Genomic DNA, 57671 nt, shown 5'->3' with positions numbered 1-57671 from the left:
ATGGTGCAGTATCCGAGCCGATCCGGTTCGAAACGCGCGGGTCGGCGTGTGCCGGCCAGTGGCGGATTGTTTACCTCGGCGAATTGGTTAGATTGCATCATGCATGTTATGTGTATTATGCACATCGGTCGATCGTTCACTTATCGAGGAGCACGCTCGTGACCAAACCCGAACCCGTCGTCCGCCCCGCGGCGGTACTGGCGGTGCTCGCATTCGCCGGGATCGTGGCGTCGTTGACGCAGACCCTGGTGATGCCGTTGCTCGGGCAGCTACCGGAGATCCTGGACACCGAACCCTCGAACGCGACCTGGGTGGTGACCGCGAGCTTGCTGGCCGGCGCGGTGACGACCCCGGTCGCGGGCCGACTCGGTGACCTCCTCGGCAAGCGGCCCGTCCTGGTGGGATCGGTGGTCCCACTCGTGATCGGCTCGGTGATCTGTGCCGTGTCCTCGTCGCTGTTGCCGATGCTGATCGGGCGCGGTCTACAGGGAATGGGTGTGGGCCTGATCCCGGTCGGTATCGCCGCCCTGCGCGATCTGCTGCCGCCGGCCAAGCTCGGCTCGGGCATCGCGCTGATCAGTTCGTCGCTCGGTGTCGGCGGTGCGCTCGGTTTGCCGCTGGCGGCCGCGGTCGTCGAATACAGCAGCTGGCGGTACCTGTTCTGGGGTGTCGCGGTGCTGGCCGCGGTGGCCGGTGCCCTGATCTTCTTCGTCGTGCCCTCGACCCCGCCGCGCGCCCGACACGGCCGCTTCGACGTCCTGGGCGCGCTCGGCCTGGGCGCTGCGCTGGTCTGCCTGCTGCTGGCCGTGTCCAAGGGCGCGAGCTGGGGCTGGACCAGCGTCACCACGATCTCCCTGTTCGTCGCCGCGGTCGTACTGCTGCTGCTCTGGGGTGCCTGGGAACTGCGTTCGCGTGATCCGCTGGTCGATCTGCGGGTCACCGCGCGCCCCCGCGTACTGCTGACCAATGCCGCTTCGATCGTCATCGGCATGTCGATGTTCGCGCAGGCGCTGATCTTCCCGCAGCTGCTGCAGCTGCCGGAGGCCACCGGCTACGGCCTCGGCCAGTCGATGGTCGCGATGGGTCTGTGGATGGCGCCGGGCGGTCTCATGATGATGCTGTCCTCGCCGTTGAGCGCGAAACTCTCGGCGGTGGCCGGGCCCAAGGTGACTCTGGTCTTCGGTGCGGTCATCATCGCGGCCGGTTACGGCACATCGGTGCCGCTGATGGGTGAGCCCTGGGGGCTCATGGTCGGTGCCATCATCATCAGCCTGGGTGTCGGCTTCGCCTACGGCGCCATGCCCGCGCTGATCATGAGCTCGGTGCCGATCACCGAGACCTCGGCCGCCAACAGTTTCAACACCCTGATGCGTTCCATCGGCACCTCGGTGGCCTCGGCCGCCATCGGTGCCGTACTCGCCGAGATGAGCACCACTCTCGGCGGTGGATTCTCGGTGCCCACGGAGAACGGTTTCAAGGTCGGCATCCTGATCGGCTGCGGTGTCGCCGTCGCGGCGGCGTTGATCGCGCTGACGATTCCCACCGCCGAACGGGCCGCGGCGGCCGCGGTCGCCGGCGCGAAGCCCGATACTGAGAAGTCCGACACCGTCGTGCACGCGGTGGCCGAAGCGGTTCCGGCCGCGCCGGCCGGGCTGTCGGTGGAAGCCGAGCGGGTAGTGGCCGACGCCGAGTTCGCGACATCGACCGGCAACGGGGTGCCGCAGCCGCGGCACGCCGCGCCCGAACCCGCGTCGTTCGGCGCGATGGGACACAACGGCGCGAACTCTTCGGCCGGGACTGCGCCGCAGCCGAGCGGTAGCGGTTCCATCCTGTTCGGGCGGGTCCACGACGCACGCGGTATCGCGGTGACCGGTGCCACGCTGACCCTGATCTCGCCCTCCGGTCAGCAGCTGGGCCGGGCCCTTTCGGGGCCGGACGGTTTCTACGAACTGGCCGCTCCGGCCCCCGGTTCGTATGTGCTGATCGCCTCGGCCGAGGGGCGCCGTCCCGACGCGTCCACTGCCGTCCTCGGTAGCAACCCGGTGTCCTACGACGTCACGCTCACCACCTTGGCGAGTCTCGCGGGGACGGTGTCGCGGACCGGTGACGGCAGCCCGGTTGCCGGTGCGACCGTGACCGCCCTGGATATGCGCGGCGAAGTCCTCGCCGCGGCGGAATCCGACGCCGCCGGGGGATTCGACCTCGCGGGCCTGCCCGAAGGCGAGTTCACCATCGCGGTCAGTGCCTTCGGCTATCACCCGACCGCGGTGTCGGCGCAGGTGAGCAGCCGGGAGACCGCACTGCTCGAGGTGCTGCTGCGCCCGGGTGTGCGGGTGGCGGGCGTGGTGCGCGGCGGCGGCCGCCCACTGGCGGAGGCCCGGGTGACATTGACCGACGCGCTGGGCAATGTGATCGAGACGCTGGCGACGGGTTCGGACGGGTCGTACACCTTCGGCAATCTCGCCGAGGGCACCTACACGGTCGTCGCGACCGGTTACGCGCCGTCGACCGCCCAGGTGCACGTCGGTGAGCACGATATAGAGGGCCTCGAAATGGACCTGCGGGCGGAGCCGATCACCGGACCCGCCGGATCCGGCGATATGGAATCCGAACAATTCGGCGAACTGCCGGAGGTGCACGAGAGCTCCCGGTGAGCAGTTCCTACTGAGTTCCGGTAGGACGCGGAGCAAGACCAGGGCCCCGGAGCGATCGCTCCGGGGCCCTGGTCACTTCGATGCCGGGCTCCGCTACTGCTCCCCGCTCTTGCCGTCGATCGCGAGCGTGATCAGGTTCACGATCTGCTGCTGTCCGGCAGTCAGCATGTCGAACTTGCTCCGCATTTCCAGGGTCAATGTGTCGACCGTGCCGTTCAACCGTCCGAGTTCGCCTCGGATGCCGGTGATGTCGCCTCGGATGCCGGTGATGTCGCCCTGGATTTCGGCGAGATCGGCCCTGGTCGCGTTGTGTAAACGCATGTTCTGTTCCCGGAACTCGCGGAGCTCGATCCGAAGCTCGGAAGTATCGCGGTCCGCCCCTCCCGCAAGCACTCGAGCCGCGGCCGCGTCCTTCTCACTGCGCTGCAGCCGATGCTCGAGATCTCCCATCTCACCCTCGAGGGCCGCGACGCGCTCCTCGAGGTTCCCCTTCTCCGTCATAACGGCCAGAATACCTGGTCGGGGCAGTAATTCCGGACCCCGATTTTGTCGTACTCGAGCCAGCTCCTACACTAGACCGGTTGCCAGGGCACCTCTGTGCCTATGGGCGGTCCCCGCGCGGGCGCCCGGGGCGATGCGAACTCATCCGGCGGTGACTGCCGCCCGGACCAGCCGAATTGCTGTAGGCCCACGGCCTGCGCCTGTGTGGCGCGGGTGTTGTATGGGAACCGCAGCGAGAAAGGTGTCGAGGTCGAACTATGACCATGACCGATCCGATCGCAGACTTTCTGACACGTCTGCGCAACGCCAATTCGGCGTACCACGATCAGGTGAAGGCCCCGCATTCGAAGCTCAAGGCGAATATCGCCGAGATCCTGAAGCGTGAGGGTTACATCGCCGATTACCGCACCGAGGACGCGACCGTGGGCAAGGCCCTCATCGTCGATCTCAAGTACGGCCCCAGCCGCGAGCGCAGCCTGCAGGGTCTGCGCCGCGTGTCGAAGCCGGGTCTGCGCGTTTACGCGAAATCCACCAACCTGCCCAAGGTCCTGGGCGGCCTCGGCGTGGCGATCATCTCCACGTCGACCGGCCTGCTCACCGATCGCCAGGCGGCCAAGCAGGGAGTGGGCGGGGAAGTCCTCGCCTACGTCTGGTAAGGGGAGGTACGGACAATGTCGCGTATCGGTAAAGATCCCGTCGCGGTTCCCGCGGGCGTGGAAGTGACCATCAACGGCCAGGACGTCGCGGTGAAGGGCCCCAAGGGTCAGCTCACCCTGACCATCGCGGAGCCGATCACCGTCGCTCAGGAAGACGGCCGCCTCGTGGTGGGCCGCCCCGACGACGAACGGCGCAACCGTTCGCTGCACGGCCTGACCCGGACCCTGATCGCCAATATGGTCACCGGTGTCACCCAGGGCTACGAGAAGAAGATGGAAATCTTCGGCGTCGGTTACCGTGTGCAGCAGAAGGGCAGCAACCTCGAGTTCGCCCTCGGCTACAGCCACCCGGTGCCGATCGAGGCGCCCGAGGGCATCACGTTCGCGGTGGAAACGCCCACCAAATTCTCCGTATCCGGGATCGACAAGCAGAAGGTCGGCCAGATTTCGGCGGTTATCCACGGCCTGCGCAAACCCGACCCGTACAAGGGCAAGGGCATCCGCTACGCCGGCGAGGTCGTTCGCCGCAAGGTCGGAAAGACGGGTAAGTGATCATGGCGCAAACCGAGAATCAGAAGGCCAAGCGCATTCCGCTGGGCAAGGATGCTTCCACTCGCCGGCGGCTGTCGAAGACGCGTCGCCATTTCCGCCTGCGCAAGAAGATCGAAGGCACCACCGTGCGTCCGCGGCTGATCGTGCACCGCTCCTCGCGGCACCTGCACGTGCAGCTCATCGACGATTCCGCCGGTCGTACCCTCGCTTCGGCGTCGACCATCGAGGCCGATGTGCGGGCGCTGGAGGGCGATAAGACCGCCAAGGGCAAGAAGGTCGGCGAACTGATCGCCGAGCGCGCCAAGGCCGCCGGTGTGGAGGCCGTGGTGTTCGACCGCGGTGGCCACGACTACCACGGTCGTATCGCGGCGCTCGCCGATGCCGCTCGGGAAGGCGGGTTGAAGTTCTGATGACCAACATGACTGCACATACCTGTGTGAACGGAAGGAACGTCTGATGCCGGGACGTCAGCGCGGCCACGGCGGAAACGGACCCGCCGGACAGAACTCCAACGCCCCCGACGGGGGACGCGGTGACCGCCGGGGCGGCGGCGACCGCCGGGGCGGCGGCGACCGCCGTAACGACGCGGCCGAGAAGAACCAGCTCGAGCGCGTAGTCGCCATCAACCGTGTCTCCAAGGTGGTCAAGGGTGGTCGGCGCTTCAGCTTCACCGCTCTGGTCATCGTGGGCGACGGCAACGGTCTGGTCGGCGTCGGCTACGGCAAGGCCAAGGAAGTTCCCGCGGCCATCCAGAAGGGTGTCGAGGAAGCGCGCAAGGGCTTCTTCCGCGTCCCGATGATCGGCTCCACCATCGTCCACCCGGTACAGGGCGAAGCGGCGGCCGGTGTGGTCATGCTGCGTCCGGCCTCCCCTGGTACCGGTGTGATCGCCGGTGGCGCCGCGCGTGCCGTACTGGAATGCGCGGGCATCCACGACATCCTGGCCAAGTCGCTCGGTAGCGACAACGCGATCAACGTCGTCCACGCCACCGTCGCAGCGCTCAAGATGCTGCAGCGGCCGGAAGAGGTCGCGGCTCGCCGTGGTCTGCCGCTCGAGGACGTCGCTCCCGCGGGCATGTTGCGTGCCCGTGCCGGACAAGGAGCCTGATATGGCAGATCTCAAGGTGACCCAGATCAAGAGCTCGATCGGCGCCAAGCAGAATCAGCGGGATAGCCTGCGGACCCTGGGTCTGCGCGGTATCCGAAAGACGGTGATCCGGGAGGACAACCCGCAGAACCGTGGTCTGATCAATGTCGTGCGCCACCTCGTAACAGTTGAGGAGGTCTGACATGACCATCAAACTGCATCATCTGCGCCCCGCTCCGGGCGCGAAGACCGATAAGACCCGGGTGGGTCGTGGTGAGGGATCCAAGGGTAAGACCGCGGGTCGCGGCACCAAGGGCACCAAGGCGCGTAAGAACGTGCCTGCCGCCTTCGAGGGCGGGCAGATGCCCCTCCACATGCGGCTGCCGAAGCTCAAGGGCTTCACCAACCCGTTCCGGACCGAGTACCAGGTCGTGAACGTGGGCGCCATCGCCGAACTGTTCCCCGAAGGGGGCACCATCGGCAAGGCCGAGCTGGTCGCGGCGGGCGCTGTCCGCAAGAATCAGCTGGTCAAGGTGCTCGGCGAGGGTGAGATCTCCGTCGCCGTTCAGATCAGTGCGGACAAGTTCTCCGGCTCCGCCAAGGAGAAGATCAGCGCCGCCGGTGGCACCGCCACCGAACTGGGCTGACATTCGCCGGTTTCGACCATCGACATGGTCGGGTCGAGCGCGGAGGAGGTAGCGCGGTGTAACCACGCAGCGCTCCCGACCATGTCGAAAAGACCATGTCGAAAAGACTCAGCGACGCCGGACGAGTGCAGGCTCGTCCGGCGTCACTGTTAGAGTTCAAGAGTTGTCTGCCAAGACCCGTCATGGGTTCGGCGATCTCCGACCGGGACACGCTGAAAAATTCCATGGCCTGACCATGTCGTTCGCCAGGAGGATCTGTGCTTTCCGCCTTCGTTACGGCCTTCCGGACTACGGACTTGCGGCGGAAGATTCTCTTCACGCTGGGGCTGGTCGCGTTGTACCGCCTCGGTGCCGCGCTACCGTCGCCCGGGGTCGACTACAGGGCGGTTCAGGAATGTATCGACCTGGTCTCCGGTGGTGATTCCGCTGGTATCTACCAGCTCATCAACCTGTTCTCCGGTGGTGCGCTGCTACAGCTCTCGGTGTTCGCGATCGGCATCATGCCGTACATCACAGCGAGCATCATCGTCCAGCTGCTGACCGTCGTCATCCCGCGGTTCGAGGAACTGCGCAAGGAAGGCCAGGCCGGCCAGACCAAGATGACGCAGTACACCCGCTACCTGTCGATCGCGCTCGCGATCCTGCAGGCCACCGGCCTGGTGGCGCTGGCGGCGCGCGGGCAGCTGTTGCAGGGCTGCCAGCAGGACATCCTGGCCGACACCAGCGTTTTCGGGATGATCATCATCGTCCTGGTGATGACCGCGGGTGCCGCCCTGGTGATGTGGTTCGGTGAGCAGATCACCGAACGCGGTGTCGGCAACGGTATGTCGTTGCTGATCTTCGCCGGTATCGCCGCCCGTATCCCGGGTGAGGGTAAATCGATCCTGGACAGCCGTGGCGGTCTCGTCTTCGGCCTCGTCTGTCTGGCCGCGCTGCTCATCATCATTGCCGTCATCTTCGTCGAGCAGGGCCAGCGCCGGATTCCGGTGCAGTACGCCAAACGTGTGGTCGGCCGCAAGATGTACGGCGGTTCGTCGACCTATCTGCCGCTGAAGGTGAACCAGGCCGGCGTCATCCCGGTCATCTTCGCGTCGTCGCTGCTGTACCTGCCGAACCTGATCGCCCAGCTCACCGGGTCCACTTCGGCCACCGACCCCAGCTGGTGGCAGGAGGCGATCCAGAAGTACCTGGTGAATCCCAGTAACCCGGTGTACATCGGGATCTACTTCGGCCTCATCGTCTTCTTCACCTACTTCTACGTCGCGATCACCTTCAACCCGGAGGAACGCGCCGACGAGATGAAGAAGTTCGGCGGCTTCATCCCGGGCTACCGCCCCGGTAAGCCGACGGCCGATCACCTGACCTATGTGTTGAGCCGGATCACCCTGCCCGGCTCCATCTACCTCGGTCTCGTCGCTGTCCTGCCGAATCTGTTCCTCGATATCGGCTCGTCCGGTGCGGCCCAGAATCTGCCGTTCGGTGGTACCGCCGTGCTCATCATGGTGAGCGTCGGCCTGGACACCGTGAAGCAGATCGAAAGCCAACTCATGAATCGCAATTACGAAGGGTTCCTCAAGTGAGAGTTGTACTACTCGGACCGCCGGGAGCGGGCAAGGGCACTCAAGCCGTGCTGCTATCGGAGAAGCTGGGCGTACCGCATATCTCTACGGGTGACCTCTTCCGCGCGAACATCAGTGAGCAGACTCCCCTCGGTCTCGAGGCGAAGCGCTACATGGACGCGGGCGAGCTCGTGCCCAGCGATGTCACCAACCGGATGGTCCGGTCGCGGGTGGCCGAGCCGGATGCCGCGCGCGGCTTCGTGCTCGACGGCTACCCCCGCACCGTCGACCAGGCCGACGCGCTCGCCAAGATCCTCGACGATCTGGGCAGCGAACTCGACGCGGTGCTGTGCTTCGTGGTGTCCGAGGACACGGTCGTCGACCGGATGCTGGCCCGCGGCCGCTCCGACGACAACGAGGAGACCATCCGTACCCGGCTCCGGATCTACCGGGACGAGACCCAGCCGCTGCTGAACTACTACGACGGCCTGGTCGTCTCGGTGGACGGTGTCGGTGAGGTCGACGAGGTCAACGCCCGGGCCCTGGAGGCGCTGGGCCGTAATGCCACGACCGGTTAGTCTCGCGTCCCGGTCGGGCGACAATCATTCGGCGATGGGGAGCTGACCGCTATGGTCTTCGGTCTCAAGAGCAAGAAGGTAGTCCCGTTCCGCAGTGCCGGTGAGCTCGATGCCATGGCGGCGGCGGGCGCGGTGGTCGGTCGCGCGCTGGTCGCGGTCCGTGCCGCGGCCGCGCCCGGAGTCTCCACTCTCGAATTGGACCGGATCGCCGAACAGGTGATCCGGGACGCCGGCGCCGTGCCGTCCTTCAAGGGCTATCACGGGTTCCCCGGTTCAATCTGCGCGTCGGTGAACGACCGGGTGGTGCACGGGATCCCGACCGAGACCGAGACACTGTCGCCGGGCGATCTGGTATCCATCGACTGCGGAGCGGTCCTGGACGGCTGGCACGGTGATTCCGCGTGGACGTTCGGCGTGGGTGATCTGATCGACGCCGACCGGCTGCTCAGCGCGGCATGCGAGAAATCCATGGTGGCCGGTATCGCGGCCATGGTCCCGGACAATCGGCTCACCGATGTCTCGCATGCCATCGAACTCGGGACCCGCGCGGCCGAGGTAGAGCACGGGCGGGCCTACGGCATCGTCGACGGGTACGGCGGGCACGGAATCGGGCGCGAAATGCATCTCGACCCGTTCCTGCCGAACGAGGGTGAGCCGGGCAAGGGCCCGCGGCTGGTCGTCGGCTCGGTGCTGGCTATCGAACCGATGCTCACGCTGGGCACCTACGAGACGAAGGTGCTCGACGACGACTGGACCGTGGTGACCACCGACGGGTCGCGGGCGGCGCACTGGGAGCATACGGTCGCGGTGACCGAGAACGGACCGCGGATTCTGACGCTTCGCCCCGAGTAGGCATCCACCGGAGTCCGGCCGGCCTCCATTAACGACCCCGGGTCCGACCGCTGGGTCGCCGACACTGCTATAGACCGAATCGGCTCGTACAGTGGCGGAGTGGCTCCGGGTGAACGGGCCTGATCACAGTTCCACCATGATCGTCACGGGGCCGTCGTTGGTGAGCTCGACCTGCATATGCGCACCGAATCGACCACCCGCGACCGTAGCGCCGGACCGGCGCAGGGACTCGGCGACCAGGTGCACCAGGGGTTCGGCGATCGGACCGGGTGCCGCCGCGGACCATGAGGGACGTCGGCCTCTACGGGTATCGGCGTAGAGCGTGAATTGACTGACCACCAGGACAGGCGCGGACAGCTCGGCCGCACTGCGTTCGCCTTCCAATATCCTCAGCTGCCAAATCTTCTCGGCCATCGCTCGCGCGGTCGCCTCGGTATCGGTATGGGTGACCCCGATCATTGCCAGCAGGCCGTGACGAATACCGCTGTCGGACGGATCGATCCGGCCGACCACCTCGTCGTCGACGCTCACCCGGGCGGAGGTCACGCGCTGTAGCAGGGCTCGCATAACGGTCGATCTTGCCCGGTCGTCGCATGTCGGTCGCGCGCGGGTGGTGCGCTTTGACCGGCAGCGGGAAGGAAACGAGCGATCCCGCGGTGGATATGGATATCCTTCCTCGTTCAGGTCGATTCGCCTCATCGCGGATCACCTTTGGATCCGTGCACGCGGACAGATTGTCGATGCGACGGCGAAAACGGTGCATATGAGACCGATTCGTGAACGGTCCGTGACTCGGCGCCCGCATCCGGGCGGCGATCGCCGTGTCGATGGGCCCCGCTCGTCGAAATCGTCCGGTGCCGTCGTACCGAGCTCGTGCCGATCAGGTTTCCGGTATGCGGTGACCGCACCGAATAACGACGCCATCCAGACCATCCTGGGCGTTCCGCCAAGGACAACCTCCTCGCCGCATGGCCGGCCAGGGAGCCCAGGACGGGTTCCAGACTGCTCACGGCGCGGTGAATACCGAGCTCGAGGACCCTCACCGAGCTGGATCAGCTCGCCGCGGTAGACAACGCACTGCACCGTGCGCTCGAGACCGATAAGAAGATCGGCGACGGCCTCGTGGCCTTCGGCTGCCCGCGGGTAGGTACCTACGGCGGCGACCGGCCGGCTGGATCGGATGAGGATCCAGTCGGCCGTTCTGCGTGACAGTGGTTTCCCACCGGGTTCTCCGCGCGCAGTTCTCAGCGGGCGGCAAGGGATTCGCCGATGTAGTGCATCTCCTCCTGCGTGGTCACCATGTTCACCGTCGTCGTCACGGCGGGAGTACGCACGGTGACCCGGTTGGGAGCGTCGGGGTCCTGGATCAGCGATACATCTGCCTCGATCGAACCCGGCGGTTCGTGCGGCTGCCGGACGTGCACGATGGTTGCCCCGCCTGCGTGGGAGACCGGGGGAACGCCGTCGAACACCAGCACTGTGGTGCTCGGATAGGGCGCGGTGGGCACCGGCGGCGGGCCGGGCGGATGGTAACTGGCGCCGGCCGCGCGGGGCGCGATGGTGAGGATCTGCGGGGTGTCGAGATTTCGGACCAGCGTCTGCCAGGCCTCGGGCCGGGCTGTGTGCACGATGGCGTGCGCGCCGAGCCCGGTGGCGCGCAGAATGACCTGCTGTGCGAGATCGAGTGACCCGATCACCTCGAGCTGGCGGGTGCCCTCGCCGATCAACGGTACCGCGATGCCCTGGCCGTGATCGTCGGCGCCGATGAGCTGGCCGCATCCGGCGGTCGGCACCGTGAACTCGGCGAGCGCGGCCAGCGTGCCGCGATAGGCGACTTCGCGTCCCCAACGGCCGGTGTAGCCGACCGGCAGCGTATCGAGCAGGATGCGCAGTTGATTTCCGTAGAGTTCCCGGAGTCCGGGCAGCGGTGGCTGCTCGGGCGGTTCGGTCGTATCGAAGCGGACCACGGCGTTGAGGACCACGGTATCGGCCAGTTCGGTGTGCGGGTCGTTGCGGCCGATACCGGGACGCAGCCGCAAGGTGACCGTGGTGGACAGGCTGGGTGTGGCCCAGATATCGGCCAGCCCGCGTGGGCCGACCGCATCGGCGCCGATCTGGTACTGGGCAAGGTAGCGGCCCCGGTCCTCCAGCCACTTCGGGTTCTCTGTGAGTTGCTCCACGGTGAAACCGTGGGTGAGTTCACGGACCGCGGTGTTCATCTCGGCCGCGGTGAGTACCGAGGCGGCGATATCGTGCGCGGCCAGCCGATTCTCGACCCGTCGGGTGGCGATGATGGCGGCCCGCAATGCTCCGGCGCCCCCGCCGCCGCGGTTGTCCACCGCTTCGGCGTTCGCCAGCGGATCCAGCCGCAGCACCAGCCAGCAGGTGCGGTGGGCGATGGCCGGGAGCGGGCCGAGGATCCGGTCGTAGAGGTGCGCGGCGATGCCCGTCCCGGCGGTCCGGGCGCCGGTACTCACCACGTCGATACCGGCCAGGGTCAGATCGAATTGGTCGAGGCAGCGGGCGATCTCCGGCAGCGGCAGGAGTTGTTCGGTGTTCAGCGACCCCGGCCGCAACAGGGTGAGGGTGTCCGGCGGCGGGTCGATGCGCAGCATGGTGAGCAGCAGATCGCCGTCCCAGCGCACCCCGTAACCGCCACCTTCGGGTAGCGGTACGTCGAAGGCCGCGGCCTGATCCAGTCGTTCGGCCGAGATCTTTCCGCGCCGGGCCAGACCGCCGGCGATCCGCGCCACCAGGGTGCGGCCGCCGATCGGGGTCAGGCAGATCACCGCGGCGCCCGCTCCCGCTCCGAGCGAGTACCACACCGAATCATCGAATACGAGAACGACCCATCCGATGAAAGCAGCGAACAGGATTCCGGGAACGACTGTCCGGAGAGGAAAAATTCGGAACAGCCAGAATTCGGGGTCCCGCAGAGTGTCGTAGGCCGATCGGCGAATATTCGTCGAATCCCGGGAATCCGGCGGATCCGGGATGTCGGCGACCTGCGGTGCGGAGTTCATCGTCTCGTTCACAGCTGTTCGTTCCTGCCTCGGTGGCATGCGCGCATCGGTGGGCCACCAGGGATTCCACCGATTCGGCCCGACGTAACCATTGGGGAATTACGGTACCGTGTCGAAAGAGATCGCGGTCGATAGCTCGATGGAGTCCTGAGTGCCAGCACAGCTGACTACCCGTGCCCAGGTGAACGGGTACCGTTTCCTGTTGCGTCGTCTCGACCACGCACTGGTGCGCCGCGATGTGCGGATGCTGCACGATCCGATGCGTTCCCAGATCCGGTCACTGATGGTCGGACTGGTGCTCGGCATCCTCGTCACGGCCGGTGCGGCCATTCTCGCGTTTCTACGGCCACAGGGCGCGATCGGGGACGCGCTCATCGTCTCCGGTAAGTCAAGTGGCGCACTGTATGTCGTGGTGGAGAAAGACGACGGCAGCCAGACCCTGCATCCCGTGCTCAATCTGGCCTCCGCGCGCCTGATCACGGGCAGCAATGCCGATCCGCACGCGGTGAAGGACGACAAGCTGGGTTCCCTGCCGCGTGGCCCGCTTCTGGGCATCCCGGGCGCGCCTGCCGCACTGCCCGGATCGGCGCAGGGAGGCGATTCGCACTGGTCACTGTGCGAGTCCATCCAATTGTCCGCGGGCGGCAGCGCGGCTTCCGCCGCCGGGGCGACGACCACGGTGGTGGCGGGCCGCCCTGAACTGAGCGACCGCGTGCGGGCCGCCGGTCCGGCCGAGGCGCTATTGGTCGGCCGTGAGAACAAGACCTACCTGATCTACGACGGAAAGCGCGCCGAGGTCGATCCGGCGGATTCGGTGCTCTCCCGCGCGCTCGACCTACCGGCCCACCGCCCGCGACCGGTCGGTACCGGATTCCTCGGGGCCACCACCCAGGTGCCGCAGCTGATGGCACCTGCCATCGATCGTGCGGGTGAGCCGGGTCCCGGACCACTGTCACGAATTCCCATCGGTGGGATCATCTCCGTGGCCGGAGTGGGCCGGGATACGACTCCCGAGATGTATGTCGTCCTCGCCGACGGCGTGCAGCCGGTGTCGCCGTTCGCCGCCGAGGTGATCCGCTACGCCGATTCGCAGGGGATGAGCCAGGTCGAGGTCATGCCGCCCGATGTCCTCGACGAGGTTCCCGTGGTGCGTCATCTGCCGATCGCGGACTTCCCGGGTGAGATCCCGGAGATCGTCGACCCCGAAGACGGTCCGGTCACCTGTGTCGCCTGGTCGAAATCGCCGGGTAGGGCTCCGGCCGGCGCGGGAATCGGTGACGGCCCGGGAGAGCGGGCCGTCGTCGGTCTGCTGATCGGATCCAAGCTGCCCATCGCCGAATCCGCCACCCCGGTGCAACTGGCCACCGCGGACAGCAGCGGCGACCGGGTGGACCAGGTGTATCTGTCCCCCATCCACGGGGAGTACGTGCAGGTAACCGGTTTGGAACCGGGCAGCCCCCGGCGCGGCAGTCTCTTCTACGTCGCCGACAACGGTATCCGCTACGGCGTACCGGATTCGGCCACAGCGGAGGTGCTGGGCCTGGGCTCCACCCCACATCTGGCGCCCTGGGCGATTGTCGGTCAACTGGTTCCCGGGCCGACGATGGATCTACGGGAGGCCCTGGTCAGCCACGATTCGCTGTCCGAGGGCTGAGATGCCCGGCTGAGATGCCCGAGGTCTGAATCCCTCCATCGGCCGGTGGCCGGGGCCGCTGTCAGCTCGGGTCGGTCCAGCCGATGTTCAGCGAATCGAGGATGGTCGCCAGCGCGAGCCGCATATCAGGCTCCTCGATTCGACGCAGCACTGTCTCGTCGATATCGGTGAGATCCAGCGATTCGTCATTGGCCAGCCGGAATTCGCGTTCTTCCTCGGCCGCCTCGATCACATTGCGGATGAAACGACCGTTACCGGCCAGGTCTACCCCGCGCCGTGGTTGCCCGCTCTGGTCGGTGCTCTTCAGCGCGTAGAGGTGATCGCAGGCCCGGATCAATACCTTGAGCGCCTCTTCGGACAGATCCGAATCGCGCTTGGTCGCGATGACCTCGCCGATCTGTCCCAGCTCGGTGGCGTTGTAGGACGGGAACTGCAGGCGTTTGGCGAAACGTGAGGCCAAACCGTCGTTGGCAGCCAGCAGCCGGTCGATCTCGCCGTCGTAGCCTGCGATGATCACCACCAGGCGGTCGCGGTCGTTCTCCATCCGGGCCAGCAGCGTATCGACGGCTTCGCGGCCGAACGCGTCACCGCCGGAGAGACCCGATTGGATCAGGGTGTAGGCCTCGTCGATGAAGAGCACGCCGTCCATGGCGCCGTCGATCAGCTTGTTGGTCTTGATAGCGGTGCTGCCGAGATGTTCCCCGACGAAATCCGCGCGTTTGGCCTCGATCATCTTCTCGGTCTGTAGCAGGCCCAGTCCGCAATAGATCTTGGCGACCACCCGGGCGATGGTCGTCTTACCGGTACCGGGTGGGCCGGTGAACGCCAGGTGCTGGCCGCGCGGCACGCTGGCCATCCCCTTCTCAGCCCGGATCTTTGCCAGCTGCGCAGTCGACTGCAGTTTGGCGACCTGGGTTTTCACCGACGCCAGCCCGATCTGGGAATCCAGTTCGGCGCGCGCTTCGACCAGTGTCTCTTTGGCTCGGTCCTGGACCTCTGCCCGGTTCATCTGCTCCATCGTCGGGGAAGAGGCCGGGTCCCATTTATCGGTACGTGCCGCGATCACCTCACGGCTGGTGAGGGTGATGCGGTAGGTGCGGTCGCGCATGGCCGTAGCGTTGGCCTCGAAGTCCGGTGCCTGCGAATACACCTTCTCGAACAGTGCCTGCGCCTCGCTTTCGTTACCCGACTCGCGCAGGCACAGGCCTCGGCAGAACATGGCCGTGGAGCGGGCGGCGGGGATCGGTCCTTGTTCGGCGGCCTGCATCCGGCGGATCGACTCCGCGTACAACCCCAGCTGAGCGCATGCCGTACCGACCATCACATGTGCACCGGCCGCGAGATACGGGTCGTCCCATTCCGCCGACGCAGCCAACACGCTCATCACATCGGACCAGCGTTGGGTGGTGTAGTGCAGAATTCCCCGGACGTAGGCGGCGATCCGATTGTCGGCCTCACGTTCGGCGTCGCCGAGCTGCCGCCCCCCGCGGGATGCGTCCAATTCGTTCAGTACGCGTTCGGCCTCGTCGAAGTCCTTGTCGGCGATCAACTGCGCCGCCCAAGCCAGCGAGACCTCGGTCCGGCTCGACAGTGGATAGTCGATGTAGAGTCCCGGCTGGAAGCGGGCCGCGAGCTCCCGGGGCTGCAGGCCTACCCGGCGCTGCTCGCGGTAGAGCGTCGCATCGCAGGTCTTGTGCAGGTTGAAGAGCACATCTTTGGTGAGCTCTCCGGCGGCTGCCCGGCCCAGCCACGCGTCGCACATCCCCGGATCCCATTCGGTGGCCCGCTGAAACGCCAGTTTCGCGTACTCGAGGTCTCGGGTGGACTCCTGTCCTTCGATGGACAATCCGAGCGACAGAACCCCGGCATCGAATGCGCGTTGAGCTTGGCGGTTGCCGGTCATTGCAGGCGCTCCCGGAATTCTTGGATCGGTGTAGAGAGAACGATATCTGGATACCAGACTACCGATCGCGCGCACCTCGGCGCTCCGTTACATTGGGTGCAGTCGCGGGGCAGCCCCGCAACTGCGAAATCACCCGAGCGAGAGTTCACGAACAGTGCCGAAGTTGTTCACGCAGACCGTGTTCCGCGGTTCACTGCCTTCGGAATATGAAAACTGGATGGCGGATTGATGGTTTGTCGACGGCCGAGGCGTGAAATGTTGAGCGGGATGCGGGTGGGGAGATGAGTACACCGGTCGAGTCGCCGAGCTCGAGCCGAGCGCAGGAACCGGAATTGAGCAGGGTATCGGTCATCGGTGGGAACACCCAGATCGATGTGGGACTGCCCGCGACCGTCCCGATCGCCGGTTTCATCGGCGAGTTGGTGACCATGATCGAATCACGTAGCCCGAGCCTGCCGGACTCCGACGAGGATGCCGGCCCCCTCTCCGCTCAGCACTGGACGCTGGCTCGGTTGGGACGTGAGGCGATCGCGCCGAGCCGCACCCTCACCGAGGCCGAGGTCCACGACGGTGAACTGCTGGTGCTGCGTTCGGTGTCGGCCAAGGAGGCGCCCGCGCTGTTCGACGATGTCATCGACGCCGTATCCCGGCTGACCGCCGAGGAGTTCACCGGCTGGTCGGGGGCCTCCGCGCGCTGGATGGGATTGGTCGCGTCGGCTGCGACCGTGCTCACCACCCTCGTTGTCCTGGTGCTCTCGCGCGGTGCCGGGGATCCGCTCGCACCGGCCCTGGCACTGCTGGGTTCCGGGGTCGCCGCGCTGGTCGCCGCCGGAATCACCGCACGCAGGTACCGCGACGAACTCACCGCCGCCTGGCTGTCGGCCGACGGGCTGATGCTGTTGTTCGGTGGCGCCGCGCTGCTCGTACCGGGTTCGCTGGGGAGCCCCCATCTACTGCTGGGCAGTGCGGTACTGCTGGTGGCCGCCATTCTGGGCTATCGGCTCACCGGTGTGGGCGCGACCCTGTTCTCCTGCGCGGCCACCTCGGCGATCATCGCGCTGTTCATTGCCGGTATCTACCTGATCTGGCATCCGGGGCTGCCGAAATTGTCCGCCGGACTGTTGGTCGCCGGGATCGTGATCCTGTCGGCGGTGCCGCGACTGGCTGCCGTCCTGGCCCGGTTGCCGATTCCGCCGGTTCCGACCGCCGGCGCCGCCATCGACCCCGCCGACCACGAGCCGCGCCCGACGATCGAGGGGATCGGCGCTATCGGTGCGACCGCTCTTCCGTCGGCGGCGGGTCTCGGCGAACGCGCGCGCGCGGCCAACCGGTTCCAGACCGGACTGATCGCCGCCTGTACGGCGAGTACTGTCATCGGCGCGTTCGGTGTCGCCGACCCGCTGGGACCGTCCCGGTGGCAGGGCATCACACTCGCGGTGATCACCGCCATCATCCTGTCGCTGCGGGGGCGTTCTTTCGCCGATATCGCCCAGGCCGCCACGCTTATCGGTGGCGCCTGCCTGACCTTCGTATCGCTGGTCGTCGGTTTGTCCTTCGGCGACGGTGATCTCGTTCTGACCGGTGCCGCCCTCCTGCTCGCCTTCACTCTCGGGGTGATCGGTTTCGGGGTGATCGGCCCCCATATCGAGGTGACACCCGTGGTCCGCCGGGCAATCGAACTTTTCGAATACGCGCTGATCATGGCGGTGATCCCGCTGGTGCTCTGGGTGATGGGCATCTACAACACCGCGCGGAACCTGAGCATATGAGCGCTCGTCCGCGCCACCGTGGCATGCTGCGGATACTGTGCGCGGCTGGTGTACTGGGCGCGACGATGACGTTGCCCGCCCCGCACGCCGCGTCGGTGCCGCAGCCCATGATCGACCCGGGGGCCCTGGGCGCCGCCCAGGCGATCAGCGGTCGGCCCGCGCCATTGGAACCCACCGAACAGCGCGCGGTTTGCGCCGAACCGCTGCTCACCGGCGCACCGCCGAGCGAACCACCGATGGCGCAGCAGGTTCTCGATCTGCCCGCTGCCTGGGAGTTCAGCCGCGGTGCCGGCCAGAAGGTCGCGGTGATCGATACCGGGGTGAATCGGCATCCGCGCCTGCCCCGGCTGCAACCCGGCGGTGACTATGTCTCCGATACCGACGGTACGGTCGACTGCGACGGGCACGGCACCCTGATCGCCGGGATCATCGGTGCCCAACCGGTGCCGGAGGACGCCTTCGCCGGGGTCGCCCCCGATGCCGAGATCCTCTCGATCCGCCAGTTGAGCCTGGCCTACGAGAAGAAGGACAACAACAACCGCGACGCGCCGGGAAATATCGGTACCGAGGGCTACGGCACCGTACTCACTCTCGCGGGAGCGGTGGTCCGGGCCGTGGATATGGGCGCCACCGTCATCAATATCTCCGAAGTGGCCTGTACGAGAGCCGGGTTGGATACCGTCGACGGAGCGCTCGGCGCCGCCGTCGAATACGCCTTCCACCGTAATGTGGTGGTAGTGGCCGCGGCGGGAAATCTGCAGAACGACGGCGCGTGCCAGGCCCAGAACTCCGGCGCGGGCTGGAATTCGGTGGCGACCGTGGCCAGCCCGGCCTGGTTCTCGCCGTATGTACTGGCGGTGGGATCGGTGGACCCGAACGGGCAGGTCTCCGAACTCTCTCTCAACGGACCGTGGGTGCAGGTGGCGGCCATCGGCCGCGATATCGTCTCGCTGGACAGCAAACCCGGCGGTACCGGTCTGGTCGACGGGGTGCAGACCAGCGAAGGCATCCGCTCGGTCGAGGGCACCAGTTTCGCGGCGCCGTATGTGGCCGGTCTGGCCGCGTTGGTGCGTTCCCGCTTCCCTGAGCTCAACGCCGCACAGGTGATGGACCGGATCACCCGGACCGCGCACGGACCGGGAACCGGCCGCGACGACCGGATCGGCCACGGGCTCATAGATCCACTGTCCGCGCTCACCGCGCAGTTGCCGGTCGAACCCGTGAGTGTCGGTGCTGCCGCTGCCCGTCCGGTCGCGGCACCTGTTCATCCCCCCGGCCCTGACCCGCGCCAGCGCTGGATCGCGATCGCCGGGTCGGTTATCTGTCTGGCGGGTCTCGCGATCGGCGCCGCGGTGGCCTATCCGTTCCGTCGGCCCCGGCACGAGCTGGACCTGGAACGCGACCCCTAGCGCGACATTCGCTCACCGTTCGTCGCCGATCGAAGAAGGAACCATGGCTACCGAAGGTTTCGTGCGCCGTCCCCGCATCGCCCCGCCCCGGGCTCCCGGCGGTGAGGTCGCGCTGAGCGCACCGCCGGAGGTGCCGCGTGCCGTCCCTGCACCGCTGATGATGAAGATCATGCCGGTGGTGATGGTGGTCGCGGTGATCGGCATGATCGCCATGATGGCGATGATGGGCCGGAACCTGCTCGCCAACCCTTTCATGATGATGTTCCCGATGATGATGATCATGTCTATGGTGGGCATGATGGCCGGATATCGCGGGGGCGGGGGTAAGCGCGCGGTCGAACTGAACGAGGAACGCAAGGACTACTTCCGATACCTGGACCAGGTTCGCCGGGATGTGCGGCGCACGGGTGGCAAACAGCTCGAATCGCTGAGCTGGAGCCATCCCGAACCCGCCGATCTGCGGTCGCTGGTGGGGACGCGCCGGATGTGGGAGCGCCGCCCGAACGACCCTGATTTCGGCCATGTCCGGGTCGGTGTGGGCAGTCATCGTCTCGCCACCAAGCTCGCCCGCCCGGAAACCGGGCCGCTCGAGGATCTGGAACCGGTATCCACCGTCGCGCTGCGCCGCTTCGTGCGCACGCACTCGGTGGTGCACCAGTTGCCGACCGCGGTATCTTTGCGCGCCTTCCCTGCCATCAATATCGGTGGTGACCCGGCGGAGTCGCACACCTTGATGCGCTCGATGCTCATGGAGTTGGCGACCTTCCACGGTCCGGACCATCTGGCCATCGCGGTGGTCTGCGGCGAACCCGACGCACCGATCTGGTCGTGGGCGAAATGGCTGCCGCATCTGCAACACCCGACCCAGCGCGACGGTATGGGTTCGGTGCGCATGATGTACCAGTCGCTCGGTGAACTGGAAACCGCGCTGTCGTCCGAGCTGATCGAGCGCGGCCGGTTCATGCGTAATCCGCAACCGACGCAGGGCCGGCTGCATCTGGTCATCGTGATCGACGACGGCTACGTCAACGGCAATGAGCGGTTGGTCGCTGAATCGGGCTTGGATTCGGTGACCGTCCTGGACCTCACCGCTCCCGAAGGCGGCCTGGCGGCCCGGCGTGGTCTGCAACTGGTCTGCGCGAATCAGGAAGTGTCGGCCAAGAGCGCGGCCGGGGTCGAGCGTTTCGCCGCGGCCGACGATGTGAGTATCGCCGAGGCCGAGGCGTTCTCCCGGGCGCTGGCCCGGTTCCGGCTCGCGACCGCGGCGCAGATCGTGAGCCTGGGGGAGGGCACCACGACCGACCCTGGACTGATGGCACTGCTGAAGATCTCCGATGCCGCCCAGATCGACGCGGCCCGGGTCTGGCGCCCGCGTACCGCCCGCGAGCGGTTGCGGGTGCCGATCGGTATCACCCCCGACGGAACGCCGGTCGAGATCGATATCAAGGAGTCCGCGGAGAACGGTATGGGCCCGCACGGTCTGTGTATCGGCGCGACCGGTTCGGGGAAGTCGGAGTTCCTGCGCACCCTGGTGCTCTCGATGGTCACCACGCATTCGCCCGACGCCCTGAACCTGGTCCTCGTCGACTTCAAGGGCGGTGCGACCTTCCTGGGCCTGGACCCGCTACCGCACGTCGCGGCGGTCATCACCAACCTGGAAGAGGAACTCTCCCTGGTCGACCGTATGAAGGACGCGCTGGCCGGTGAGATGAACCGCCGCCAGGAGTTGCTGCGATCCTCCGGTAACTACGCCAATGTCACCGACTACGAGAAGGCTCGGGCGGCCGGTGTGCCACTGGACCCGCTACCGGCCCTGTTCGTCGTGGTCGACGAGTTCTCCGAACTGCTTTCGCAGAAACCGGATTTCGCGGAGCTGTTCGTGATGATCGGCCGACTCGGCCGCTCGCTGCACGTCCACCTGCTGTTGGCCTCGCAGCGTCTCGAGGAGAACAAACTGCGGGGGCTGGAATCGCATCTGTCCTATCGGATCGGTTTGCGTACGTTCTCGGCCAACGAATCCCGCGCGGTCCTGGGCATCACCGATGCCTACCACCTGCCTAGTGTTCCCGGGTCCGGCTATCTGAAGAGTGACGCATCCGATCCGTTGCGGTTCAACGCCAGCTACGTATCGGGTCCGTACGAGGCGCCGCAGGGAACAGTGACCGGTGAGGACGGTAGTCCGGTCGCCCGGCAGCGTCCGGCCGTGTTCACCGCGGCACCGGTCGATTCGCCCGAAACCGTGACCGCTGCGGACGCGGGGGCGTCCGCCGCGGTCAACCCGCTACTCGAACTGCCGCCCCCACCTTCGCAGGTGGGAGCCGGTGGCGCGGACAGCGAGGGTGTTCCGGACTCGCTGCTCGACGTCGTGGTCAAACGGCTTACCGGTCACGGCCGCTCCGCCCATGAGGTGTGGCTGCCACCGTTGGACGAGTCGCCCACGGTGGATATGCTGCTGCCCGATCCGGATTGGCGGTCGTCGGTCAACCGGCACGGCCAGTTGTGGATGCCGATCGGCGTCATCGACAAACCCTACGAGCAGCGGCGCGATGTGCTCACCATCAATCTCGCCGGCGCGCAGGGCAATGTCGCGGTCGTCGGCGGGCCGCAGTCGGGTAAATCGACCGCTCTGAGGGCGATCGTCATGGCCGCCGCCGCCACGCACACGCCCGAACAGGTGCAGATCTACTGCCTGGATTTCGGCGGCGGCAGCATGACCGGCCTGGTCGGGCTCCCGCACGTCGGTTCGGTGGCCGGTCGTCTCGACGGGGATCGGGTGCGCCGGACGATCGCCGAACTGACCTCCCTCATGCGCCAGCGCGAAGAGCGGTTCGCCGAGCAGGGTATCGAGTCCATGGCCGAATACCGCCGCCGCAAATTCGCTGCCCTGCAACAGGGCATCACCGATCCGTTCCCCGAGGACCCGTTCGGCGATGTGTTCCTGGTGATCGACGGCTGGATGGCCATCCGGGAAGAGTTCGATGTATTGGAACCGCAGATCAATGCCATTGCCGGACAGGGGCTCTCGTTCGGTATCCATCTGCTGATCGGTGCCTCACGCTGGGCCGAGATCCGGCCGGTGGTCAAGGACCAGATCGGTACCCGGATCGAGCTACGCCTCGGTGACCCCTCCGATTCGGAGATGGGCCGCCGGGTCGCCCATCAGGTGCCGGTAGGGCGGCCCGGCCGCGGTCTCACCGCCGATCACTTGCATATGCTCATTGCGTTGCCGCGACTGGATTCCGACTCCGAAACGTCGAACGTGGCCGAGGGGGTCACTCGGGCCCGCACCGAACTGACGCAGCTGTACCCGAACCGCCGCGCTCCCCAGGTCCGGATGCTGCCGTTGAAGTTCGAGCGCGCCGAACTGCTCGAACAGGCGCAGACGGAGGGTATCGAGTCCAGCGCCACCAAGATCGTGGTGGGTCTGGGCGAATCCGAATTGCAACCGATGGTCATGGATTTCAATGCCGAACCGCATTTCATGGCATTCGCGGATGTCGAATGCGGAAAAACCACTCTGCTGCGCAATATCGTCATGGGGATCACCGAGAATTCCACCGCCGAAACGGCCCGGGTGATCATGATCGACTATCGTCGCACCATGCTCGGTGTCATCGACGGCGATCAGCTGGCCGGATATTCCACGTCCTCGCAGACCTGCGCGCCGATGATCAAAGAGGTCGCGACATATCTGGCCAAGCGAATTCCCGGTTCCGATATCACCCCGCAGCAGTTGCGCGAGCGCAGCTGGTGGAGCGGACCGGAGATCTATATCGTGGTCGACGATTACGATATGGTCGCCACCGGCAGCGCGAATCCTTTCCAGCCGTTGATCGAATTCCTGCCGCAGGCACGTGATATCGGTATGCACCTGGTCATCGCGCGCCGGGTCGGCGGGGTGTCGCGGGCCCTGTACGACCCGATTCTGAGCACGATGAAGAATATGTCCGTGGAGACGCTGATCATGAGCGGGTCCAAGGACGAGGGTAAACTGATCGGCGATGTGCGTCCTACCAAGTTGCCGCCGGGCCGCGGCACCCTGGTCTCGCGCAGCCGCGGGATCGAGATGGTGCACATCGCCCATCTCGATCCATTGTAAGACCCCCGCTCCGGTACCGGTCAGCCGGAAACCGGCAAGACGATCGGATCACGCGCCAGCTGAGTCATCGGGAAGCCGGCCGGGGTACTGATCGGACCGCCCTCGAGCAGCCAGTCGTCGACATGCCGTTCGAACAGTGCGCACGAGGGGCTCGGGTCCCGGGGGGCGGCCACCCGGACCAACCGGAATCCGGCCCGCCGGTAGTAGGCGTGCAGGTCGGTATTGGCGGTCCACGCGTCCAGTCGTACCCAGCGTCGGCCGTGGGCCCGGGCGAGTGCGGCAGCATGCGCGAGCAGTCGCTGGCCGACGCCGTAACCCGCGAAGCGGAAGTCCACGATCAGGTAGTGCACGATCAGCGCGTCGGCCAGTTCCGCGCTCGTCCACAGTTCCCGGTCGGCGCGGTCGTTGATGGTGATCGTTGCGGCCGGTTCGCCGTCCACCTCTGCGATCCAGGTCTCCCACGCCGCCACAGCACGGCTCACGGCACGCGCGAAATAGTCGATCGACAGCCCGGCCGCCCGGGTAGACCATTGGTCCGAACCGCGGGCGGCAAGCCACGAGGATCGTTGCAGCCGCAGGCGGCGAATCAGCGCCAGGTCATCGAGGACGGCCGGCCGAATCTGCACGGTCATGAGCTAGAACCATATCTCGGACCGATCGGTCTGATCCAGCATGTCACGGATCACCGCGGTTCCGGCCGAATCGCCGAGTTCATAGGCCAGCCGGTTGCTCGCCGCGATGGAACGATGACGCGTCACCCGGGTGACGCGCTCGTGATTGGCGCCGATCCGGAGATGGTCCAATAGCACGGTGCCGATGGCGACTCCGAGTACCGAGGCCTCTTCAAATCCGGCCGGGCGCGCTACCAGCGAATCCCGGTGTGCGGTCTCGCCCTGCCCGCGTTCGGCGAGCCGGCGTGTCGTGCCCTCGGCGATATCGTGTGGCGAATCGATCCCGGTGGCCTCGGCCAGATCGCGCGGATAGAAGCTCACTTCCCAGGACCACGGCTCGTTATCGAGGAACTGTACGACCGTCCGGGCCAGCACCCACGAGGACACCGGGACGCCCAGCCACTGCGCGACACGCTCGTCCGCGGGTTCCATCCGGGCACTGAATTCCTTGGTCGGCACCCGGCCGGCGGCGCGTGCGATCTCCTCGAAGATGTCGTGCCCCGCCCGCGGCCGATCGGGGCGGATGTGGTCTGTGACCACCGATTCCAGCACTTCCCGGCTGCGGACGATGGTGCCCCGAGAGGTAGCCGTATAGACAAGATTCTCGGTAACGAGTACCTGGATCGCGTTACGTGCGGTGGTGAGCGAAACCTTCATCTGCTCGGCTAATTCGGCGTGACTGGGCAGGCGATCCCCCGGTTGCCACTTGCCTGTTCGTATCTCCTCGCGGAGGTGGTCCGCGATCCGCCGATACGTCGGACCGTCCGCCATCGTGCTCCTCGGGTGGACTTCAGATAACGAAGTGTACGCTTTTCGTGATCGGGGGGGCCTGTATCGCTTGACAGTGGCCTTCTGCGGTTTATTGTAATCAACGTACTGACCCGGTGTTGTGCGGCGATCGAACGGCGAGGCAACCGTGACAGGTTCGGATACAACAGTCGTAATGGCTCTTCCCGGCGCCCAGCGCGGTGCTGATCTTTCGGCGCAGAACGGGTCTTCCGGTCCGCTGCCGAATTCGGACCTACTGGTGCGCGCGGCGCGCGGACACCGGGTGGTCGGGGGTCAGCTGCTCTGGTACGCCCGGGATCTGGCCGTACTCCATGAGCGCAGATTGGTCGGCCGTGGCGGGTCGATCGTCACCGATCCCGACCGTCTGGTCGAGATCGACAGGCGCCGTATGGAACTGGTGCTGGCCATTGACGATTGGGTGGGGCGCAATGTCCCGCAGCACCGGCTCGGTGTCACCCTGCATACCGAGACCGTCGGCGCGATCATCGACCGGCTGGCCGAATCCGCGGTCCGCGCGCACCACGCACTGATGACTCTGGGCGCCGATGATGAACTACTGCACAGCGCCTGGCATCACCTGGCCGAACTGGCCGATGCCTACGACGCGCTGGTGGGCGATGTAGTGGCCGGAAGGCGCCGCCTGCCGGAGTGGTGACACCCCGGGCCGGTCGCCGCCACGGCCGGCTTCGGGGTCCACTCCGCGAGCTCGGACGAGCGGGGGTCAGCCTCCCGGGTGCGGCCGGTAACTCTGCGTGAAATCGTCGGCTACCGTCGCAGCCAGCTCCACGTACGCGCGCTTGGTCTGCTTCTCCAGCCGCAGCAGGTCGATCTCGGCGCCCTCGGACATATGCGGGTCGAACGGGATCATGTGCACGGCCCGGCAGCGCGACAGAAAATACTGCCGCAATTGCTGCACGTCGATGTTCGGAGTGCCGTCGCGCGGTGAGTTGATCACCACCACGGCGTTCTGCACCAGATGGTGGTAGCCGTGCAGCGAGAGCCAGTCCAGCGTCGCCGACGCGCTCTGCGCACCGTCGATCGCGGTGGGGGAGATGAGCACCAGCGAATGCGCCAACTGCAGTACACCTGCCATCGCCGAATGCATCAGGCCGGTACCGCAGTCGGTCAGGATGATGTTGTAGAACCGCTGCAGGATCCGGGCCACCGCCCGGTACTCGTCCTCGTTGAACGCTTCCGACGCGGCCGGATCCCGTTCGCTGGCCAACACTTCCAGGCGGCTGGTGGCCTGCGAGGTGTGTCGCCGCACATCCGAATAGCGTTCGATCGCCGGATCGAGAAGCAGATCGCGGACCGTCGACCGCGTCTGCAGCGGAACCCGCTGCGACAACGTGCCGAAGTCGGGATTCGCGTCGACCGCGATCACCCGGTCGCCGCGTACCGAGGCGAAAGTCGAACCGAGGCCGATGGTGGTGGTTGTTTTTCCGACACCGCCCTTGAGTGAGAGCACAGCGATCCGGTAGTCCCCGCGCACCGGTTGCCGGATCCGCGCCACCAACTCCTGCAGCCGTCGCTCCTCGGCCGACATACCGGGATTGATCCGGCCGCCGGAAGCGTGATGTACCACTTTGCGCCAGCCCTGGCCGGAGGTCTTCTTCGCCCGGCGCACCGCGACATCCTCCAGGGAGGGCACGGAGCCCCCGGCGCCGAACTGCGCTGGGTTCTGCTGCCACTGCTGCGGGGGCGGTCCGCCCTGCGGCCGGGCCGGGACACCACCCTGCTGCTGCCACCCGGGAGCGCCGCCCTGCTGCTGCGGTTGCTGCTGCCATTGCGGGGCCGCGGGGTTGTACTGAGCCGGAGCCGGGCCGGGAGCCTGCTGCTGCGGTCCCGGGTGCTGCTGCCACTGCTGGTGCGGACCGGGTATCTGCGGCCCCGGCGGCGGTGCGATGGGCTGCCGTGGACGGCTCTGCTCGGGCGCGTACGACTGCCGGCCCGCGCCGGAAGAAGAGGCTTCGGGCGCGGGCCACTGTTGCGGATTTCCCTGGCTGGGCGGCGGTGCGGGGCGGTCCGCCAGGCCCGGGCCTCCGGTGTAGGCGCTGTGTGGCGGCGGAGCATTTTCCGGCGCGCGGGTGGATTCGGCCGGGCCGGTCCACGGTGCCGGGGGGTACTCCGGTGCGGTCAAAGGATCCGGCGTTCCGAAGGACTCCGGAGCGGGGGCGGATTCCGGCGGCGTGCGGGTGTCTGAGACCGGTTCGAGATCAGCAGGTTCCGTGGGGCCGGGGAGGGGAGGTGTGGCCCCCTCAGTGGGGGCCGGCGCAGTGGGGGCCGGAGGCGGATCGGGCAGCCGTCGCAGCGGTTGCTGCTGGGGCGCTGCCGCCTCGGAGATCGAGGTCGCGGTGGGCGGCGGGTCCGGCAGAGGCGGGGGCGGCGGCAGGATCAACGGCTGTGCGGGCGGTGCTCCTGCCATTCCGTCGGCCCGCGCGTTCGCCGGAGGCTCGGGGTGCCGAGGAATGGGATGGTGCGGGCGCAAACTGTCGAACTCCGGCGCGGGCTCGCCGGGATGAGGCAACGGCAACCCCGGCGGCTCGGACGCTGGGGCCCGGAACGAATTCGGCGGGGCGGCCGAGGGTGCCAGGTCGGCGTCCGGGTTCCACTGCGGGCCGGGGCCCGGTGGAGCCGGGATCTCGGGACGGTCGGCCGGCGGATACTGCGCCGGTGGCGCGTCCTGCTCGGCCTGCTGGAACGGGTCGGAAACGGTATGACGGGCGACCTCGGCGTCCACGGATCGTTGGTCCTGGGGTGTGGTCCACTCGTGGCGGCCGGTCGCCTCGGCCCAGTCGTTGCGCTGCGCGGGCCGTGGGCCGTTGGTGTTCGGCAGGAGCTCCCCGACGCGGTCCTCCAGGGTCGGCTGATCCTTCTTGTTCCGGAACCAGCCCTTGCCCTTTTTCTTGTCGACGTCGGACCGATCGTCGCCTCTCCCACCGCGACGGGAGAAGAAGCCCTCCGGCGGCTCGGGGGTCTCGGGAATGACCTCGTCCTGGGGGAGATTCTGGACCGGCGGTGGCTCGTAGTTGCGGAAATTCCCCTCGCCGACCCCGGTGACCTCGGTATCGGCCAGCCATGGCGGCAGCATGGGGAGGCCGTCGTTGCTGCGGCTCACCGGTCCCCTCCTGAATGGTCGACCTCGGACAGCGGCCAGTTTACGCGACAAGTACCGTTGCACTCAGTGCCGGGGAGATACTGCACTCGGTGCCCGGCGGGAGTTGCACTCGGTGCCGGGGAGGGACTGCACGTCGGTGCGGGGAGTGGCAACACCCGGGCCGGGGGATCGGGTCCGGACCACGCGACGCATCGCGGGGAGTACCCCTTTTTGCCCGATCACATACCTACCGGTAAGCTGGCCAGGCGGTGTATCAAAGCGCCGCCTGTTCGTGTGCGATCGGTTGTCGTGTTCGCCGCCTGCGCACGGTGTGCCGCATTAGCGTCGCATCGCTGTGTTGCGGCTGGTCCAGCGGGCAGTACCAGGCAATCAGACCAGGTTGAGTGTAACCGGGATCGCGGAGGATATGGCGAAGAAAGACGGGGCCATCGAGGTCGAGGGGCGGGTTGTCGAGCCGTTGCCGAATGCGATGTTCCGGATCGAGCTCGAGAACGGGCACAAGGTCCTCGCGCATATCAGCGGCAAGATGCGCCAGCACTACATCCGCATCCTGCCGGAGGACCGGGTCGTCGTCGAGCTGTCACCGTACGACCTGTCCCGCGGTCGGATCGTCTACCGCTACAAGTGAACGAGTGGGCCCCGGCTCGCTCTCCGAGATTTCCCCGGTCGTCCCCGACCGGGGTCAACTGTGTCCACACCTGTAACCGGTGTGGGCCGCTACGAAAGATTGGACGGACGTGAAGGTTCAGCCGAGCGTCAAGAAGATCTGCGAGAAGTGCAAGGTGATCCGGCGTAACGGCCGAGTCATGGTGATCTGCGACAACCTGCGGCACAAGCAGCGGCAGGGCTGACACCGGGCCTGAGCACCGAACGCGGTTCGGACTGGCACGCAGAAGAACTCCCAGCTCCAGCCGCACACTGAGGATTTTTCCGGGGTGACCCGGAAGGTGTGCGTGCCTACCCCCGGAACGGAGGCCGGGGCCCCACCAGACGAGGGGACGGACAGGGAGCAGACCTCCGCAACAATTAAGGAAACTGCCAGATGGCACGTCTCATGGGCGTCGACCTCCCGCGCGAGAAGCGCATGGAGATCGCACTGACCTACATCTACGGCGTCGGTCGTACCCGCTCCAAGGAGATCCTGGCCGCGACGGGTGTCAGCCCGGATCTGCGCTCGAAGGATCTCACCGACGAGCAGGTCACGCAGCTGCGTGACTACATCGAGGGCTCGTCCCTCAAGGTCGAAGGCGACCTGCGTCGCGAGGTCCAGGCCGATATCCGTCGCAAGATCGAGATCGGCTGCTACCAGGGTCTGCGGCACCGCCGTGGCCTCCCGGTCCACGGCCAGCGCACCAAGACCAACGCGCGCACCCGCAAGGGCCCGAAGCGCACCGTCGCCGGCAAGAAGAAGTAGGGGATAAGCGATGCCTCCGAAGTCCCGGGCCTCCGGCCCGAAGAAGAGCCAGAAGTCGCGCCGCAGGGAAAAGAAGAACGTTCCCCACGGCCACGCGCACATCAAGAGCACGTTCAACAACACGATCGTGTCCATCACCGATCCTTCCGGCAACGTCATCTCCTGGGCGTCGTCGGGCCATGTCGGGTTCAAGGGTTCGCGCAAGTCGACCCCGTTCGCCGCGCAGCTGGCCGCCGAGAACGCGGCCCGCAAGGCGCAGGAGAACGGCGTGAAGAAGGTCGACGTGTTCGTCAAGGGCCCGGGTTCGGGCCGCGAGACCGCGATCCGTTCGCTGCAGGCCGCCGGCCTGGAAGTGGGCACCATTTCCGATGTCACCCCGCAGCCGCACAACGGCTGCCGTCCGCCCAAGCGGCGTCGCGTCTAATAGCGGGAAGGAAGGTACAGCACAATGGCCCGTTACACCGGACCCATCACCCGCAAATCGCGTCGCCTGCGCGTCGACCTGGTAGGCGGTGACCAGGCTTTCGAGCGTCGCCCCTACCCGCCCGGCCAGCACGGCCGCGCGCGGATCAAGGAGAGCGAGTACCTGCTCCAGCTGCAGGAGAAGCAGAAGGCACGCTTCTCCTACGGCGTCATGGAGCGGCAGTTCCGCCGGTACTACGAAGAGGCCAACCGCCTCAAGGGCAAGACCGGTGACAACCTGCTGCGTCTCCTCGAGACCCGGCTGGACAACGTCGTGTACCGCGCCGGTCTGGCCCGTACCCGTCGTCAGGCCCGCCAGCTCGTCAGCCACGGCCACTTCCTGGTGAACAACAAGAAGGTCAACGTGCCTTCTTTCCAGGTCACCCAGTACGACATCATCGATGTCAAGGAGAAGTCGCTGCCGACCCTGCCGTTCCAGGTGGCACGCGAGACCGTCGGTGACCGTCCGGTCCCCGGCTGGCTCCAGGTCATCCCGGGCCGGTTGCGCATCCTGGTGCACTCGGTGCCCGAACGCGCGCAGATCGATGTACCGCTGCAGGAACAGCTGATCGTCGAGTACTACTCGAAGTAATCGGCTGTGCCGCTGGTGCGGGTCGTCGAGGTGACGGCCCGCACAACCCCTAGACGAGGCGTCAAATAGCGGGCGCCCAAAACAGGAGGATTGATCCCATGCTGATTTCCCAGCGTCCGACCCTCACCGAAGAGGTCATCGCCGACAACCGGTCGAAGTTCACCATCGAACCGCTCGAGCCGGGCTTCGGGTACACCCTCGGTAACTCGCTGCGGCGCACCCTGCTGTCCTCGATCCCGGGGGCCGCGGTGACCAGCATCCGCATCGACGGCGTTCTGCACGAGTTCACCACCGTGCCCGGGGTGAAGGAAGATGTCACCGACATCATCCTGAACCTCAAGGGCCTGGTCGTGTCCTCGGAGGAGGACGAGCCGGTCACCATGTACCTGCGCAAGCAGGGCCCGGGGACCGTCAGCGCCGATGACATCGTGCCGCCTTCGGGTGTCGTCGTGCACAACCCGGATATGCATATCGCCACCCTGAACGACAAGGGCAAGCTCGAGATCGAGCTGGTCGTCGAACGCGGTCGCGGTTATGTCCCGGCGGTGCAGAACAAGGCGACCGGCGCGGAAATCGGCCGGATCCCGGTGGATTCGATCTACTCGCCGGTGCTCAAGGTGACCTACAAGGTCGAGGCGACCCGTGTCGAACAGCGCACCGACTTCGACCGGCTCATCCTGGACGTGGAGACCAAGAACTCCATCAGCGCCCGGGACGCGCTCGCCTCGGCGGGCAAGACCCTGGTCGAGCTGTTCGGCCTGGCCCGTGAGCTGAACGTCGAAGCCGAAGGCATCGAGATCGGCCCCTCCCCGGCCGAGGCGGATCACATCGCCTCCTTCGGGCTGCCGATCGAGGATCTGGACCTGACGGTCCGCTCCTACAACTGCCTGAAGCGCGAGGGTGTGCACACCGTCGGCGAGCTGGTGGCGCGGACCGAATCGGATCTGCTGGATATCCGTAACTTCGGCCAGAAGTCCATCGACGAGGTCAAGGTCAAGCTGCACGCGCTGGGCCTCTCGCTCAAGGACAGCCCCGCCTCGTTCGATCCGTCGAGCGTGGTCGGCTACGACGCGAGCACCGGAACCTGGTCCGACAGCGGCACTTTCAGCGATAACGACGGCGGCGAGCAGGATTACGCCGAAACCGAACAGCTCTAGGCCACCGCAGGGGTAGGCACCCGCGTAGGCCTTGCGCCCGCGACGTGAGCGCGCGGTCCGCTGCCGGGAAACTCGACATACAACGCAGCGACCGCCTCACACGCCGCACATACACAAGGAGAACCCACAATGCCCAAGCCCAAGAAGGGTGCTCGCTTCGGCGGGTCGGCGTCGCACCAGAAGGCGATCTTCGCCAATCTGGCCACGGCGCTCTTCGAGCACGGTCGCATCACGACCACCGAGGCCAAGGCCAAGGCGCTGCGCCCCTACGCCGAGAAACTGGTCACCAAGGCCAAGGCCGGAACGCTGGCCGACCGCCGCGAGGTGCTCAAGGTGATCCGGAACAAGGACGTCGTACACGATCTCTTCGCCGAGATCGGTCCGTCGTTCGAGGGCCGCAGCGGCGGCTATACCCGGATCGTCAAGACCCTGCCACGTAAGGGCGACAACGCCCCCATGGCGATCATCGAGCTGGTCCGGGAACAGACCGTGACCAACGAGGCCGATCGCGCTCGCCGGGTCGCCGCGTCGAAGCAGGTCGAGGAGCAGGCCCCCGAGGCCGAGACCGAGACCGCTGCCGAGGTCACCGAGGCTCCGGCCGAGGAAGCCGCGGCCGATGACAAGGCCGACGAGAAGGCCGACGACAAGGCGTAATTCGCCTGCCGAAGGGCACGGTCCGCCATGTCCACGGTTCGTCGACGAGCCCGCCGCCCTCCGGGGCGCGCGGGCTCGCCCCGTTTCCAGAGGAGTATCCGGTGAGCGAAAAACCACGGGTCGTGGCGGACGACGTCGCCGCAACGGCCGACCCGGCCGCGGAGTCCGGGGCGCAGCCGGTGCCGCCGACCGCACGGATTCGGCTGGATATCTCCTACGACGGCACCGAGTTCCAGGGATGGGCCCGACAGCCCGGCTTCCGCACCGTCCAGGGGCTGCTGGAGGAATCACTGGGCAAGGTGTTGCGCGAGCCGGTGCAACTGACGGTCGCCGGGCGCACCGATGCCGGAGTACACGCCGAAGGACAGGTGGCTCATCTCGACACCGCGGCGGAGGTGGACGCGGACAAACTGATCCACCGGATGGCGAAATTCCTGCCCCGGGACGTGCGAATCACCGGAATCCGGCCGGTTCCCGCCGAATTCGACGCTCGCTTCTCGGCGATCCGCCGCCACTACGTCTATCGCCTGACCACCGCGCGCTACGGCGCCGACCCGCTCTCGGCACGTAGCGTTGTGGGCTGCCGCCCGGTCGATCTCGAAGCTATGCGCACCGCCTCACACGCCCTGCTGGGTCTGCACGATTTCGCGGCCTTCTGCCGTCGCCGCGAAGGCGCGACCACTGTTCGCGAACTGCAGCGCTACGACTGGGAGCGAGAGGGCGATCGGCTGCACGCCCACGTGAGTGCCGACGCCTTCTGCTGGTCGATGGTGCGCAGCCTGGTGGGCGCGGTCCTCGCGGTCGGGGCGGGGCGGCGGACGCCGGAATGGGTCGCGGGGCTGCTCGCCGAAAGGAGCCGGTCGAGTTCGGTGACGGTGGCGCCGGCGCACGGGCTGAGCCTGGTCGCCGTCGACTATCCGGCCGAATCGGAATTGGCGGCCCGTAACGCACAGACCAGGGAGACGCGCTCGGTCCCCACCGGCGACTGCTGTATTTGATTGCGGCGCCTTCGGCGCCGCGGGTCGGGGCCCTCGTGACCCCGGTTCTTCACTCCTTCGCTCAGTCGCTGCGCTCCATCGCTTCGTCGCTCCAGAACCGGGGCGGGCCCCGACTGTGGAGGCGGATCATCCGGAGTAGCGGCAGGTCTGGGCGAACGGTCGCGATCTCTGGATGGCCGACCGTGCGTCGCACGCGGTCGGTCGCTACGTTGCTCCGGAATCGGGCCCCGGCCGTCAACGCGGTTCTTCTGTCGCAGGCTACGGGTGGGCTGTGAAAACTGGTATCACCAGGGGGTTTCGAATGTGGTTGGCGGAGGATGCGCGTGGTGGGCCGCTCGTTCACGTGATCGGCCGGTGGCGCGGTGGCGCGGGATCGCGGGGATAGGGTCGGGGCTGGAATAGGTCCCTTCGACGACAAGGTTGCGGTAGTTATGACGATCGATCTCGGACGATACGGCGTATGGCGCTACTACAAGCTGTTCACCCCGGAGGCGGCGGCGGAACTGGAGCGATCGGGCTACGGCGCCCTGTGGCTCGGCGGCTCGCCCACTCCCGACCTCCCGGTCGTGGAGGACCTGCTGGCGGCCACCGACGCGTTGAAGGTCGGCACCAGCATCGTCAACATCTGGACCGCGCCCGCCGACGTGGTCGCCGAATCCTTCCACCGGATCGAACAGCGGTTCCCGGGCCGTTTCGTACTCGGTATCGGTTGTGGCCACCCGGAAGCCGACAAACCCTACCGGTCACCCTACGAGGCGTTGGTCGAGTACCTCGACGCATTGGACGCCGCCGAGGTCCCGGTATCCGGCCGGATGCTCGCGGCGCTCGGCCCCAAGGTCCTGAAATTGGCGGCGGACCGCACCGCGGGTGCCCTGCCGTATCTCACCACGCCGGAACACACCGCGCAGGCCCGCAAGACTGTCGGTGACGCACTGCTGGTCCCCGAGCAGAAGCTGGTCGTCGACGCCGATCCCGAGAGTGCTCGCGCTACCGGGCGCACCGTGGTGGAGATGTACCTCGGCCTGCGCAACTACACCACCAACCTCCAGCGCCTCGGCTACACCGACGAGGACATCGCGAAACCGGGCAGTGATCGTCTGCTGGACGCGCTCGCTGTGCACGGATCCGCCGAGCAGGTCGCCGAGCAGGTCCGCGGCCATATCGAAGCGGGCGCCGACCACCTGGCTCTTCAGCCGCTCGGCGAGGACTACCTGGCCACGTTGCGCGCTCTGGCGCCGCTGCTCACTCAGCAGGCTTGATTCCGGCGGGTGGGCCGCTCGGCGCCGGGCGGCCCACCCGGGGAACTCAGGAACGAACGAGCCGCGCGATCGCGTCGGTGGCTTCCTTGATCTTGGCCTGGGCATCCGGGCCGCCGGCGACCGCGGCGTCGACCACACAGTGACTGATATGGTCCTCGAGCAGCCCCATCGCGACCGCTTGCAACGCCTTCGTCATGGCGGAGACCTGGGTGAGGATATCGATGCAGTACTTCTCCTCCTCCACCATCCGCTGCAGGCCGCGCGCCTGGCCCTCGATCCGGCGGAGCCGTTTGAGGTAGTCGTCCTTGGCGGTTATATAGCCGTGGCCCGCGTGCTCGTGGGTGTGGCCGGTAGCCGTCTCGTCGGCGGATCCCGCCGGGGTGGGTGTGGAAGTCACCGATTGTCTCCTCTGCGCCGGTCGAGAGGACCGTTCATACCCCCCGAGGGTACATGTCCAGGCGGGGCTTGTCAGGTACGGGCCCTCGCTGGTGCGCCCATGGACCGGACGCGGAACAATCGAGACCATGACTTCCCCGGATCGACCCGCGCTGGCCGTCATCGGCGGTAGTGGATTCTACGATTTCTTCGACGGCGCGACGGACGCGGTCACGGTGCGAACCCCCTACGGAGACCCGAGCGCGCCGATCGCCGTCGGCGAGGTGGAGGGTCGCCCGGTCGCATTCCTGCCGCGCCACGGAGCGCGCCACGAATACTCCCCGCACACGGTGCCCTACCAGGCCAATATGTGGGCACTGCGTTCGCTCGGCGTGCGCCGGATCTATGCTCCCTGCGCGGTCGGCAGCCTCCGGCCGGACTGGGGGCCGGGCGCCGTAGTCATCCCGGATCAACTCGTCGACCGCACCTCCGGCCGCGCGCAGACCTATTTCGACGGCAACGGTATCCACGTCTCCTTCGCCGACCCCTACTGCGCGGATCTACGCGCCACCGCGGTGAAATCCGCCGACAGCGCTGTGCACGTCCACCCGCACGGCACCATGGCCGTCATCCAGGGGCCCCGCTTCTCCACCCGGGCCGAGAGCCGATGGTTCGCGGCCCAGGGCTGGGATCTGGTGAATATGACCGGCTATCCGGAAGCGGTCCTCGCCCGCGAACTGGAGATGTGTTACGCGGCGATCGCACTGGTCACCGACCTGGACGCGGGTGTCACCGAAGGCGAAGGCGTCCGGGCCGCCGAGGTGTTCGCCGAGTTCGAACGCAATGTCGGGCCGTTCAAAGAACTCGTCCACGGCGCCGTCGCGGCGGTCGCCGATACCGAGACCTGCGAGCACTGCCGGATCCACGCCGGGGTCGCGCTGCCGTTCGAACTGCCCTGATCCGATCCCGCCTTACCGCCCGATCGCGGGATAGTCTCGTCCGGTGGATACGCCCCTCCGGCTAGAGGTGATCGTCGCCAGCGTCCGGCCCGAACGTTTCGCGCCCGTGGTCGCCGATTGGTTCGTGCGCACCGCGCGCAGCAGCCCCGAATTCGATACCGGCGTCATCGATCTGCTGGACACCCCGCTGCCGCTGGATCTCACCGAAACCCCCGCCACCGCCGGATTCCGGGAAAGACTCGCGGCCGCGGACGCCTTCGCGGTGGTGACCTCGGAGTACAACCACGGCTATCCGGCCTCGGTGAAAACCGCGTTCGACAGCGCCAAACACGAATGGCGGGCCAAGCCGGTCGGTTTCGTCTCCTACGGCGGACTCTCGGGCGGATTACGCGCGGTGGAACAACTTCGGCAGGTGGTGGCCGAGATCCATATGGTCTCGGTGCGGGAGTCGGTCAGCTTCCACCGCGCGCGTAAGCAGTTCGACGCCGCGGGGAACACCGGCGACGGCGCCGCCATCGACGCCGCGGACCGGATGCTCAACCAGCTCGCTTGGTGGGGCCGGGCTCTGCGCGGCGCCCGCGGCGCCCGCGCATACCCGGGCTGAGCTGTGTTCAGGGCATTCGGCGTCGCGCGGTCGGGGCCTCGGATGAGGCGGGCGCCGTTCGCGACCCGGGGTGTCGCCCAGGCTCGGTCGGATCTCTAGTGGCGTTGGGGCCGGGCCGGTACGGCCTGACGGGTGCGGGGTTCGCCGATATAGGTGTGTTCCCTGGGGATCGAGACCAGGTTCAGCGGGATCTGGGTGGTGGTGGTGCGGACGACCACCCGGTTGCCGATCGCGCCGGGCTGCTGGATCGACAGGTCCGGTTTGGTGGCCGGCCAGCCCATTGGGTCGCCGGTGACGTAGATGGTGGTGATACCGGCGTGCGGCGCGGGCGCGAGCACACCGTCGACAACGGTCGCGGTGAACATGGCGTCCGACTGGTGCATTTCCACGGCCAACATCAGCCGTTCCGGGTTTCCGATCGTCTCGATCAGCTGGTGCCAGGCCTGTGGGCGATCGGTGCGGATCAGGATGCGTTCGCCCACGGCCAGCGCCCGGAACACCAGCTGCTGCGCGAGATACAGCTCGCCGGCCACATACACCGACGAGATACCGGCGCCCACGAGGCGCAGCGCCACACCGTTGCCCTCGTCGTCCGAACCGATGAGCTGTCCGCAGCCCGACGACGGCAGTGCGAGTGCGTCGAGCACCTCGATCGGGTACTCGGCGGTCGGCACCACATCCTCGGCATCGGGGATACCGATCGGCAGATGTGCGAGCAGCCCGGCGCGGTGACGCCCGTTCATCGACACCATGCCCTTGGACACGGTCTTCTCGGGCATTTCCCGCAGGGTCGAACGCCATGCCGCGCCGACGTGCACGGTATCGGCGGTGCTGCCGGGCCGCAGCCGCACCGCGACCGTGGTACCGCGGGATTCGGCCACCCACACCTGCGAGAGTATCTCCGAACCCAGCTCTTTCGGGTCGATCGCCGCACCGATGTTGACGCTGTTGCCGAGCTCGGCGTATCGCCAGCGATGGGCAAGCTCGCGCGCGTCGGCGCCGTTGAGCACCTGCCGGACGGCAGCCCGGATCTCCGAGGCGGTCAGCACTCGCGATCCGCAGCCCGCGTCCTCCAGCGTCCGGACGATCCGCTGAGTCGCGATGGTCACCGAACGCGCGGCTCCCTCGTCACCGCCGCCGCGCCGGTTCGCGGCGCCGGGGCAGTCGACCATATCGAACCCGATCGCCAACCAGACCGTGCGATACGCGGTGGCCGGCAGCGGGCCCAGCAGGGTTTCGTAGATGGCCCCGGCGGGCGTGCCCGAACGGCTGCGGTGGCCGTGGCTGATGATATCGATTCCGCTGAGCAGGATGTCGTGCTGGGCGAGGCAGGCCGCCAGTTCCGCCATCGGCAGGAGATGGGATGCGTGCACCGCGCTGCGGTCGATCCGGGTGAGCCCGCCGCGCGGCGGCAGTACCTCGACCACCGCGACAACCCGGCTCTCGTCCCAGTACAGACCGAGCGATCGATCGTCGGGTCCGCGGAAGTCGTTGCTGTCACCGATCCGGTATTCGCGATGGGACCGGTATTTCCACCAGGTAGCGACCCAATCCAGCAGAACCCGCCGACCGACCGTGACGAGCGGGACACAACCGACCGCCACGGCGACTCCCAGCGCGATCCACACGTTCGCGGCGAAGAAGAGCACGATCGTCCCCGCGACGAGCGCGAACAGCTGCGCGATGAGCAGGTTGCGCATGGAGATCCGCCCGAAAAGCAAGCTGCGCCTGCGCCCCACTGCGGCTGGAACGGCCATCAGAGTCCCCCAGGTACCCGGTGTCGGCCTGTTATCGGCGGCCGAGCTGAACTACGTCCCCGGGAACTGTACTGTGTTCGGCGAGTACGAGCACAGTTCGGGGGAGACGATGCCTTCAAAGCCCACAACCAGGTGGCAGATCAGCGGTTACAACTTTCTGGTCCGCCGGATGGAGCATGCGCTGGTGCGGCGGGATGTGCGAATGTTGCACGATCCCATGCGTTCCCAGGTGCGCTCCTACGTCGTGGGTCTGGTCCTGGCCGTGCTGGTCCTGGCCGGCTGTGGTGTGCTGGCCCTGCTCCGACCACAGGACAAGATCGGTCAGAACACGATCCTCATCGGTAAGGAATCCGGTTCGGTCTATGTGGTACTCAACGATGTGGTGCACCCGGCACTGAATCTGGCGTCGGCCCGGCTGGCGGCCAACGAGGCACCGGATGCCGCGATCGTGAAAGAGGCCGAGGTCGGTAAGAAGGCCCGCGGTCCGCTGATCGGTATCCCGGGCGCCCCCAGCGCCATCCACTACGACGCGGCGGGTAACGGCCGGCAGTGGACGATCTGCGACGAGATGAAGACCGACGGAAGCGGGGACCGCACCACCTCGGTACTCGCGGGTGGACTCGAGCTCGGTGCGAAGGCTTCGGTCATGGATCCGGGTAAAGCGCTGCTGGTGCAGGGCGAGAACCACACTTATCTGATCTACGACCGCAAACGCGCGCGTATCGATATGACCGACCGCGCGGTGACCGACGCCCTGAAGATCACCGGCGCTACCCCACGCCCGGTGAGCGAAGGTCTGATCAACGCGATCCCCGAGGTGCTGCCCGTTATCCGGCCCGCTATCGCCGATGTCGGTGGTGCTCCCGGATTCGAGGTCAGCGGTCACCGCATCGGTGACGTCGTGCAGGTCGGCAATTCGGGCACCGAATACCACGTGGTCCTCGCCGACGGGTTGCAGCCCATCTCGGCACTGACCGGGGAGATCATCCGCAACTCCAACCCGCAAACTCCGGGCGACGACCGGATCGACCAGCGCGAGCGCACCGACGCCCCGGTCTCGGAGGCGTTGCAGGTCGGCGACTACCCGCAGACCGCCCCGGCCGTACTCGAGGGCAAGGACCATCCGGTGGGTTGCCTGTCGTGGAAACCGATCCCGGAAGCGGGCGAAAACACCGGTACCCGGGCCGGACTCGCGGTTGTCACCGGAGTGAGCCTGCCGATGCCCGACAAAGCGAAACTGGTGCCGCTCGCCCAGGCCGACGGGTCGGGCCAGAACGTCGACTCCGCCTATATGGCGCCCGGTACGGGAGCCTATGTGCAGAGCACCGGAATCGAACCGGACAGCAGGCGTAAGGACAGCATCTTCTATATCGCCGATACCGGTGTGCGCTACGGCATCAAGAACGCCGACGCCGCGAAGGCGCTCGGCATGCCGGAGAAGGCCGAACCCGCGCCCTGGCCGATCGTCGGACTACTGGCTCCGGGGCCGACTCTGGGCCGGGAAGAGGCGCTCGTCGCCCACGACGGGGTCGCTCCGGATCCGTCGCCGGCGGACCAGGCTGTCGCCTCCACGAAGTAGACGCCGGGCTCTGGTCGAACTCGGAGTTCGCGGGGTCGCCGTAACACCGGACAGAGCACCGTCAGGCGTCGTCCTCGCCCACCCCGAACCGGCGCCGGGCCGGGAACGATGCCAGGTAGCCGATGATCAGGCCACCGCCGATTATTCCGCTACCGACCAATGCCACGTTGCGAGCGGTGTGATCCGGCGGTGTGGGCGGCGCGGGCACCGCGAGCTGTCTGCTGACGGCCGGGCTCGGTTTCTTGGGGCGAAGCTCGGCCGGGACCTCGTTGGTCAAGGCCGCGATCGGGTCGATCGCGCCATATCCCACATAGGGATTCCAGCCTTCGGCCGGTGCGTGCGCGGTGGCCTGGATCCGTTTCATGACTTCCACCGCGGACAGGTCGGGGAAGCGCGAGCGGACCAGAGCGACGACTCCCGAGACATAGGGAGCGGCGAAACTTGTGCCGTTGATGGACTTGTTCCCCTGGGAACCCTGTGTGCCGTGGATGACGCCGGGCCCGTTCGAATCCAGCGATACGATGTTCTCGCCGGGTGCGGCGACACTCAACCACGGCCCGGGGACGGTGAATTCGGACGGCGCGCCGTTATTATCGATGGAGCCGACCGCGAGGACCAGATCGTCGTAGCGGGCCGGGGTGACGTTGACCGTCGTGTTACTCCAGGGATCCGCGGCAGGATCGAGGGGGTCCAGGATGCCGGTATTGCCCTTGCAGTTGTCATTGTCGGTGTTGCCGGCGGAGGTCACGACCACGGCGTTCTTGGTGTGGACCGCGTAGTCCAGTGCCGCGCCGAGCGAACCGTCGGAGATCGGGCCGGCACTACAGGCGACCTCGGAAATATTGATCACGGTCGCACCCATATCCGCTGCTCGGCGGATGGCTTGCGCCATGGTCGCGACATTGCCGTACCCCTCTTTGGAGAGGTCTTCCGGCGATTTGGTGGCATTGCTGCCTGCTTTGACGTACTTATCGCTCGTCTGGCGGATGGTGAGAATGCTCGCGGCCGGCGCTACACCGGAGAAGCCCTCGTTGAGGAGTTTGCTCGCGCCGATGATGCCGGCCACGATCGTTCCGTGCGCGTCGCAGTCCTCGGTGCCGTCCCCGCTGTTGGCCACGAAATCCCCGCCGGGACGTAAGTCGGCCAACCGGGGATGGCGGGCGACGCCAGTATCTATCACCGCGACGACCTGGCCGGCGCCTTCGGAGAACTGCCACGCTCTCGGCAGGTCGAGAGCTGCCTGCGCGGGTGGAACGGTGGGACCGCCGCCACCGGAAACGGTGTTGTTGCACGGCGCATTCGCTTTGCGTTCGGTCGCCTGCGCGGGTTTCGCCGGGTCACCGGCCGGTAACTGGCCGGGGTCCACGGGTGCGGGCCGGTCGGCGTGGGCCACCGGATACCCGAGCCCCAGCGATGCGCTCATACCGAGCACCGCGGCCACCGCCGCGGCGCGGACTCCTCGGTTCACAGCCCGCGGACGAGGGAGTAGAGATCGGCCACCCAGAACACGAGCGGCAGTACGGCGGCCACGAAACCGTATTCGATCAGTTCGGCGGCCCGCCGCATCGGCGGGGTCGCCGTCTGATTGGGGACGATGATGCCGAGGATCAGCGCCGCGATCAGCATGACCAGCGCGACTCCGAAGGCGGCCAGCGGAAGATCGGTCACGAACGCCATCCCCACCAGCATGGCCAGCAGGATCGCCGCGCCACCCGCGATCAGGATCACCGCCTGTTCGGCGCCGGCGTAGGTGCGGCTGCGGAACATCAGGACCGCCGCGCACACCAGCGCGAGTGCGATGCCCGGCCAGAAGAACCCGCCGCCGGCCGGATCGGTCGCGACCAGTGCGCCGACCACGGTGACCAGTGTGGTGGCCGAGACCAGACCGCTCAGATAGGTCCGTGCCCGAGCCGATTTCGCGTGCAACGCGTCGAGGGTCGGCAATGCCCGGTGGTCGTCGGGATCGTCCTCGGTGGGGTCGATCGGGGTTCCGGGCGAGGGCACCGGCGGCAGTGGCAGTTTCGCCAGCATCATGGAGATACGCGGGGCCAGTGACAGTGCGCCGAGCCCCACGGCCGCCACCACCGCGCCGACCGCCTTCATCGGTTGCGCGGTGAGCAGCCCGACCAGTGCGGAGGGGACCGCGAACAATGCGACGGTTCCGGCGCCGATGAACAGTCCGAGCCCCACTCCGGTGACCCGCCAGGCCAAGATCGCTGTGGCCCCGAGCAGGGTGGAACCGAGCAGCATATGGGGCCAGTCGTAATGGTCCGGCACGATCAGCATGCCGCCGGTGAACGCCAGCGGGAGCGCGCAGCCGCCGAGTACCAGCGATGTTTTCGGGTCTCCGTACACCCGGCTGAGGACCATCGCCCCGACCACCAGCAGCACCGCCACACCCAGTGCGATCGTGCCGGTGATCCAGCCGGGCAGGGCATCCGGCGATGCCAGCAGCCCGGTGCAGCCGGCCAGGATGGTGAGTACCGCGAGTACCGATCCGGTGATCCGTGCCGTGTCCGGGTTCCAACCGCGGAAATGCTCGGAATCGGCGACGGCGACGTTGTACATGATGTCGTCGAAGAGCGGGGTCGGCGCGGTATGCGCCGAGTTCTCCAGCATCAGCAGTTCGCCGTCACGTACCCCCTGCTCGCCCAGACTGAGCGAGTTCGACAGCGGCGGCTGGCCGATCCGGGCCAGAACCCAGTCCGCGGGTTCGTATCGTTCGCCCTGGTTGTCGAAATCGTTGGTTCTGCTGTGCGCGGCGATCATATCGACGACACTCGGGATCACCAGGGCAACCGGTACATCGACCGGAATTGCCATATCGACCTGAGTGTGTTTGGCCAGAATGGTGACCCTGGTGAGATCCGGTGCGCGGACTATACCCCGCGAGGAATCTTCCTCCAGATGGTCGAGTCGCGCATGCGTCACGCTTCCCCCAAGTTGATTCGCTACCCTGCTCGTTTCCCGCATTCTCCCAGGAGATCGCGGGTTGCGTGCCCTCGTCCCGGCCAGCAGAATGCAGGTCGAACTGTACGACATGTTCGCGGCTGCCTCTACACTGAGCCCGAACATCGCATGGCCACAAGGGGGATCTCGTTCGATGACCACTGTCCGTTTTCAGCGGCGTGCGCGCCGGGAGGTCCCTCGAACACCCGGCGGTGAGGTCACCTTGCAGCCGCCCCCCGAGATCCCCCGGGTGACCCCGGGAAATCTGCTGGGCAAGCTCATGCCGGTCGTGATGATCATCGGCATGGTCGGGATGATGGCGCTGATGTTCACCCAGGGCGGCGGTATCGCGTCGAACCCGATGTCGCTGATGTTCCCCATGATGATGATGGTCTCGATGGTCGGCATGTTCGCCGGTCAGGGCAACGGGAAAGGTGCCAAGGCCGCGGAGGCCAACGAGGACCGCAAGGACTATCTGCGCTATCTCGATCAAGTTCGCAAGGATGTCGGGGTGACGGCGGCCGAACAGCGGGCCGCGGTGGAGTGGAGTCATCCGGAGCCGGGGCTGATCTGGATGCTCGCGGGCACCTCCCGGATGTGGGAGCGCCGGCCCAGCGACAAGGATTTCTGCCATGTCCGGATCGGGATCGGCGGCCAGCGCCTGGCCACCCGCCTGGTCGCGCCGGAAACCGGCCCGGTGGAGGAACTCGAACCGATCGCCGCGGTCTCCCTGCGCCGCTTCGTCCGTGCGCATTCCACCGTGCCGGATCTGCCCACCGCGGTCGCGGTGAAGGGTTTCGCCACCATCGCCCTCGACGGCGACCGGGCCCAGGCTCGGGACATGGTGCGCGCGATGCTCGTCCAGCTGGTGATGTTCCACGGCCCGGACCAGGTGCTCACCGCGATCGTCTGCGGCCCCGACACCAGCGCGGAATGGGAATGGACCAAATGGCTTCCACACACCCAGCACCCCGACTCCCAGGACGGTGTCGGCACCGAACGCATGTTCTTCGGCTCGATCCGCGAGGCGATGGCCGGGCTCGCCCCGATTCTCGGTAACCGGGTCCGCTATTCCCGTAACCAGCCCACCAATTCCGCCATGGTGCATGTGGTGATCGTGGTGGACGGCGGCCTGCTCGAGGCCGAAGAGGATCAGCTGCGCGAATCCGGATACGAAGGCGTCACCGTGATCGACCTCTGCGGATACGCGCCGCGGCTGGCGGTATCGCGCGGTATCGGTCTGACCATCCGCAACGGGGAATGCCTGGGCCGCGGCGCCAGCGGGAATCAGGAGCGTTTCGCGGTCATCGACCGGCTCAGCCGGGAACAGGCCCAGCAGGTGGCGCGCCGCCTGGCCCCGTATCGGGCGGCGACCCAGCGCAGCAGCGATGTCGAGGTCGCCGAGGGGGAGACCATCAACACCTGGGCTCAGCTGATGAGTCTGGGCGATATCGGTTCCTTCAACCCCGAGAGCGCGTGGCGGCCCCGCTACGGCCGGGAGCGGTTGCGGGTTCCGTTCGGTGTCGGGGCCGACGGTCTGCCCGTGGTCCTCGATATCAAGGAAGCCGCCGAATCCGGGATGGGCCCGCACGGTCTGTGCATCGGCGCCACCGGTTCCGGCAAATCCGAATTCCTGCGCACGCTGGTACTGAGCTTGCTGGCCACGCATTCACCGGATCAGTTGAACCTGGTATTGGTGGACTTCAAAGGTGGTGCCACCTTCCTCGGTCTCGACGGCGTACCGCATGTCGCGGCCGTTATCACCAACCTCGAGGAAGAGGCCGATCTCGTCGACCGTATGCGCGATGCGCTGGCTGGTGAGATGAATCGCCGCCAGGAAGTACTGCGCCAGGCCGGCAATTTCGCGAACGTCTCCGAATACGAGAAGGCGCGGGCCGCCGGCGCCGACCTCGATCCGCTGCCCGCACTGTTCGTGGTACTCGACGAGTTCTCCGAACTTCTCACCCAGCATCCAGATTTCGCGGAACTGTTCGTGATGATCGGACGTCTGGGTCGCTCGCTGCACGTCCATCTACTGCTTGCCTCGCAGCGCCTGGAAGAGGGCAAACTCAAGGGTCTGGAATCGCATCTGTCCTATCGGATCGGCCTGAAGACCTTCTCCGCCAACGAGTCCCGTCAGGTTCTCGGCGTTCCGGATGCCTACAACCTGCCCAACAACCCCGGTGGCGGTTATCTGAAATCGGATTCGGGCGAGATCCAGCGCTTCCAGGCTTCCTACGTCTCCGGTGCGTATGTGGGTGGTGGACCGCAGCGCGATATCGCGGTCGCGACCCGCGCCGGCGAAATCGATATCACCGCACGCCCTTTCCTCGCCAAACATGTCGAATTCAGGGCCGTGGACCGGGTTCCGCTCGCCCCCGAACCTCTCGACGATCCGGAGCCGCTCGTCGAGGACGGCGAACAGATCTCCAATATCGGCATGCTGGTGGCCCGGATCCGCGGCCACGGCCGTCCGGCGCACGAGATCTGGCTGCCACCACTGGACTCCGCCCCGCCACTGGACGAACTGGTCCCGCGCTCGATTCTCACCGGCGAGTACAGCGCGCAGGCCGTTCTGCGCGCCCCGATCGGTCTCGTCGACCGGCCCTACGACCAGCGGCGTGACCCACTGGTCGTCGATCTGTCCGGTGCCCGCGGCAATGTGGCCGTGGTCGGCGGACCGCAGTCGGGCAAATCGACCATGTTGCGCACGCTGATCATGGCGATGTCGCTGACCCACACCGCCGAACAGGTGCAGTTCTACTGCCTGGACTTCGGCGGTGGCACCCTGGCCAGCCTGGAGGGCCTGCCACATGTCGGATCGGTGGCGGGCCGGTTGGATCACGACAAGGTGCGGCGCACCATCGCCGAGATGACCACCATCGTGCGGACCCGTGAACTGCGCTTCCGCCAGCTCGGCATCGAATCGATGTCGGAGTTCCGACGGCTGCGTGCCGGGGAACCGGCGAGCAGTCAGGCGGCCACCGGCGCCCACGAGGATCCTTTCGGTGACGTCTTCCTGGTTATCGATGGATTCGGTTCGATCCGCCAGGATTTCGAACCGCTGGAACAGGCCATCATGAACCTCGCGGTACAGGGCCTGTCCTACGGCGTGCATGTCGTGATCGCGCTCTCGCGCTGGATGGAAGCCCGGCCACAGCTCAAAGACCAGATCGGTACACGCCTCGAATTGCGGCTCGGCGATCCCGCCGATTCCGAGTTCGGCCGTAAGGTCGCTGCGCTGGTACCACAGGGTCGTCCGGGTCGCGGTATGACCCCGGAGAGCCTGCACATGCTCACCGCGCTGCCTCGGGTCGACGGATCCTCCGATCCCGAGGACATCAGTCGCGGTGTCGCCGACGCGGTCGCGCGGCTGCAGCAGGCTACCCCCGGTCGACCGGCCCCACAGGTTCGTATGCTGCCCGAACAGCTCGACCGCGATCAATTCGTCCGCGCGATCGGCCCATGGCAGGGACCGGCGGACCGGCGCAATATCGCGATTCCGATCGGTATCAACGAATCCGAGCTGTCGCCGGTGTTCCTCAATTTCGACGACAATCCGCACTTCCTGATCTTCGGTGACACCGAATGCGGTAAGTCCACTCTGCTGCGCAATATCGTCAGTGGAATCGTCGAATCCAACGCTCGGGACCAAGCCGCGCTCATCCTGGTCGACTTCCGGCGCACCATGCTCGGTTACTTCGATCAGGATCGTTTGGCCGCCTATGCGACCGGCTCCGAAGGTCTGACCACGAATATGCGTGATCTCGCGGCGCTGCTGCGGACCCGGATGCCCGGCCCGAACGTCACCCCGCAGGAACTGCGAGACCGTTCCTGGTGGACGGGCCCGGACCTGTTCGTGATCGTCGACGACTACGACCTGGTCTCCAGCGGATCCAGTGGTAACCCGCTGGCGCAGATTGTCGACTATCTGGCCCACGCCAAGGACATCGGCCTGCATCTGATCATTTCGCGGCGTTCGGGTGGTGCCGGCCGCGCCCTGTACGAGCCGGTGATCTCACGGCTGCGCGACCTGGCCACGCCGGGTCTGATCATGAGCGGCAACCGAGAGGAAGGCGGTCTGCTCGGAAACGTCCGACCCAGCGCCATGCCGCCGGGCCGGGGCACCCTGGTCGGGCGTTCGGGTAACGACCTCGTCCAGACCTCGTGGATGCCGACCCAGTAATGCCGGTCGTCGAGATCGCACTGACCGAGACACGGCTGTGGGCGTGGAGCGCGAACACCCACACCGATCTCACACCATCGGTCGTACCCAGCGGGGACAGCCGCAGTCTGGTGGTCGGGGAGCCCTTGGCACCGCCGTCGATCGCGGTGTCGCCGGTCCAGCTGGTCACCGCCGACCGCATCGCCTACGACCCGGGTATGCCCACGCCGGAGGAGGCATTGTCCGCGGTGTTCGGCCAGACGCTGACCCAGCTGCGGATAACCACGTCGTGTGAGCGACTGACGATCGTCCACCCGACCGAATGGGATCCGCATCGGCTGGCCGTGCTGGAGTCCGCGGCCCGCCCGCACAGCGGCCACGTGACTTTGGAGGCGATCGCGGTCCGGGCGGTCACCGCCGGGCAGCGGATCCGTGATGTGCGCACCGTGGTACTGGAATTCGGTTCGCTGTCGACCACTGCCGCCACGGTGGTCCCCACAGAACACGGTCCCCGGCTCGAATACTGCGAACACGAGCCGGTACTGGCCGCCGCCGAGATCGCGGCGGAAGAAGACGGTGTCGCGCGGTTCGACGCCCTGCTCGAACGGTTACTGCACGGCTGCCGGGTGAGCTCGGTGGTGGTGGTGGGCCGCATCGACGCCGGGTTCCTCGACCGGATCGGCGCGGTGATCGCCGAGCGCTGTGGCGGTGCCGAGCTCCTGGTGGTGGCCGGCGCGGATCTGGTGCGGGGGCGCCGGATCGAGCCCGGCGACCCTCGCCCCACCCTGCCTCCGGCCGATGCCGAAACCGAATGGTTGCAGCCGCTTCGGGAGCGCGCGGCCGCCACCGGACCGCCCCGATCCCGGACTCCGCTCTATCTCGCCGCCGCCGCCGTGCTCGTGGTGGCGGTGGTGGTCGCCGCCGGGGTCGGCATCGCGTGGTTGTCGGGCGGAGATCCCGACGCCGTGGCCGACACACCGAGTACCGCCCGCACGACCCCGACGGCTGCGGCCGAGCATGATCCGGGCCCGGTGACCCTGGGCGCCCTGCGCCTGACGATCCCGGGTGGCTGGCGAGTGAAGGACCCGGCCGCCGCCGCGGATAGACGCCTCGAGTTGGTGCCGGATACCGGGCAGCGCGCACGTATCACGGTGACTCAACAGCCGGTGGCATCCGATGTGGGCTACGAACAGATCGCCGCCGCCCTGGAAGCTCAGATCGCCCGGCGCCCAGCGGGATCCGTGTCGCCGATCCGTCGCGACGTGGTGTTCGCCGGCCGTCCCGGCCTGGCATATTCCGAGCATCCAGAGGACGGATCCACCGTTGACTGGCATGTTATCGTCGAGCACAGCATCCAGATCAGTATCGGATGCCAGTATCAGACAGGGGGGCAGGACTCGATCACACCTATCTGTGAAGACCTCGCGAACTCGCTGGATGTCAGTCCATGACTCCGGTCGGGACTTTTTCCGAAATGCGATGGAACCGATTGGGCAGGGATCGCGTCCAATCTTCATGAAGGCAAGTTCGGACCGTTTGCGGACGCAGGGGGTCCGGATCCGAACTCGATTAAGGAGATACCGTGGCGAACCCCAACGTCACTACCGACGTAGCGGCAATGGAGACAGCTGCCAAGCACGTCGAGAACGTGAATTCGCAGCTGCAGACCGAAATCGGCAATGTGCGCAATATCGTTGCCGGTTCCGCGGGGAACTGGGAAGGTTCTGCCGCCGGCACCTTCCGCAAGGTGATGGACGATTACGATTCGCAGTCCCGCAAACTGCACGACGTCCTCGCGGAGATCGGAACCCTCATCCGTGAAAACGGCAAGGGGTACTCGGCCACCGAGCAGGCGAACCAGGATGCCCTGAGTTCGCTCGGTTCCTCGTCCGAACTCGGCTCCAGCCTGAATATCTGAACGTCCTCGGTTCACGAGAGTCTTAGGAGTTTGTTTCTATGTCGCAGATGAAGTATTCGGAAGCCCAGCTGATGGCGATGACCGGCGACCTCCGTACGTCGAAGGGCCGGTTGACCGAAACCCATGACGAGCTGCAGGGCTACGTCAACGCACTGGCCGCCGAATGGGAGTCCGGTGCCCGGGATGCCTACCGTCTCAAGCAGGCTCGGTGGGACGAGGCCCACAACGGCCTGCTCGACATCATGGAGCGTCTCGCCAAGACTGTTGAAGACGGTGCCGTCGAGATGACGACCACCGATAAGCTGAACGCGTCGCGCTGGGCCTGATCCGGTAGGCCGACCGGATGCAGCTCGAAACAACGATTGTGCCCCGAGATCAGATTCTCGAGGCACAATCGTTTTCTTTTGTCTCAGGCTAGTTGAGTGCTTCAGCTGGCCGCTCCGTACTCAACCGCTGACCTCGGGACTTGTGTCGAGCCACGATAGTTGGCGCCTGGCCATGCTGGTGGGCATCGCCCTCGCTCATCTATGCCAAGACCCGAGGGTGGATATGACCGACGTCGCGCGTGCGATCGCGGCTGCGACTTCGGTCGCCGCATCGTTCGACCTGCCGGCCAACGATGCAATCGTTCTCCACAACTCGAACAAGCTCGCACTGCGGCTGGCGCCAAGCGACGTCTTTGCCCGGGTCGCCCCTGTGGGACAAGAGGTTGCGCAGTTCGAAGTCGATCTCGCTCAGCGGCTCACCGCGGTCGGATGCCCGGTGTGTCCCTTGGAGCCTCGGGCGGACCCGCGTGTGTACACGCGCGATGGCTTCGCAGTGACGCTGTGGACCTACTACGAGCCCGTGACACCTCACGCCTCACCAGTCGACTACGCCAAGGCGCTGGAGCAGCTGCACGCCGGCATGCGCGAGGTCGATGTGCCGAGCCCGAGGTTCACGGACCGGATCACGGAGGCGGAAGAAGTTGTCGCCGAACCGGATCGCTCGCCGGAGCTCACCGACGCGGACCGCGTGTTCCTCAGCGGCAGGCCAGCAAGCCTGCGACGAGCGATCGACGACTGCGGCGCCGTGGACCCGTCGGCGATCGCGTAGGGTATCGCCACCCGGACAGGGTGACTGTCACACGCCGACCGGCAAAGCACCCGGACGCCGCGTCACATCACAACAGGGCAAACGTTTCCTGATCCGGCACTAGATCTCAGCAGTAGATACTGTGCCGTGGCCCTGTCGGATGCGGATACCGCTCGAATCCAGCGACAGAAGTTCGCGGCAGTGGTTCAGGCCCCGGCCGCGAATTCTTCGATGATCTGCGTCAGCGACACTGAATCCTGCAGCATCGGCAGGTGTCCGGTCGGCACCTCACGGCGGAATTTCGGGTTGAGTTCGGCGGCATACTTCCGCTGCGACGCGATGGAGAACTCGCGGTCGGCCGTGGTCGTGACGTATCCGCTGCGGGCCGGAAGTGTGCGCGGCGACACGCTGTCTCGATAGAGGCGCTGCGATTCCGGTTCGAAGTCCGAAACGATGCGCGCGATATCGGCGGCGCCGAGCCCTGCGCATAACCCGGAACGAATCATCTTCTCGGGTGGTCGTGTTCCGGTGAGCCGCATGATCAGGCCGACGACAAAGCGGTGTGGCACAGGCAGCGCGCCGAGGAACGACGTCCCAGCGGCGGGCACCGAAGCGGCGATGCCGAGCAGGCCGGCGACACGCTCGGGTGCGATTGCCGTGATCTCGCTGGCTACGACGCCGCCGACCGAGTGAGCCACAATCGTGAACGGCCCATCGGGTGCTTGTGCCAGAGCGGTGTCGGCATAGTCGTGGAGGGTCGCGTCGCCCTGCTTCGGGTAGACAGCGACTGCCGATTCAACGGGCAGGGCCGCCCGAACGTCTTCCCAAATCCAGGCTGGAAGCCCGGCACCGCTGAGAAAAAGGATAGGTGTTGTGTGCGGTCTGGTGTTCAAAGCGCTCCTCGGACGGCTCGGCTGCGCTCGAAACAGTAACCAGCTGGTCCGACACAAACGGCGGATAGCAGATGGGGGTATATGAATCGTGGGTGAACTGCCGGGAGTCGGGTCACGTTGCCCATCTCGGCGAGTTCCTCATGCGCCGGATGCGGCTCCGCGGTGAATCGACCGGGGAGACTGTGATCTGCGTCGCGCCACGGTCCGTGCGGTGGGATCGGGCCTGTCGGTCTGGATGATGGAGTATGTGCGTTCCCGCAGGTTCGGCCTCGTCGCCGTTTCGTTGATTGCTCTACTGCTCACCGGGTGTGGGGTAGGCGAGGATCTGGTGCCCATACCCGAGGGCATCCCGCCCGGCCCCGGTGTTCCCGTTCCCGTGATCGATCTCGATGCCCCGGGCCGGACCGCGGCTCAGCTCAACGCGTGGGCGGCCGAGCAGGCCGGGGCGCTGGAGATCCCGGTGGCCGCGCTGGAGGCGTACGGGTACGCGGCGGCGGTGCTGGCGCGGGCTCGGCCGGATTGCGGGATCGGCTGGACGACGCTGGCGGGGATCGGGAGTGTGGAGAGCGATCACGGCCGGCACCGCGGGGCCGAAGTGGGTGACGACGGTTTGGTGGAGCCGTCGATCATCGGGATTCCGCTGGACGGGGCGCCGGGGGTCGCGGAGATCAGGGATACCGACGAGGGCCGGCTCGATGGGGACCGGGTATTCGATCGGGCGGTGGGACCGATGCAGTTCATTCCGGAGACCTGGCGTAGATGGGGAGTCGACGCGAACGGCGACGGGGTCGCCGATCCGCACAGTATCGACGACGCGGCGCTCACCGCGGGGAGGTATCTGTGCGTGAGCGGCGGGACCCTGCTCACCGCGGCGGGCTGGAGCCGCGCGCTGTTCGTCTACAACCGGTCGGAGGCTTATATGGAGGCCGTCCGGGACCGGGCCGCGGCCTACAGTGTCGGTCGCCGTGTCTGAGGTGGCGCCGGAACCGCGGTGGGCGCTGCGGGGCGGCGGATGGACTGGCCGCAACCGGGCCTATTAGGCTCGCAACCGCACGGCTCGTCCCCGATATCAACCGTGCCAGCAGCCGAAGGAGTGTTGTTTTCGTGGCCATCATCGAACAGGTCGGAGCTCGCGAGATCCTGGATTCGCGCGGTAACCCCACCGTCGAGGTCGAGATCGCCCTCGACGACGGCACCCTGACCCGCGCCGCGGTGCCCTCCGGTGCCTCCACCGGCGAGCACGAGGCCGTGGAACTCCGCGACGGCGGAGAGCGCTACAACGGCAAGGGTGTGCAGAAAGCTGTCGAGGGGGTGCTCGATGAGATCGCCCCGGCCGTGATCGGCCTGGACGCCGTCGAACAGCGCACCGTCGACCAGGCGCTACTCGATCTCGACGGGACGCCGGACAAATCGCGGCTCGGTGCGAACGCACTGCTGGGTGTCTCCCTGGCGGTGGCGCGGGCGGCAGCGGAGTCCTCGGGTCTGGAACTGTTCCGCTATCTCGGCGGACCCAACGCCCATGTACTGCCGGTGCCGATGATGAACATCCTCAACGGTGGTGCGCACGCCGATACCGGTGTGGATGTGCAGGAGTTCATGGTGGCGCCGATCGGCGCGCCGACCTTCAAGGAATCGCTGCGCTGGGGCGCGGAGGTCTATCACGCGCTCAAGGCGGTGCTGAAGGAGAAGGGCCTGGCCACCGGTCTGGGTGACGAGGGCGGCTTCGCGCCCGATGTCGCCGGCACCAAGGAGGCGCTGGACCTGATCAGCGTCGCGATCGGCAAGACCGGACTGAAGCTGGGCCGGGATGTGGCGCTCGCCCTGGATGTCGCGGCGACCGAGTTCTACAGAGACGGCGCTTACCAGTTCGAGGGCTCTGCCCGCTCGGCCGCCGAGATGACGAAGTTCTACGCCGAACTGAAGGCCGCCTACCCGCTGGTGTCCATCGAGGACCCGCTGTCGGAGGACGATTGGGACGGCTGGGTCGCGCTGACCGACGAGATCGGCGACAAGGTGCAACTGGTCGGCGACGATCTGTTCGTCACCAACCCCGAACGCCTCGAGGACGGTATCGCCAGGGGCGCGGCCAACGCGCTGCTGGTGAAGGTCAACCAGATCGGCACCCTCACCGAGACCCTGGACGCGGTCGAACTGGCGCACCGCAACGGGTACAAGACCATGATGTCGCACCGGTCGGGTGAAACCGAGGACACCACCATCGCCGATCTCGCCGTCGCCGTCGGCAGCGGTCAGATCAAGACCGGCGCCCCGGCGCGGAGCGAGCGGGTGGCCAAGTACAACCAGCTGCTGCGGATCGAGGATGCCCTCGGCGATTCGGCCCGCTACGCCGGTGATGTCGCCTTCCCCAGGTTCACCTTCGAGGACTGAGGGCCGAGGTAGATGACGGAGCGGCGTGCGCGCGGTACCAGCCCCGCGAGCCGGGGCGACCGCCGCACGTCGCGCGCGCCGTCGCGCGGGCCCGCCGCCGAAGTACACGGCGGCGCGGAGCGGGTGCGGCGCACCACGCGTCGGGCCCGGGCCGGGCAGGAGGGTGCGCGGGACTGGTCGGAACGGACCATTCTGGGGTTGTCCGCCGGTAAGGCGATCATCCTCGCCATGGTGGTGTGCGCGCTGGCGATGACGCTGGCCGTCCCCATGCGCACCTACTTCACCCAGCGCGCCGAAGCCGATCAGCTCGCGGCCGAACGCCGCACGCTCGAGGACGATATCGCCCGGCTGAAGGACCGCCGTTCCCAGCAGGAGGATCCGGCCTACATCCGTTCCGAGGCACGCGACCGATTGCGGTTGGTGATGCCCGGCGAAACTCCCTATATCGTGCAGGTCCCGGGGATCGAAGTGCCCGCCATCCCGGATCCGCAGGCACCCCGGCACCAACCCGATCCGTGGTACACGGATCTGTGGCGGAGTATTTCCGAACCACCCCCCGAAATCGAAGCACCCGCGCCACAGCCGGAAGGATCCAGGTGAGCACACCCGACGACCGAGATCTGCAGATCGTCGCCGAACAACTCGGCCGCGAACCACGCGGGGTGCTCGCCATCGCCTACCGGACGCCGGACGGCCTGCCCGCGGTGGTGAAGACCGCGCCGAAACTTCCCGACGGCACACCGTTCCCCACTCTCTACTACCTCACCGATCCCCGGCTGACCGCGGAAGCCAGCCGACTGGAGTCCGCGGGTGTGATGAAGGGGATGACCGAACGGCTCGACCGCGATACCGAACTCGCCGCCGCCTATCGCGGCGCGCACGAGAGCTATCTGGCCGAACGGGACGAGATCGAATCGCTGGGTACCGATTTCAGCGGTGGCGGGATGCCGGACCGGGTGAAATGCTTGCATGTGCTGATCGCGCACGCGCTGGCCAAGGGGCCGGGAGTCAATCCGCTCGGCGACGAGGCGGTGGCGCTGGCGGCCGCGAACGGGCTGCGCGGCAGCGCGATCCCGGCGGACTGGCCGGAATACGCCGAGAAGGAGGCACCACTGTGACCGACAGGGTCGCTGCTGTGGACTGTGGCACCAATTCGATCCGCCTGCTGATCGCCGATATCGGCGCGGATTCGACCCTGACCGATGTGCATCGGGAGATGCGGATCGTGCGTCTGGGCAAAGGTGTGGACGCGACCGGGCAGTTGAACCCGGAAGCGATCGAGCGGACCCGGGTCGCGCTCGCCGATTATGTGACGCTCATGCTCGAGCACGGGGTGAGCCGGGTGCGGATGGTCGCCACCTCCGCCACCCGCGACGCGTCGAACCGGGAGGATTTCTTCGCGATGACCCGGGCCGAACTCGGCCGGGTGGTGCCGGGCGCGACGGCCGAGGTGATCACCGGTGACGAGGAGGCGCGTCTGTCGTTCACCGGCGCGGTCGGGGAACTGTCGGCGGCGGACGGGCCGTTCGTCGTGGTCGATCTGGGTGGTGGCTCCACCGAGCTCGTGGTCGGCGACAGCGGCGGAGTCCGTGCGGCGTTCTCCGCTGATATCGGTTGTGTACGGGTCACCGAGCGATGCCTGCGCGGAAACCCGCCGGAGGTGGCCGAAGTCGCCGCGGCCCGCGAATTCGCGACCGAACGGCTCACCGAGGCCTTCACCCATGTCCCGGTGGACGGTGCGCATACCTGGGTCGGGGTGGCGGGCACGATGACCACGCTCGCGGCCGTCGCACTGGACCTGCCGGAATACGATTCGGCGAAAACCCATTTGGCGAGGATCGGCCTGCCTCAGCTGAACGCGGTCTGTGATCGGCTGATCGCGATGGACCACGATGAGCGCGCCGCCTTGGGGCCCATGCATCCGGGGCGCGTCGACGTCATCGGCGGCGGCGCGGTGATCACCGAGGTGCTGGCCGCGGAGCTGGCCCGGCGGGCCGGAATCGGCGAACTGGTGGTCAGCGAACACGACATCCTGGACGGGATCGCTCTGTCGATCGCCTGACCGAAGGACCGGGGCCCGGGTTGTTGTCGGGGTTCCGGGTATTCGTTGAGCCGCGGTATCGGTTCTGTGCGGTATCCCACGCACCCGGCCGCGTGCGTGGGACAGTCTGAGGATGTCCGAAGCAACAGACGTCGTCGGCCGGACCTTCTTCGGCCATCCGATCGGACTCGTCAACCTGTTCGGTGTCGAACTGTGGGAGCGTTTCTCCTTCTACGGGATGCTCACGATCCTGGGCTACTACCTGTACTACTCGGCCACCGACGGTGGTCTCGGTATGGATCAGGATGTCGCCATCGGCCTGGTCGGCTCCTACGGCGGTCTGGTCTATCTCTCCACGATCATCGGCGGCTGGGTCTCCGACCGGTTGGTCGGGATGGAGCGGACCGTCTTCTACGGCGGTGTCGTGGTGATGGCCGGGCATATCGCGCTCGCGCTGATCCCCGGGCTGACCGGGGTGGGGGTGGGGCTGGTGCTGGTCGCACTGGGCGCCGGGGCGTTGAAATCGAATGCGTCCGCGCTGCTGGGCACCCTGTACCCGAGAGGTGATCCGCGCGTCGACGGCGGTTTCACCCTGTTCTATTTCGGTATCAACCTCGGTGCCTTCGTCGGGCCATTGCTCACCGGGCTGTTGCAGGAGGAGTGGGGTTTCCACGCCGGCTTCGGCGCGGCGGCGGTCGGGATGGCGCTCGGACTGATCCAGTACGTGGCGTTCCGGCGCAACCTCGGCACCGCCGGGCGCGCACCCACCGATCCGCTGCCGCGCCGGGCCTACGGTCCGGTCGCCGGGATGGCGGCCGCCGCGATCCTGGTGATCGTCCTGGTGGTGGTGACCGGTCTGGTCACTGTGGACAACCTGCCCGATGTGACCACCGCGCTGATCGTCGTCGCCGCGGCGGCGTACTTCGCCGTGCTGCTCACCCATCGCCGGGTGAGCCCGCTCGAACGCAGCCGGGTGCGGGCGTTCCTGCCGCTGTTCCTGGCCAATGTGGTGTTCTGGGCGCTGTTCCAGCAGATCTTCACCGTGCTCGCCGTCTATTCCGACGAGCGGATGGACTGGAACATATTCGGCTGGACCGCGCCGTCGAACTGGATCGGTTCGGTGGAGCCGGTGTGGATCATCACCTTGTCGCCGCTGTTCGCGCTGTTGTGGACCAGGCTGGGGGAGCGGGCGCCCAGTACGCCGCGCAAATTCGCGCTCGGTGTTGCCGGGATGGGAGTGGCGTTCCTGCTGTTCGTCCCGCTGGCCGGGACCACGGGCCGTTCGGTGCCCGCTCTGGCGGTGCTGTTCATCATGGCGGTGTTCGCCGTCTCGGAGCTGCTCATCTCTCCGATCGGCCTGGCGGTGAGCACTCAGCTCGCGCCCGAGCACTTCCGCGCGCAGATGATGGCCCTCTATTTCCTGTCCCTCGCGCTGGGCACCACATTGTCGGGTGTGCTGGCGCGTTTCTATTCACCTGATGACGAGTTCGCCTACTTCGGGATCACCGGTCTGGTGGCGATCGCGGCGGGTGCGGTGATTGCCGCCCTGTCGCCGTGGATAACCCGATATATGTCGGGCGTGCACTAGCGTTCCCGATACTCGCGCCGGAATCCCCGAGGAGGCCGCAGTGACGACGCCTACCAGTCGCAGTTCGCTGTTCCGTACCAAATCCGTGGAGCAATCGCTGCGCGATACCGAAGAGCCCGGAAAGAAACTGCGCAAAGATCTCACCTCCTGGGACCTGGCGATCTTCGGTGTGGCTGTCGTCATCGGCGCCGGTATCTTCACCCTCACCGCCCGGACGGCCGGGAACGTCGCCGGGCCCGCTGTATCGCTGGCCTTCGTCTTCGCCGCCATCGCCTGCGGTCTCACCGCGCTCTGCTACGCGGAGTTCGCCTCGACGGTCCCGGTAGCCGGCAGCGCCTACACCTTCTCCTACGCGACCTTCGGTGAGCTGGCCGCCTGGATCATCGGCTGGGACCTGATACTGGAGTTCGCGCTCGCCGCGGCAGTGGTCGCCAAGGGTTGGTCGCAATATCTCGGCCAGGTGTTCGATCGCGGCGCCGCGGTGGTGGAGATCGGCGGAGTCACCTTCGACTGGGGGGCGGTACTGCTGATCGCGGTGCTCACCGTTCTGCTCGCGCTGGGGACCAAGCTCTCCTCCCGTGTCTCGATGATCGCCGTGGCCATCAAGGTCGGGGTGATCCTGCTGGTGATCGTGGTCGGCCTGACCTTCTTCGACTCCGACAACCTGACCCCGTTCCTTCCGGAATCGGTGCCGGGCGACGGAGGACAGGGTCTCACCCAGTCGCTGTTCTCCTGGGTGACCGGGGCCGGTAGCAGCAACTTCGGCTGGTACGGCCTGCTGGCCGCGGCCAGTCTGGTGTTCTTCGCGTTCATCGGCTTCGACGTGGTCGCCACGGCCGCCGAGGAGACCAAGAATCCGCAGCGTGACCTGCCGCGCGGCATCCTCGGTTCGCTGATCGCGGTCACCATCCTCTACGTCGCGGTTTCCATTGTGCTGACCGGCATGGTCCCGTACACCGATCTGGCGGGCGACGATGCGACCCTGGCGACCGCTTTCGCGCTGAACGGTGCCACGTGGGCCAAAAACATCATCTCCGTCGGCGCGCTGGCCGGTCTGACCACCGTTGTCATGGTGATGCTGCTCGGCCAGACCCGGGTGCTGTTCGCCATGTCCCGTGACGGTCTCGTCCCGCGGAAACTCGCCCGGACCGGTAAGCGGGGCACTCCGGTGCGGATCACTGTCATCGTCGGCATCGTCTGCGCGCTCCTGGCAGGTTTCGTGGAGTTCGGGACGCTCGAGGAGATGGTGAACATCGGCACCCTGTTCGCCTTCCTGCTGGTCTCCATCGGGGTCGTGATCCTGCGCCGCACCCGTCCCGATCTGC

51 protein-coding genes and 1 pseudogene (1 of these 52 cut by a window edge) are annotated in these 57671 nt (G+C 66.8%); 40 read left to right on the top strand and 12 right to left on the bottom strand.

What is annotated here, in order from left to right; translation table 11 throughout:
• Window positions 1–158 precede the first annotated feature (158 nt).
• Both OG405_RS22170 and OG405_RS22165 read left to right on the top strand, forming a co-directional pair.
• Window positions 159–1568, top strand: a pseudogene (locus tag OG405_RS22170) (MFS transporter); the annotation flags it as partial.
• 195 nt (window positions 1569–1763) lie between these two features.
• Window positions 1764–2654 (top strand): MSCRAMM family protein, encoded by an 891-nt coding sequence (locus OG405_RS22165; protein WP_327152446.1) that lies wholly within the window; start codon window positions 1764–1766, stop codon window positions 2652–2654.
• A 93-nt stretch (window positions 2655–2747) separates the two neighbouring features.
• Here OG405_RS22165 and OG405_RS22160 read toward each other — a convergent pair whose 3' ends face one another.
• Window positions 2748–3155 (bottom strand): hypothetical protein, encoded by a 408-nt coding sequence (locus OG405_RS22160; protein ID WP_327148386.1) that lies wholly within the window; start codon window positions 3153–3155, stop codon window positions 2748–2750.
• Window positions 3156–3412: 257 nt separating this feature from the next.
• Between OG405_RS22160 and rpsH the strand changes: the two genes are divergently transcribed.
• The 9 genes from rpsH to map all read left to right on the top strand — a co-directional run bounded on the left by rpsH (window position 3413) and on the right by map (window position 9085).
• A complete protein-coding gene (gene rpsH / locus OG405_RS22155; RefSeq protein WP_327148385.1) occupies window positions 3413–3811 on the top strand; it encodes a 30S ribosomal protein S8 in 399 nt (132 codons plus the stop codon).
• A 15-nt stretch (window positions 3812–3826) separates the two neighbouring features.
• A complete protein-coding gene (gene rplF, locus OG405_RS22150) occupies window positions 3827–4363 on the top strand; it encodes a 50S ribosomal protein L6 (protein WP_327148384.1) in 537 nt (178 codons plus the stop codon).
• Between the two features lie 2 nt (window positions 4364–4365).
• Window positions 4366–4773 carry a 50S ribosomal protein L18 gene (gene rplR / locus OG405_RS22145; RefSeq protein ID WP_327148383.1) on the top strand — a complete coding sequence of 136 codons (408 nt, stop codon included), beginning with the start codon at window positions 4366–4368 and terminating at the stop codon, window positions 4771–4773.
• A gap of 46 nt (window positions 4774–4819) precedes the next feature.
• Window positions 4820–5470: a 30S ribosomal protein S5 gene (gene rpsE, locus OG405_RS22140; protein WP_327148382.1), complete on the top strand. Its 651-nt coding sequence runs from the start codon at window positions 4820–4822 to the stop codon at window positions 5468–5470.
• Window position 5471: 1 nt separating this feature from the next.
• On the top strand, window positions 5472–5651 hold the full coding sequence (gene rpmD, locus OG405_RS22135; protein WP_327148381.1) for a 50S ribosomal protein L30: 180 nt from the start codon (window positions 5472–5474) through the stop codon (window positions 5649–5651).
• 1 nt (window position 5652) lies between these two features.
• Window positions 5653–6096: a 50S ribosomal protein L15 gene (gene rplO / locus OG405_RS22130; RefSeq protein WP_327148380.1), complete on the top strand. Its 444-nt coding sequence runs from the start codon at window positions 5653–5655 to the stop codon at window positions 6094–6096.
• 257 nt (window positions 6097–6353) lie between these two features.
• Window positions 6354–7676 carry a preprotein translocase subunit SecY gene (gene secY, locus OG405_RS22125; RefSeq protein ID WP_327148379.1) on the top strand — a complete coding sequence of 441 codons (1323 nt, stop codon included), beginning with the start codon at window positions 6354–6356 and terminating at the stop codon, window positions 7674–7676.
• Window positions 7673–8233, top strand: a complete 561-nt coding sequence (locus tag OG405_RS22120; RefSeq protein WP_039822471.1) for an adenylate kinase — start codon at window positions 7673–7675, stop codon at window positions 8231–8233. The genes secY and OG405_RS22120 overlap by 4 nt, the downstream gene beginning before the upstream one ends.
• Before the next feature lie 51 nt (window positions 8234–8284).
• On the top strand, window positions 8285–9085 hold the full coding sequence (map, locus tag OG405_RS22115; RefSeq protein WP_327148378.1) for a type I methionyl aminopeptidase: 801 nt from the start codon (window positions 8285–8287) through the stop codon (window positions 9083–9085).
• Window positions 9086–9208: 123 nt separating this feature from the next.
• Here map and dtd read toward each other — a convergent pair whose 3' ends face one another.
• Complete coding sequence (dtd, locus tag OG405_RS22110; protein WP_327148377.1) at window positions 9209–9652, bottom strand: D-aminoacyl-tRNA deacylase; 444 nt, start codon at window positions 9650–9652, stop codon at window positions 9209–9211.
• Between the two features lie 677 nt (window positions 9653–10329).
• Window positions 10330–12120, bottom strand: a complete 1791-nt coding sequence (gene eccE, locus OG405_RS22105) for a type VII secretion protein EccE (RefSeq protein WP_327148376.1) — start codon at window positions 12118–12120, stop codon at window positions 10330–10332.
• 139 nt (window positions 12121–12259) lie between these two features.
• Here eccE (OG405_RS22105) and eccB (OG405_RS22100) point away from each other — a divergent pair, with 139 nt between their 5' ends.
• The gene (eccB, locus tag OG405_RS22100; RefSeq protein WP_327148375.1) at window positions 12260–13762 is read left to right on the top strand and encodes a type VII secretion protein EccB; all 1503 of its coding nucleotides are present in this window, start codon (window positions 12260–12262) and stop codon (window positions 13760–13762) included.
• Between the two features lie 61 nt (window positions 13763–13823).
• Here the strand turns inward: eccB (OG405_RS22100) and eccA are convergent, their stop codons facing one another.
• On the bottom strand, window positions 13824–15665 hold the full coding sequence (gene eccA / locus OG405_RS22095) for a type VII secretion AAA-ATPase EccA (RefSeq protein WP_327148374.1): 1842 nt from the start codon (window positions 15663–15665) through the stop codon (window positions 13824–13826).
• Between the two features lie 332 nt (window positions 15666–15997).
• Between eccA and eccD (OG405_RS22090) the strand changes: the two genes are divergently transcribed.
• Genes eccD (OG405_RS22090) through eccCa (OG405_RS22080) form a run of 3 tightly spaced genes read left to right on the top strand, consistent with a single transcriptional unit; the run spans window position 15998 to window position 22942 of the window.
• Window positions 15998–17434 (top strand): type VII secretion integral membrane protein EccD, encoded by a 1437-nt coding sequence (gene eccD / locus OG405_RS22090; RefSeq protein ID WP_327148373.1) that lies wholly within the window; start codon window positions 15998–16000, stop codon window positions 17432–17434.
• A complete protein-coding gene (gene mycP / locus OG405_RS22085) occupies window positions 17431–18843 on the top strand; it encodes a type VII secretion-associated serine protease mycosin (RefSeq protein ID WP_327148372.1) in 1413 nt (470 codons plus the stop codon). The genes eccD (OG405_RS22090) and mycP (OG405_RS22085) overlap by 4 nt, the downstream gene beginning before the upstream one ends.
• A 43-nt stretch (window positions 18844–18886) precedes the next feature.
• Window positions 18887–22942, top strand: coding sequence for a type VII secretion protein EccCa (eccCa, locus tag OG405_RS22080; RefSeq protein WP_327148371.1), 4056 nt, complete (start codon window positions 18887–18889; stop codon window positions 22940–22942).
• Between the two features lie 20 nt (window positions 22943–22962).
• On the opposite strand, the gene OG405_RS22075 is transcribed toward eccCa (OG405_RS22080), so the two are convergent.
• Window positions 22963–23574, bottom strand: coding sequence for a GNAT family N-acetyltransferase (locus tag OG405_RS22075; RefSeq protein ID WP_327148370.1), 612 nt, complete (start codon window positions 23572–23574; stop codon window positions 22963–22965).
• A 3-nt stretch (window positions 23575–23577) separates the two neighbouring features.
• Window positions 23578–24384, bottom strand: a complete 807-nt coding sequence (locus OG405_RS22070) for a GntR family transcriptional regulator (protein WP_327148369.1) — start codon at window positions 24382–24384, stop codon at window positions 23578–23580.
• Between the two features lie 172 nt (window positions 24385–24556).
• On the opposite strand from OG405_RS22070, the gene OG405_RS22065 reads away from it, so the two are divergent.
• Entirely contained in the window at window positions 24557–25057 is a 501-nt protein-coding gene (locus OG405_RS22065; RefSeq protein WP_327148368.1) for a DUF4254 domain-containing protein, read from the top strand.
• 66 nt (window positions 25058–25123) lie between these two features.
• Here the strand turns inward: OG405_RS22065 and OG405_RS29295 are convergent, their stop codons facing one another.
• Window positions 25124–26542 (bottom strand): nucleotide-binding protein, encoded by a 1419-nt coding sequence (locus OG405_RS29295; protein WP_442790778.1) that lies wholly within the window; start codon window positions 26540–26542, stop codon window positions 25124–25126.
• A 1384-nt stretch (window positions 26543–27926) separates the two neighbouring features.
• Here OG405_RS29295 and infA point away from each other — a divergent pair.
• The 9 genes from infA (at window position 27927) to OG405_RS22015 (ending at window position 34056) form a co-directional block, all read left to right on the top strand.
• The gene (infA, locus tag OG405_RS22055) at window positions 27927–28148 is read left to right on the top strand and encodes a translation initiation factor IF-1 (RefSeq protein WP_003418601.1); all 222 of its coding nucleotides are present in this window, start codon (window positions 27927–27929) and stop codon (window positions 28146–28148) included.
• A 109-nt stretch (window positions 28149–28257) separates the two neighbouring features.
• Entirely contained in the window at window positions 28258–28371 is a 114-nt protein-coding gene (rpmJ, locus tag OG405_RS22050) for a 50S ribosomal protein L36 (protein ID WP_025347279.1), read from the top strand.
• A gap of 191 nt (window positions 28372–28562) precedes the next feature.
• A complete protein-coding gene (gene rpsM, locus OG405_RS22045; RefSeq protein ID WP_030522614.1) occupies window positions 28563–28934 on the top strand; it encodes a 30S ribosomal protein S13 in 372 nt (123 codons plus the stop codon).
• Between the two features lie 10 nt (window positions 28935–28944).
• Complete coding sequence (gene rpsK / locus OG405_RS22040; protein WP_030522613.1) at window positions 28945–29358, top strand: 30S ribosomal protein S11; 414 nt, start codon at window positions 28945–28947, stop codon at window positions 29356–29358.
• A 24-nt stretch (window positions 29359–29382) separates the two neighbouring features.
• Window positions 29383–29988 carry a 30S ribosomal protein S4 gene (rpsD, locus tag OG405_RS22035; protein WP_327148366.1) on the top strand — a complete coding sequence of 202 codons (606 nt, stop codon included), beginning with the start codon at window positions 29383–29385 and terminating at the stop codon, window positions 29986–29988.
• A 98-nt stretch (window positions 29989–30086) separates the two neighbouring features.
• Window positions 30087–31145: a DNA-directed RNA polymerase subunit alpha gene (locus OG405_RS22030; RefSeq protein ID WP_327148365.1), complete on the top strand. Its 1059-nt coding sequence runs from the start codon at window positions 30087–30089 to the stop codon at window positions 31143–31145.
• Between the two features lie 129 nt (window positions 31146–31274).
• On the top strand, window positions 31275–31799 hold the full coding sequence (rplQ, locus tag OG405_RS22025) for a 50S ribosomal protein L17 (RefSeq protein WP_327148364.1): 525 nt from the start codon (window positions 31275–31277) through the stop codon (window positions 31797–31799).
• Between the two features lie 179 nt (window positions 31800–31978).
• Complete coding sequence (gene truA / locus OG405_RS22020; protein WP_327152445.1) at window positions 31979–32797, top strand: tRNA pseudouridine(38-40) synthase TruA; 819 nt, start codon at window positions 31979–31981, stop codon at window positions 32795–32797.
• A gap of 431 nt (window positions 32798–33228) precedes the next feature.
• On the top strand, window positions 33229–34056 hold the full coding sequence (locus tag OG405_RS22015) for an LLM class F420-dependent oxidoreductase (protein WP_327148363.1): 828 nt from the start codon (window positions 33229–33231) through the stop codon (window positions 34054–34056).
• A gap of 46 nt (window positions 34057–34102) precedes the next feature.
• Here the strand turns inward: OG405_RS22015 and OG405_RS22010 are convergent, their stop codons facing one another.
• On the bottom strand, window positions 34103–34453 hold the full coding sequence (locus OG405_RS22010) for a metal-sensitive transcriptional regulator (protein WP_442790590.1): 351 nt from the start codon (window positions 34451–34453) through the stop codon (window positions 34103–34105).
• 127 nt (window positions 34454–34580) lie between these two features.
• Between OG405_RS22010 and OG405_RS22005 the strand changes: the two genes are divergently transcribed.
• Entirely contained in the window at window positions 34581–35390 is an 810-nt protein-coding gene (locus OG405_RS22005) for an S-methyl-5'-thioadenosine phosphorylase (RefSeq protein WP_327148362.1), read from the top strand.
• Between the two features lie 43 nt (window positions 35391–35433).
• The gene (locus OG405_RS22000) at window positions 35434–35994 is read left to right on the top strand and encodes an NADPH-dependent FMN reductase (protein WP_327148361.1); all 561 of its coding nucleotides are present in this window, start codon (window positions 35434–35436) and stop codon (window positions 35992–35994) included.
• A gap of 95 nt (window positions 35995–36089) precedes the next feature.
• On the opposite strand, the gene eccE (OG405_RS21995) is transcribed toward OG405_RS22000, so the two are convergent.
• Window positions 36090–37694, bottom strand: a complete 1605-nt coding sequence (gene eccE / locus OG405_RS21995) for a type VII secretion protein EccE (protein ID WP_327148360.1) — start codon at window positions 37692–37694, stop codon at window positions 36090–36092.
• On the opposite strand from eccE (OG405_RS21995), the gene eccB (OG405_RS21990) reads away from it, so the two are divergent.
• Window positions 37678–39330: a type VII secretion protein EccB gene (gene eccB, locus OG405_RS21990; RefSeq protein WP_327148359.1), complete on the top strand. Its 1653-nt coding sequence runs from the start codon at window positions 37678–37680 to the stop codon at window positions 39328–39330. The genes eccE (OG405_RS21995) and eccB (OG405_RS21990) overlap by 17 nt on opposite strands.
• A gap of 61 nt (window positions 39331–39391) precedes the next feature.
• Here eccB (OG405_RS21990) and mycP (OG405_RS21985) read toward each other — a convergent pair whose 3' ends face one another.
• Entirely contained in the window at window positions 39392–40753 is a 1362-nt protein-coding gene (gene mycP, locus OG405_RS21985; protein WP_327148358.1) for a type VII secretion-associated serine protease mycosin, read from the bottom strand.
• A gap of 41 nt (window positions 40754–40794) precedes the next feature.
• Window positions 40795–42261 carry a type VII secretion integral membrane protein EccD gene (eccD, locus tag OG405_RS21980; RefSeq protein ID WP_327148357.1) on the bottom strand — a complete coding sequence of 489 codons (1467 nt, stop codon included), beginning with the start codon at window positions 42259–42261 and terminating at the stop codon, window positions 40795–40797.
• A 172-nt stretch (window positions 42262–42433) separates the two neighbouring features.
• Between eccD (OG405_RS21980) and eccCa (OG405_RS21975) the strand changes: the two genes are divergently transcribed.
• The 5 genes from eccCa (OG405_RS21975) to OG405_RS21955 all read left to right on the top strand — a co-directional run bounded on the left by eccCa (OG405_RS21975) (window position 42434) and on the right by OG405_RS21955 (window position 49457).
• Window positions 42434–46465 carry a type VII secretion protein EccCa gene (eccCa, locus tag OG405_RS21975; protein ID WP_327148356.1) on the top strand — a complete coding sequence of 1344 codons (4032 nt, stop codon included), beginning with the start codon at window positions 42434–42436 and terminating at the stop codon, window positions 46463–46465.
• Window positions 46465–47895, top strand: a complete 1431-nt coding sequence (locus OG405_RS21970) for a type VII secretion-associated protein (RefSeq protein WP_327148355.1) — start codon at window positions 46465–46467, stop codon at window positions 47893–47895. The genes eccCa (OG405_RS21975) and OG405_RS21970 overlap by 1 nt, the downstream gene beginning before the upstream one ends.
• 131 nt (window positions 47896–48026) lie before the next feature.
• On the top strand, window positions 48027–48362 hold the full coding sequence (locus tag OG405_RS21965) for a WXG100 family type VII secretion target (RefSeq protein ID WP_327148354.1): 336 nt from the start codon (window positions 48027–48029) through the stop codon (window positions 48360–48362).
• Window positions 48363–48409: 47 nt separating this feature from the next.
• A complete protein-coding gene (locus OG405_RS21960; protein WP_327148353.1) occupies window positions 48410–48688 on the top strand; it encodes a WXG100 family type VII secretion target in 279 nt (92 codons plus the stop codon).
• A 223-nt stretch (window positions 48689–48911) separates the two neighbouring features.
• The gene (locus tag OG405_RS21955; RefSeq protein WP_327148352.1) at window positions 48912–49457 is read left to right on the top strand and encodes a hypothetical protein; all 546 of its coding nucleotides are present in this window, start codon (window positions 48912–48914) and stop codon (window positions 49455–49457) included.
• A 185-nt stretch (window positions 49458–49642) separates the two neighbouring features.
• Here the strand turns inward: OG405_RS21955 and OG405_RS21950 are convergent, their stop codons facing one another.
• Window positions 49643–50329: an alpha/beta fold hydrolase gene (locus OG405_RS21950; protein WP_327148351.1), complete on the bottom strand. Its 687-nt coding sequence runs from the start codon at window positions 50327–50329 to the stop codon at window positions 49643–49645.
• Between the two features lie 235 nt (window positions 50330–50564).
• Here OG405_RS21950 and OG405_RS21945 point away from each other — a divergent pair, with 235 nt between their 5' ends.
• From OG405_RS21945 to OG405_RS21915, 7 genes are all read left to right on the top strand, one after another.
• Entirely contained in the window at window positions 50565–51302 is a 738-nt protein-coding gene (locus OG405_RS21945; RefSeq protein WP_327152443.1) for a lytic transglycosylase domain-containing protein, read from the top strand.
• Between the two features lie 131 nt (window positions 51303–51433).
• Window positions 51434–52717: a phosphopyruvate hydratase gene (eno, locus tag OG405_RS21940; protein WP_327148350.1), complete on the top strand. Its 1284-nt coding sequence runs from the start codon at window positions 51434–51436 to the stop codon at window positions 52715–52717.
• Between the two features lie 12 nt (window positions 52718–52729).
• Entirely contained in the window at window positions 52730–53317 is a 588-nt protein-coding gene (locus OG405_RS21935; protein WP_327148349.1) for an FtsB family cell division protein, read from the top strand.
• Complete coding sequence (locus OG405_RS21930; protein ID WP_327148348.1) at window positions 53314–53835, top strand: DUF501 domain-containing protein; 522 nt, start codon at window positions 53314–53316, stop codon at window positions 53833–53835. Before OG405_RS21935 ends, OG405_RS21930 begins: the two co-directional genes overlap by 4 nt.
• Window positions 53832–54779 (top strand): Ppx/GppA phosphatase family protein, encoded by a 948-nt coding sequence (locus tag OG405_RS21925; RefSeq protein ID WP_327148347.1) that lies wholly within the window; start codon window positions 53832–53834, stop codon window positions 54777–54779. The genes OG405_RS21930 and OG405_RS21925 overlap by 4 nt, the downstream gene beginning before the upstream one ends.
• 112 nt (window positions 54780–54891) lie before the next feature.
• The gene (locus OG405_RS21920) at window positions 54892–56346 is read left to right on the top strand and encodes a peptide MFS transporter (protein ID WP_327148346.1); all 1455 of its coding nucleotides are present in this window, start codon (window positions 54892–54894) and stop codon (window positions 56344–56346) included.
• Between the two features lie 40 nt (window positions 56347–56386).
• Window positions 56387–57671 carry the 5' portion of an amino acid permease gene (locus OG405_RS21915; protein WP_327148345.1) on the top strand. Its footprint extends 194 nt past the window's final position, so the window shows 1285 of its 1479 coding nt (coding positions 1–1285); the start codon lies at window positions 56387–56389; its stop codon lies beyond the right edge, outside the window.

It is taken from the genome of Nocardia sp. NBC_01329, from assembly GCF_035956715.1.
Classification (GTDB): Bacteria; Actinomycetota; Actinomycetes; order Mycobacteriales; family Mycobacteriaceae; genus Nocardia.
This window is presented reverse-complemented; position numbering and strand designations above follow the sequence as displayed.

Coding starts and splice junctions, on each gene's coding strand:
- OG405_RS22165 (WP_327152446.1), top strand. CDS start 1,764: ATGGGACACAACGGCGCGAACTCTTCGGCCGGGACTGCGCCGCAGCCG.
- OG405_RS22160 (WP_327148386.1), bottom strand. CDS start 3,155: ATGACGGAGAAGGGGAACCTCGAGGAGCGCGTCGCGGCCCTCGAGGGT.
- rpsH (WP_327148385.1), top strand. CDS start 3,413: ATGACCATGACCGATCCGATCGCAGACTTTCTGACACGTCTGCGCAAC.
- rplF (WP_327148384.1), top strand. CDS start 3,827: ATGTCGCGTATCGGTAAAGATCCCGTCGCGGTTCCCGCGGGCGTGGAA.
- rplR (WP_327148383.1), top strand. CDS start 4,366: ATGGCGCAAACCGAGAATCAGAAGGCCAAGCGCATTCCGCTGGGCAAG.
- rpsE (WP_327148382.1), top strand. CDS start 4,820: ATGCCGGGACGTCAGCGCGGCCACGGCGGAAACGGACCCGCCGGACAG.
- rpmD (WP_327148381.1), top strand. CDS start 5,472: ATGGCAGATCTCAAGGTGACCCAGATCAAGAGCTCGATCGGCGCCAAG.
- rplO (WP_327148380.1), top strand. CDS start 5,653: ATGACCATCAAACTGCATCATCTGCGCCCCGCTCCGGGCGCGAAGACC.
- map (WP_327148378.1), top strand. CDS start 8,285: ATGGTCTTCGGTCTCAAGAGCAAGAAGGTAGTCCCGTTCCGCAGTGCC.
- dtd (WP_327148377.1), bottom strand. CDS start 9,652: ATGCGAGCCCTGCTACAGCGCGTGACCTCCGCCCGGGTGAGCGTCGAC.
- eccA (WP_327148374.1), bottom strand. CDS start 15,665: ATGACCGGCAACCGCCAAGCTCAACGCGCATTCGATGCCGGGGTTCTG.
- mycP (WP_327148372.1), top strand. CDS start 17,431: ATGAGCGCTCGTCCGCGCCACCGTGGCATGCTGCGGATACTGTGCGCG.
- eccCa (WP_327148371.1), top strand. CDS start 18,887: ATGGCTACCGAAGGTTTCGTGCGCCGTCCCCGCATCGCCCCGCCCCGG.
- OG405_RS22075 (WP_327148370.1), bottom strand. CDS start 23,574: ATGACCGTGCAGATTCGGCCGGCCGTCCTCGATGACCTGGCGCTGATT.
- OG405_RS22070 (WP_327148369.1), bottom strand. CDS start 24,384: ATGGCGGACGGTCCGACGTATCGGCGGATCGCGGACCACCTCCGCGAG.
- OG405_RS22065 (WP_327148368.1), top strand. CDS start 24,557: ATGGCTCTTCCCGGCGCCCAGCGCGGTGCTGATCTTTCGGCGCAGAAC.
- infA (WP_003418601.1), top strand. CDS start 27,927: ATGGCGAAGAAAGACGGGGCCATCGAGGTCGAGGGGCGGGTTGTCGAG.
- rpsM (WP_030522614.1), top strand. CDS start 28,563: ATGGCACGTCTCATGGGCGTCGACCTCCCGCGCGAGAAGCGCATGGAG.
- rpsK (WP_030522613.1), top strand. CDS start 28,945: ATGCCTCCGAAGTCCCGGGCCTCCGGCCCGAAGAAGAGCCAGAAGTCG.
- rpsD (WP_327148366.1), top strand. CDS start 29,383: ATGGCCCGTTACACCGGACCCATCACCCGCAAATCGCGTCGCCTGCGC.
- OG405_RS22030 (WP_327148365.1), top strand. CDS start 30,087: ATGCTGATTTCCCAGCGTCCGACCCTCACCGAAGAGGTCATCGCCGAC.
- rplQ (WP_327148364.1), top strand. CDS start 31,275: ATGCCCAAGCCCAAGAAGGGTGCTCGCTTCGGCGGGTCGGCGTCGCAC.
- OG405_RS22015 (WP_327148363.1), top strand. CDS start 33,229: ATGACGATCGATCTCGGACGATACGGCGTATGGCGCTACTACAAGCTG.
- OG405_RS22005 (WP_327148362.1), top strand. CDS start 34,581: ATGACTTCCCCGGATCGACCCGCGCTGGCCGTCATCGGCGGTAGTGGA.
- eccB (WP_327148359.1), top strand. CDS start 37,678: ATGAGCAGGTTGCGCATGGAGATCCGCCCGAAAAGCAAGCTGCGCCTG.
- eccE (WP_327148360.1), bottom strand. CDS start 37,694: ATGCGCAACCTGCTCATCGCGCAGCTGTTCGCGCTCGTCGCGGGGACG.
- mycP (WP_327148358.1), bottom strand. CDS start 40,753: ATGAGCGCATCGCTGGGGCTCGGGTATCCGGTGGCCCACGCCGACCGG.
- eccCa (WP_327148356.1), top strand. CDS start 42,434: ATGACCACTGTCCGTTTTCAGCGGCGTGCGCGCCGGGAGGTCCCTCGA.
- OG405_RS21970 (WP_327148355.1), top strand. CDS start 46,465: ATGCCGGTCGTCGAGATCGCACTGACCGAGACACGGCTGTGGGCGTGG.
- OG405_RS21960 (WP_327148353.1), top strand. CDS start 48,410: ATGAAGTATTCGGAAGCCCAGCTGATGGCGATGACCGGCGACCTCCGT.
- OG405_RS21955 (WP_327148352.1), top strand. CDS start 48,912: ATGACCGACGTCGCGCGTGCGATCGCGGCTGCGACTTCGGTCGCCGCA.
- OG405_RS21945 (WP_327152443.1), top strand. CDS start 50,565: ATGATGGAGTATGTGCGTTCCCGCAGGTTCGGCCTCGTCGCCGTTTCG.
- OG405_RS21935 (WP_327148349.1), top strand. CDS start 52,730: ATGACGGAGCGGCGTGCGCGCGGTACCAGCCCCGCGAGCCGGGGCGAC.
- OG405_RS21920 (WP_327148346.1), top strand. CDS start 54,892: ATGTCCGAAGCAACAGACGTCGTCGGCCGGACCTTCTTCGGCCATCCG.